Annotated in this window: 52 protein-coding genes, 1 tRNA gene, 1 rRNA gene and 2 pseudogenes; 37 read left to right on the top strand and 19 right to left on the bottom strand. The window is 28.4% G+C overall.

Annotated features, from left to right (window positions below):
* Positions 1 to 72: 72 nt before the first annotated feature.
* The 3 genes from MAGTDC_RS05000 (at position 73) to MAGTDC_RS03390 (ending at position 2,451) form a co-directional block, all read left to right on the top strand.
* Positions 73 to 249: a hypothetical protein gene (locus MAGTDC_RS05000; protein WP_278046978.1), complete on the top strand. Its 177-nt coding sequence runs from the start codon at positions 73 to 75 to the stop codon at positions 247 to 249.
* A gap of 149 nt (positions 250 to 398) precedes the next feature.
* Positions 399 to 1,205 carry a ferredoxin--NADP reductase gene (locus MAGTDC_RS03395; protein WP_146657049.1) on the top strand — a complete coding sequence of 269 codons (807 nt, stop codon included), beginning with the start codon at positions 399 to 401 and terminating at the stop codon, positions 1,203 to 1,205.
* Positions 1,206 to 1,425: 220 nt separating this feature from the next.
* Positions 1,426 to 2,451, top strand: a complete 1,026-nt coding sequence (locus tag MAGTDC_RS03390; protein WP_146657048.1) for a PLP-dependent cysteine synthase family protein — start codon at positions 1,426 to 1,428, stop codon at positions 2,449 to 2,451.
* Positions 2,452 to 2,901: 450 nt separating this feature from the next.
* Here MAGTDC_RS03390 and MAGTDC_RS03385 read toward each other — a convergent pair.
* From MAGTDC_RS03385 to MAGTDC_RS03375, 4 genes are all read right to left on the bottom strand, one after another.
* A tRNA-Val gene (locus tag MAGTDC_RS03385) sits at positions 2,902 to 2,973 on the bottom strand.
* Positions 2,974 to 5,527: 2,554 nt separating this feature from the next.
* Positions 5,528 to 5,719: a hypothetical protein gene (locus tag MAGTDC_RS03380; protein ID WP_146657047.1), complete on the bottom strand. Its 192-nt coding sequence runs from the start codon at positions 5,717 to 5,719 to the stop codon at positions 5,528 to 5,530.
* 114 nt (positions 5,720 to 5,833) lie between these two features.
* Positions 5,834 to 6,073 (bottom strand): hypothetical protein, encoded by a 240-nt coding sequence (locus MAGTDC_RS06040; protein ID WP_414173069.1) that lies wholly within the window; start codon positions 6,071 to 6,073, stop codon positions 5,834 to 5,836.
* Positions 6,039 to 6,263, bottom strand: coding sequence for an NAD(P)/FAD-dependent oxidoreductase (locus MAGTDC_RS03375; RefSeq protein WP_146657046.1), 225 nt, complete (start codon positions 6,261 to 6,263; stop codon positions 6,039 to 6,041). The genes MAGTDC_RS06040 and MAGTDC_RS03375 overlap by 35 nt, the downstream gene beginning before the upstream one ends.
* A gap of 314 nt (positions 6,264 to 6,577) precedes the next feature.
* Between MAGTDC_RS03375 and MAGTDC_RS03370 the strand changes: the two genes are divergently transcribed.
* The 4 genes from MAGTDC_RS03370 to MAGTDC_RS03355 all read left to right on the top strand — a co-directional run bounded on the left by MAGTDC_RS03370 (position 6,578) and on the right by MAGTDC_RS03355 (position 10,598).
* Positions 6,578 to 7,156, top strand: coding sequence for a GTP cyclohydrolase I (locus MAGTDC_RS03370; protein ID WP_146657045.1), 579 nt, complete (start codon positions 6,578 to 6,580; stop codon positions 7,154 to 7,156).
* Positions 7,140 to 7,373 carry a phosphoribosyl-AMP cyclohydrolase gene (locus MAGTDC_RS03365; RefSeq protein WP_146657044.1) on the top strand — a complete coding sequence of 78 codons (234 nt, stop codon included), beginning with the start codon at positions 7,140 to 7,142 and terminating at the stop codon, positions 7,371 to 7,373. Before MAGTDC_RS03370 ends, MAGTDC_RS03365 begins: the two co-directional genes overlap by 17 nt.
* Positions 7,374 to 7,468: 95 nt before the next feature.
* Positions 7,469 to 8,818: a glutamate--tRNA ligase gene (locus MAGTDC_RS03360; RefSeq protein ID WP_146657043.1), complete on the top strand. Its 1,350-nt coding sequence runs from the start codon at positions 7,469 to 7,471 to the stop codon at positions 8,816 to 8,818.
* A gap of 742 nt (positions 8,819 to 9,560) precedes the next feature.
* Positions 9,561 to 10,598, top strand: coding sequence for an aminotransferase class I/II-fold pyridoxal phosphate-dependent enzyme (locus MAGTDC_RS03355; RefSeq protein WP_278046977.1), 1,038 nt, complete (start codon positions 9,561 to 9,563; stop codon positions 10,596 to 10,598).
* Between the two features lie 4,169 nt (positions 10,599 to 14,767).
* Here the strand turns inward: MAGTDC_RS03355 and MAGTDC_RS05690 are convergent.
* Positions 14,768 to 14,902: a hypothetical protein gene (locus MAGTDC_RS05690; protein WP_278046976.1), complete on the bottom strand. Its 135-nt coding sequence runs from the start codon at positions 14,900 to 14,902 to the stop codon at positions 14,768 to 14,770.
* Between the two features lie 2,052 nt (positions 14,903 to 16,954).
* On the opposite strand from MAGTDC_RS05690, the gene MAGTDC_RS05685 reads away from it, so the two are divergent.
* The 13 genes and pseudogenes from MAGTDC_RS05685 (at position 16,955) to MAGTDC_RS04980 (ending at position 26,032) form a co-directional block, all read left to right on the top strand.
* Positions 16,955 to 17,086, top strand: coding sequence for a hypothetical protein (locus MAGTDC_RS05685; RefSeq protein ID WP_278046975.1), 132 nt, complete (start codon positions 16,955 to 16,957; stop codon positions 17,084 to 17,086).
* Between the two features lie 136 nt (positions 17,087 to 17,222).
* A pseudogene (gene rplC / locus MAGTDC_RS06035) lies at positions 17,223 to 17,391 on the top strand (50S ribosomal protein L3); the annotation flags it as partial.
* Positions 17,392 to 17,567: 176 nt separating this feature from the next.
* Positions 17,568 to 18,050: a 50S ribosomal protein L4 gene (rplD, locus tag MAGTDC_RS03345; protein WP_192572898.1), complete on the top strand. Its 483-nt coding sequence runs from the start codon at positions 17,568 to 17,570 to the stop codon at positions 18,048 to 18,050.
* 544 nt (positions 18,051 to 18,594) lie between these two features.
* Positions 18,595 to 18,861 (top strand): annotated as a pseudogene (locus MAGTDC_RS06030) (hypothetical protein); the annotation flags it as partial.
* A gap of 287 nt (positions 18,862 to 19,148) precedes the next feature.
* A complete protein-coding gene (locus MAGTDC_RS04995) occupies positions 19,149 to 19,325 on the top strand; it encodes a hypothetical protein (protein WP_192573199.1) in 177 nt (58 codons plus the stop codon).
* A 330-nt stretch (positions 19,326 to 19,655) separates the two neighbouring features.
* Entirely contained in the window at positions 19,656 to 19,985 is a 330-nt protein-coding gene (locus MAGTDC_RS03330; RefSeq protein ID WP_146657037.1) for a hypothetical protein, read from the top strand.
* A gap of 842 nt (positions 19,986 to 20,827) precedes the next feature.
* Positions 20,828 to 21,088 (top strand): uL14 family ribosomal protein, encoded by a 261-nt coding sequence (locus MAGTDC_RS06025; RefSeq protein ID WP_146657057.1) that lies wholly within the window; start codon positions 20,828 to 20,830, stop codon positions 21,086 to 21,088.
* Between the two features lie 241 nt (positions 21,089 to 21,329).
* Complete coding sequence (locus MAGTDC_RS04990) at positions 21,330 to 21,497, top strand: hypothetical protein (protein WP_192573195.1); 168 nt, start codon at positions 21,330 to 21,332, stop codon at positions 21,495 to 21,497.
* 32 nt (positions 21,498 to 21,529) lie between these two features.
* The gene (locus MAGTDC_RS06020) at positions 21,530 to 21,685 is read left to right on the top strand and encodes a hypothetical protein (RefSeq protein WP_146657056.1); all 156 of its coding nucleotides are present in this window, start codon (positions 21,530 to 21,532) and stop codon (positions 21,683 to 21,685) included.
* A gap of 2,113 nt (positions 21,686 to 23,798) precedes the next feature.
* A complete protein-coding gene (locus tag MAGTDC_RS03310) occupies positions 23,799 to 23,987 on the top strand; it encodes a hypothetical protein (RefSeq protein ID WP_146657036.1) in 189 nt (62 codons plus the stop codon).
* A gap of 120 nt (positions 23,988 to 24,107) precedes the next feature.
* Complete coding sequence (locus tag MAGTDC_RS04985) at positions 24,108 to 24,272, top strand: hypothetical protein (RefSeq protein ID WP_192573193.1); 165 nt, start codon at positions 24,108 to 24,110, stop codon at positions 24,270 to 24,272.
* Positions 24,273 to 25,092: 820 nt separating this feature from the next.
* Entirely contained in the window at positions 25,093 to 25,701 is a 609-nt protein-coding gene (locus MAGTDC_RS03305) for an RNA polymerase alpha/RpoL/Rpb11 family protein (RefSeq protein WP_192573192.1), read from the top strand.
* Between the two features lie 175 nt (positions 25,702 to 25,876).
* Positions 25,877 to 26,032: a bL17 family ribosomal protein gene (locus tag MAGTDC_RS04980; RefSeq protein WP_192573191.1), complete on the top strand. Its 156-nt coding sequence runs from the start codon at positions 25,877 to 25,879 to the stop codon at positions 26,030 to 26,032.
* Positions 26,033 to 26,250: 218 nt separating this feature from the next.
* On the opposite strand, the gene MAGTDC_RS04975 is transcribed toward MAGTDC_RS04980, so the two are convergent.
* Complete coding sequence (locus MAGTDC_RS04975) at positions 26,251 to 26,400, bottom strand: hypothetical protein (RefSeq protein ID WP_192573190.1); 150 nt, start codon at positions 26,398 to 26,400, stop codon at positions 26,251 to 26,253.
* A gap of 875 nt (positions 26,401 to 27,275) precedes the next feature.
* Here MAGTDC_RS04975 and MAGTDC_RS03300 point away from each other — a divergent pair.
* The 12 genes from MAGTDC_RS03300 (at position 27,276) to MAGTDC_RS03250 (ending at position 40,452) form a co-directional block, all read left to right on the top strand.
* The gene (locus MAGTDC_RS03300; protein ID WP_146657034.1) at positions 27,276 to 31,037 is read left to right on the top strand and encodes a DNA-directed RNA polymerase subunit beta; all 3,762 of its coding nucleotides are present in this window, start codon (positions 27,276 to 27,278) and stop codon (positions 31,035 to 31,037) included.
* A gap of 6 nt (positions 31,038 to 31,043) precedes the next feature.
* On the top strand, positions 31,044 to 32,756 hold the full coding sequence (locus tag MAGTDC_RS03295) for a DNA-directed RNA polymerase subunit beta' (protein WP_146657033.1): 1,713 nt from the start codon (positions 31,044 to 31,046) through the stop codon (positions 32,754 to 32,756).
* Positions 32,747 to 34,129, top strand: a complete 1,383-nt coding sequence (locus MAGTDC_RS03290) for a DNA-directed RNA polymerase subunit beta' (protein ID WP_146657032.1) — start codon at positions 32,747 to 32,749, stop codon at positions 34,127 to 34,129. Before MAGTDC_RS03295 ends, MAGTDC_RS03290 begins: the two co-directional genes overlap by 10 nt.
* Before the next feature lie 22 nt (positions 34,130 to 34,151).
* Positions 34,152 to 34,751, top strand: a complete 600-nt coding sequence (locus tag MAGTDC_RS03285) for a hypothetical protein (protein WP_146657031.1) — start codon at positions 34,152 to 34,154, stop codon at positions 34,749 to 34,751.
* 676 nt (positions 34,752 to 35,427) lie between these two features.
* Positions 35,428 to 35,892 (top strand): 30S ribosomal protein S7, encoded by a 465-nt coding sequence (gene rpsG, locus MAGTDC_RS03280; protein WP_146657030.1) that lies wholly within the window; start codon positions 35,428 to 35,430, stop codon positions 35,890 to 35,892.
* Complete coding sequence (locus MAGTDC_RS03275) at positions 35,886 to 36,791, top strand: GTP-binding protein (RefSeq protein ID WP_146657029.1); 906 nt, start codon at positions 35,886 to 35,888, stop codon at positions 36,789 to 36,791. The genes rpsG and MAGTDC_RS03275 overlap by 7 nt, the downstream gene beginning before the upstream one ends.
* A gap of 29 nt (positions 36,792 to 36,820) precedes the next feature.
* The gene (locus MAGTDC_RS05675) at positions 36,821 to 36,952 is read left to right on the top strand and encodes a translation factor GTPase family protein (protein WP_278046973.1); all 132 of its coding nucleotides are present in this window, start codon (positions 36,821 to 36,823) and stop codon (positions 36,950 to 36,952) included.
* Entirely contained in the window at positions 36,921 to 37,157 is a 237-nt protein-coding gene (locus MAGTDC_RS03270; RefSeq protein WP_192573189.1) for a hypothetical protein, read from the top strand. Before MAGTDC_RS05675 ends, MAGTDC_RS03270 begins: the two co-directional genes overlap by 32 nt.
* Positions 37,158 to 37,697: 540 nt before the next feature.
* Complete coding sequence (locus MAGTDC_RS03265) at positions 37,698 to 38,843, top strand: cytochrome b (protein ID WP_192573188.1); 1,146 nt, start codon at positions 37,698 to 37,700, stop codon at positions 38,841 to 38,843.
* Entirely contained in the window at positions 38,833 to 39,441 is a 609-nt protein-coding gene (locus MAGTDC_RS03260) for a cytochrome c1 (RefSeq protein WP_192573187.1), read from the top strand. The genes MAGTDC_RS03265 and MAGTDC_RS03260 overlap by 11 nt, the downstream gene beginning before the upstream one ends.
* 384 nt (positions 39,442 to 39,825) lie before the next feature.
* Positions 39,826 to 40,038 (top strand): ribosomal protein uS4 family protein, encoded by a 213-nt coding sequence (locus tag MAGTDC_RS03255; RefSeq protein ID WP_146657025.1) that lies wholly within the window; start codon positions 39,826 to 39,828, stop codon positions 40,036 to 40,038.
* Positions 40,039 to 40,059: 21 nt separating this feature from the next.
* Positions 40,060 to 40,452 (top strand): S4 domain-containing protein, encoded by a 393-nt coding sequence (locus MAGTDC_RS03250; RefSeq protein WP_146657024.1) that lies wholly within the window; start codon positions 40,060 to 40,062, stop codon positions 40,450 to 40,452.
* Between the two features lie 468 nt (positions 40,453 to 40,920).
* Here MAGTDC_RS03250 and MAGTDC_RS03245 read toward each other — a convergent pair whose 3' ends face one another.
* The 5 genes from MAGTDC_RS03245 to MAGTDC_RS05670 form a co-directional block, all read right to left on the bottom strand.
* On the bottom strand, positions 40,921 to 41,406 hold the full coding sequence (locus tag MAGTDC_RS03245; protein ID WP_192573186.1) for a cytochrome c oxidase assembly protein: 486 nt from the start codon (positions 41,404 to 41,406) through the stop codon (positions 40,921 to 40,923).
* A gap of 47 nt (positions 41,407 to 41,453) precedes the next feature.
* On the bottom strand, positions 41,454 to 43,091 hold the full coding sequence (locus MAGTDC_RS03240) for a cbb3-type cytochrome c oxidase subunit I (protein WP_146657022.1): 1,638 nt from the start codon (positions 43,089 to 43,091) through the stop codon (positions 41,454 to 41,456).
* Positions 43,081 to 43,860 (bottom strand): cytochrome c oxidase subunit II, encoded by a 780-nt coding sequence (gene coxB / locus MAGTDC_RS03235; RefSeq protein WP_146657021.1) that lies wholly within the window; start codon positions 43,858 to 43,860, stop codon positions 43,081 to 43,083. The genes MAGTDC_RS03240 and coxB overlap by 11 nt, the downstream gene beginning before the upstream one ends.
* A 1,374-nt stretch (positions 43,861 to 45,234) precedes the next feature.
* Complete coding sequence (locus MAGTDC_RS04970; protein WP_192573185.1) at positions 45,235 to 45,441, bottom strand: hypothetical protein; 207 nt, start codon at positions 45,439 to 45,441, stop codon at positions 45,235 to 45,237.
* Positions 45,442 to 47,677: 2,236 nt separating this feature from the next.
* Positions 47,678 to 47,803 carry a hypothetical protein gene (locus MAGTDC_RS05670; protein ID WP_278046972.1) on the bottom strand — a complete coding sequence of 42 codons (126 nt, stop codon included), beginning with the start codon at positions 47,801 to 47,803 and terminating at the stop codon, positions 47,678 to 47,680.
* Positions 47,804 to 49,278: 1,475 nt separating this feature from the next.
* On the opposite strand from MAGTDC_RS05670, the gene MAGTDC_RS04965 reads away from it, so the two are divergent.
* From MAGTDC_RS04965 to MAGTDC_RS03215, 5 genes are all read left to right on the top strand, one after another.
* Positions 49,279 to 49,419, top strand: coding sequence for a hypothetical protein (locus MAGTDC_RS04965; RefSeq protein WP_192573184.1), 141 nt, complete (start codon positions 49,279 to 49,281; stop codon positions 49,417 to 49,419).
* A gap of 236 nt (positions 49,420 to 49,655) precedes the next feature.
* Positions 49,656 to 49,859: a class I tRNA ligase family protein gene (locus MAGTDC_RS03230; protein WP_278046971.1), complete on the top strand. Its 204-nt coding sequence runs from the start codon at positions 49,656 to 49,658 to the stop codon at positions 49,857 to 49,859.
* A 181-nt stretch (positions 49,860 to 50,040) separates the two neighbouring features.
* Positions 50,041 to 50,220 carry a hypothetical protein gene (locus MAGTDC_RS03225; protein ID WP_192573183.1) on the top strand — a complete coding sequence of 60 codons (180 nt, stop codon included), beginning with the start codon at positions 50,041 to 50,043 and terminating at the stop codon, positions 50,218 to 50,220.
* 806 nt (positions 50,221 to 51,026) lie between these two features.
* Positions 51,027 to 51,581 (top strand): class I tRNA ligase family protein, encoded by a 555-nt coding sequence (locus tag MAGTDC_RS03220; protein WP_146657019.1) that lies wholly within the window; start codon positions 51,027 to 51,029, stop codon positions 51,579 to 51,581.
* Positions 51,582 to 51,999: 418 nt separating this feature from the next.
* Positions 52,000 to 52,179 (top strand): hypothetical protein, encoded by a 180-nt coding sequence (locus MAGTDC_RS03215; protein ID WP_146657018.1) that lies wholly within the window; start codon positions 52,000 to 52,002, stop codon positions 52,177 to 52,179.
* Positions 52,180 to 52,947: 768 nt separating this feature from the next.
* Here MAGTDC_RS03215 and MAGTDC_RS04960 read toward each other — a convergent pair.
* The 8 genes from MAGTDC_RS04960 to MAGTDC_RS03185 form a co-directional block, all read right to left on the bottom strand.
* Positions 52,948 to 53,148 carry a hypothetical protein gene (locus MAGTDC_RS04960; protein WP_192573182.1) on the bottom strand — a complete coding sequence of 67 codons (201 nt, stop codon included), beginning with the start codon at positions 53,146 to 53,148 and terminating at the stop codon, positions 52,948 to 52,950.
* Positions 53,149 to 53,886: 738 nt separating this feature from the next.
* The gene (locus tag MAGTDC_RS03210; protein WP_192573181.1) at positions 53,887 to 54,324 is read right to left on the bottom strand and encodes a PLP-dependent transferase; all 438 of its coding nucleotides are present in this window, start codon (positions 54,322 to 54,324) and stop codon (positions 53,887 to 53,889) included.
* Between the two features lie 102 nt (positions 54,325 to 54,426).
* Positions 54,427 to 54,582, bottom strand: a complete 156-nt coding sequence (locus tag MAGTDC_RS06015) for a hypothetical protein (protein ID WP_414173071.1) — start codon at positions 54,580 to 54,582, stop codon at positions 54,427 to 54,429.
* Positions 54,583 to 54,604: 22 nt separating this feature from the next.
* Positions 54,605 to 54,730 carry a hypothetical protein gene (locus tag MAGTDC_RS06010; protein WP_414173070.1) on the bottom strand — a complete coding sequence of 42 codons (126 nt, stop codon included), beginning with the start codon at positions 54,728 to 54,730 and terminating at the stop codon, positions 54,605 to 54,607.
* Positions 54,694 to 54,966, bottom strand: a complete 273-nt coding sequence (locus MAGTDC_RS05660) for a hypothetical protein (RefSeq protein ID WP_278046969.1) — start codon at positions 54,964 to 54,966, stop codon at positions 54,694 to 54,696. Before MAGTDC_RS05660 ends, MAGTDC_RS06010 begins: the two co-directional genes overlap by 37 nt.
* A 130-nt stretch (positions 54,967 to 55,096) precedes the next feature.
* Positions 55,097 to 55,561 carry a hypothetical protein gene (locus tag MAGTDC_RS03195; protein ID WP_146657015.1) on the bottom strand — a complete coding sequence of 155 codons (465 nt, stop codon included), beginning with the start codon at positions 55,559 to 55,561 and terminating at the stop codon, positions 55,097 to 55,099.
* Positions 55,562 to 56,009: 448 nt separating this feature from the next.
* The gene (locus tag MAGTDC_RS05655; protein WP_278046968.1) at positions 56,010 to 56,228 is read right to left on the bottom strand and encodes a hypothetical protein; all 219 of its coding nucleotides are present in this window, start codon (positions 56,226 to 56,228) and stop codon (positions 56,010 to 56,012) included.
* A gap of 975 nt (positions 56,229 to 57,203) precedes the next feature.
* Positions 57,204 to 57,671 (bottom strand): 23S ribosomal RNA (locus MAGTDC_RS03185); the annotation flags it as partial.

Raw genomic sequence — 57,671 nt, 5'->3', positions numbered from 1 at the left:
GTCAACGTTAAAAACAAATCTTAAGATCCGAATATCCTGGTTGTTAAAACTCATGCAGTCAACACCACTTGTTTGATATTGATATCATCGGAGTCAATAAATCGGGTGAATTATTATCAAATCCTGATTGGTAGCAATGGACTAAACAAGGTATTAGCTCGTGTTTTATGCAAGGCTGTACCAGCATTTAAGGTTATAGGAATTGTAAGATGATTAGATAAACTTATAAAGAAACTAAAAAAAGGATAGGTTTGAAAAAAACATACCAATGTTTAGCTAGAAACAAAATCAAGTTACCTAAAAAAATATAACAAATATATGCTTTGTGTTGGATACAATTATGACAAATGTTATTTGAACTACTTGTTGTTAAAAACTAATGTTATTATAATATAAAAATGTACAATAAATTCGAACTATCAAACGAATATGTCTTGGTTAGAGTACTATCTATTAAACATTATACTAACACTTTGTTTAGCTTCAAAACTGCAAGACCAGATAAATTAAGATTTAAACCAGGTGAGTTTATAATGATAGGATTGATAATTAGAGGTGAATTAATATTTAGAGCTTATTCAATATGTAGTCCAACGTGGAGTGATACCTTAGAATTTTATTCAGTTAAAGTACCGAACGGAGTCTTTACTACCTTTTTACATAAAATAACAACAAAAACCTCAATTATCATTAAAATAACACTAACAGGTACTTTGATTCTAGAAGCTTTGAAACCAGGTAAACGTTTGTTTTTACTTTGTACAGGTACAGGAATAGCACCATTCATTAGTATAATATTTAATCATGAGACTTATACCAAATACAACGAAGTAATAATAGTTTTGACATGCAGATGTTCACGAGAATTACAATTCTTCAACGACAAAATCAAACAACTGACAAACCAATCCCATATTAGACCATTTGTAAGAAATAAACTAAGATTTTATTTAAGTATAACTCAAGAACCATATCCATATACTGGTAGAATAACATGATTGATAAAATCAGGAACGATTATAGCTGATTTAATGATATACAATTTTAACATGCTGGACAGATTTATGATTTGTGGATCACAACAAATGATATTCGATGTAACAAATCTATTGAAAACATTAGGATACATCGAAGGTGTAACCAACAACCCACAAGATTTTGTATACGAAAAATCATATGTTAGTCAACTTAAAAGTAATAATTAAAACCAAATCTTCTGATTAATTGATTTAAAAAATATAAATACTTTGGTTGTAAATCGAAACATCATTATAAATCATGTGTTATATAATAAAGATAAACTTATAACATATGACTCTTAATAATTCAAGTAAAATCTCTTAGCAAACAACATAACACGATATGTGGAGTTTATTTTATTTTTTAGTTAGATAACAACAATTTATCTGAATATAACGAAGAATAATGAGAACTAAAAAGGTATACTCTTCAATAACAGAAGTTACTGGTAATACTCCAATAGTAAGATTAAAGAAAATAGAAGAAAAGTATAATATTAAAACTCAACTTTATGCCAAGTTAGAATATTTAAATCCTTTTGGTTCTGTTAAAGATAGAATTGCCGAAGCTCTGGTTGAAGATGCTTGGAAACGAAACAAATACAATAAAGATACAGTTATAATTGAAGCAAGTTCCGGTAACACTGGTATCAGTATTGCTGCTGTTGCTGCCCGTAAGGGATTAAAATGTTTGATAGTGGTTCCAGAAAGTATCTCAGAAGAAAAAACAAATATGTTAGATTTATTAGGTGCCAACATTGTGTTTGTATCAGAAGGAATAGAAGAAGCTATTAGAACAGCTAAAGAACTTACAGATAAAATTAAAAATGCAATAACGACATGTCAGTTTGAAAATAAGATTAATGTTAATATCCATAAGAAAACAACGGCCAAAGAGATAACTAAATCAGTAAAGAAAATAGATTATTTCGTTTCTGGTGTTGGAACAGGAGGTACTATCACAGGCGTTGGAGAAGTATTAAAGAAAAACAAGAAATCAAATACTTCAATTGTTGCTGTTGAACCTTGAAAAGCATCTGTTCTATCAGGAAAACAGGTACAGTCTCATGGAATTCAAGGTATAGGCGTTGGTTTTCTTCCAAAGATTTTAAATATTAAACTTATTGATTACATCTTCAGAGCAAAAGACCATGAAGCAATTGAATATGCCAGAATCATGGCAAACACAGAGGGAATAGCAGTAGGTCTATCTTCGGGAGCGGCAATCTGTGCTGGAATGAAATTAGGTGAGGTTATCAACAATCCTTTGAAAAAAATATTAATAATGGTTCCATCATCCGCAGAAAGATATATGTCAACCGAATTATTTGATAACAAATCTCAGTCATTATACGAGTTAGCAGAATTATTCGGTCATCCAGATTCAGATGCAACCAATAACTTAGATAAACAACAAGATCCTGTTTTATAACTGATTTAACAACGTTTATAGTCCTAGTTTTTACACCAAATAATCTTTAGGTAATATAAATAAGATTTATTATCCTTAATACCCCTTATTTCGTTGGTTTATCTCTATAATTGTTTATGACTGAATCATTATCAAACATAAGATATTCAAAACTATGCTAATAAAATCATGATAATGTTGTTGATTCATAGAAATATAATTCCAATACTTCAGATAAAATCTTATTGAATCTATTAAAAGATAACATTCATAGCCAACGTTTGATACTTTTATCAACTAAATGGCTGAATAAATCCCTATCTTACTATTAGTTTATCATAAAATAATCTACTTAACCTATTACTTTCTTGATTTTAATCATTATAACAACAAATAAACTCATTTTATTATAGGTTTCATCCATTTACTTGGATTTTGTTTCCTGTTTTATTGAAACCACCAACACCGATATGGGTTATAAGGGGATCGAACCCTTATCCTCTTCGATGTAAACGAAACACTCTGTCACTGAGTTAATTATCCATAACAATTACCATATAGTTATAATATCTTATTGATAATTAAACATGTTATACTAAAAATGATATAAAAACATAAAAACGGAGATAATTATAAACTCTCATAAAAATTCTAACAAATCTGGATGAGAATTAACGTAAGTGAAAATGTTATTACCCTGTGTTGTAAATTATAATTAAAAATTCATTAACACCGAACAGATGTATGTTGTTTAAGATTAACAAAATATTAACTTTAATACCAACATTGAGAACTGGTTAAATCGTTGTTATTATCAGTAATAAATTATTAATCAAATTATATATCTGATATATAAAGATAAATACATATATTTACATCAAGCATATATTTTAAAATAATAATCTATCTCTCTATGGCAATTAAACTGATTTTATTAATTTCTAATAGAACTAAGCTTATTTTGTTGGCAACAGGATTGTAATCACAAATCCGAATATTATTTCTTTATCCACATAACAATTTAAATCAATTTGTAAATATTACCACAATAATCTTATTGAATAATTAATTCTCCATATATAATCCTGTGGTAACGATACTACAACCGAATTACTCTTAATCTTAGATATTAATTCTCATATCGATTCTACCTTCATTTATTTTAACAAAATTAAAACATTTGGTTCCTTATAATCCTAAAATTCAAACACATTTTCTTTTCAAGGATGTTGATGGTATTTGGTATCAACTTAACAACATCAATGGTACCTAATGTCGGTTCCAAATCAGATGTTTATTTTTTTTCTTATACTAATAATTGAATTTAATACACATTTATTACTACTTTTTAATAATTTTACATTAAAATAATAGTTATTAATATCTGAAACAACCTCCAAGCTTAGAATATTATATCCGATGTAGCTGGATCCACATCATTTAATAACAAGATGTCTTTAATTTCCGATTTACCATTACATTCTGTTAATATTTAGTTGCTAATAACAACGTTCATAATAATCTCAACATGCCATATCATTCTATGTCATTGTAAATCAATAACATCATCCTTTTATTCCAAATCGACATGTATTTTGGTATCTGTAAGCTTATTAACAATTTTTCAAACCAGTATCTCTCTTATCAAGTATTATGTTTCATGGTTGTTGTTCAATACTTATATTTTTGATTATCACTTGGATGTTTTTTAATGTTAAAAGATTTTCTTCTCTATCTATTTTGTTAAAGTTTATATCTATCAAATCTACTTAACTGTACATTGATGTCTTTACCTGTTGAATTAAGAGCCAACAAAACAACACTTTAACCATATATCCTTCAATAACGTTGGGTTATAACATGTCCTAGAGATTAACATAATTATTATTTATATGCCTGTTGTAATATGGTTCAAAACCTTTCGGAACCTAATCCTCTTCTAGAATACTAATGTGTCTTCCGATTTTTTGAATAAAGTTCTTTAATACGAATATCTATTCGTTGATTAGTTTTAAATGAATCGTAGTTCCATATTATCACTTTTATAAAATTCAACATCAGATCTAAAACCAACATCCATTACCATGTATTCGTTGTTTCTCCTAATTCTATTTACTTCTTACAACCGTTCCTTTGATTTAATTTCTACTAATTCCATCTTACAGAATGTTTATTTGTTAACTTAATATGACTTACTATTTTCATCTCATATATAACATATCCTTTTATTTTTAAGAAAAGAAGAAACCACTTGAATCAAAGATAATAAACTGTTCAATTTATACTATGTTTAAACCAACGCCCAAATGATTTATCAGAAAGTAGGAAATTAAAATGATATTGATATTTATTTATGAAAGGGATTGATTTGTTGTGGTAAAACAATTAATTCAAGCAAACACGTTAAACTAGTTATAACTAGAAGTGGAATCGTTAAGTTATTAGTAATTGGAATATAAATGTTCTTTAAAGTTAAGTGTTATTATAATTTTTATTTAAATAATTCAACAAAAACACCAACATCATTTTATTATCACCGAAAACATCCGAAACTTAAAGTAAATTAGATATTATTCACCGATTATAAATCTAAGCGGTATGTTATACTGAAATTAATAAACCAATAGATAATATATGTTCTCTAATCTGATGGTAATTATAACAACAACAAAGATATGAATTGATTTGTTATTTAGTTAATGTGGTACTATAAACATCAAAACAAAGAAGTAACCAAAGTTTTGGTATAAAAGATCAAACGTTGTAATAGGTTGTTGTTTGTTTTTGGAAATTTATAATAAATTCTAAATATGAAGTAAATTTTAAGCTTATAAACAGTATTGTAAATAAGAGATAAGAATTAACAGTTAAAAACAGGAATCCATAAGATATACTAATATTTTTAACACTTTTTTGTTTAATGTATGATCAGAATGGTAATCAAGTACTTATTTCAATCTATGATATGTTAGATCTTGAAGATAATCCTTATGTTTGTAATTAATTTTAAGGTATTAATAAACACACCAGATGTTGGATATTTTTAAGTTTAAAGTTTAATAACCATGAAAAATATAATTTTGTTGATTTTTAACAACTAACAGCAACCAATCACTCCATATTTTTGGAAGATAGTACTTGTTTGATTAGATATTTTAAGATCATTAATCATATCAGCATCAGTTAAATAATCTATTATATTTGTAACCATTTTTGTAGTTGTAGTTATATATTTTTCTGCTACCATTTTACCAGATATTATGGCATTATGTAATCCTTTTAATTTCATCGAATCCATTAAGCCAAGAGTACAACCTATTATAGTACATCAATGTAAACATGTAACCGTTGGATTGTTCATGTCATTAACTGCTATTATTATTTTTTCACACTGTATTTAGTTTTAACAGTTCCTTTTTATTAATTCCAGATATTTTTGGATGTGATTTAATCTTTCAAACTCATTGTACGGATTTATATAACAATTAGAATAATCTAAATAAGTTACATATCCGATTACAACCCTATCTTTGTAACAATAAACAAAACCGCCATTAGAATTATCATCTGATGGTCATCCTATTGTATGATATACCGAACCCACACTATTACTTGTTGATCTCGTATTTTCTTTTCTTCTCATATCTTTTGTTGATTTTAATGTTATGATGTCTAAATATTTTTTCAGTTAAGGTTCCACAAGCACCTTCGGCTATAATAACATAATCACTCTTGATTTTGTTGCCACCAGCCAAAGTTAAACCTACTATTGAATCTTTATAACTAAAAAATCCATCTACTGCACAACATGTACATATTTTAACTCTAATCAATGCTTTACATATTTCTCCAATATCTACTAAAATATTTCCCTTATTTCTATATTCATCTGGTACAGATCTTTTAGATTATAATAATTATTTCTTGTTAAATCTCCAAATGTTTTCGTTTGTTATCATCCATGTTGGATTTTAGAGAATATTTAGATATATACTCATAATATTTGGTTCTTTGAATAATAGCTCCAGATACTAAATGACCACCAATTTCTGAAGATTTTTCTAAATATTATTATATTATTTTTTTTGGTTCAAGTCTTTTTAGTTCGATTGCCGCTGTTAGACCTCCGGTCCAGCTCCTACTACAAATGATGTCTTTCATAAACGTTTATAAAATGATTAATAAGATTATAATTAAAAAAATAATTGAATATGTCGGCGACGATTCAAATAGGAATGGATTAAGATCAACCCCAATCAGAGTTATTAGAAGTTTAAAGGAAATGTACTGTGGATATAAAACACAATTACCAAAAGTTAATAAAAGTTTTAGTTATATTAATTCGAATATAGATTTGGTTTACATAAAAAATGTTTTTATAAGTTCAAATTGTGAACATCACATGTTGCCATTCTTTGGCCAAGTAAATCTTGTTTATTGTCCATCAACAATGGTGTTAGGATTATCTAAATTTATTAATATTTTGAATTTTTATAGTACTAGACTTCAATCTCAAGAGAGATTAGCACAACAAGTTGTTACTTACATCAAAAATATTATTAGACCAAAAGCAATAATGTTAAAATTATCTTGTAAACATGTTTGTATGTTGGCAAGAGGTGTTAAATCAATATGCTCAACAAACGGAATAATTATCAATGAGGGATTATCAGTTATATCACCTATGTTAATGAATAAAATGTTAACCGTTGTTAAAGATGAATAATTTAGAATTGAATCGTTTAGATCTAATACCTGTTATTGTAATTGATTTCTATTCAAAAGAAGTAGTTATATTTGTTTGTACAAATGAATTATGTTTAAGATTAACTCTGATAACAAGATCCTGTCATTATTACAACCGTAATGATCAATTTATTTGGTTGAAAGGATGGAAAAGTGGGGATTTACATCTTGATCCAAGAAATATATACCGATTGTAATTCAGATTTTTCTTGTTGTAAATATATTAATATTTTAAATACAATTTTTTAATACCAAAATTCTTTCTTGATTTATTAAATTATTAAAGATAACAATGCGTTTAAGAATAGCTCCTTCACCTACTGGAATATTACATCTAGGTAACTTGTATTCTGTTCTTGCCAATGTTTTGTTTAGTCATAAATATAATTCGAAGTTAATATTAAGAATAGAAGATACTGATATACAAAGGAACAAAATCAACGCAATCGAAAACATCTATGAAGATTTAAATAAGATTAGGGTAAATATCGATGAATCTTCTAAAAATCCTGGTTTATATGGTCCGTATAAGCAAACTGAAAGAATTCATATTTACAAATTTTATATTAAAAAATTATTAAAGATGGGTGGTTGTTTCTTCTGCAAATGTAGTTTCAAACGGGTTAATATTCTTAAAAAAATAAATTTATTATTAGGTGATCCTCCAACCTATGATGGAAAGTGTTTGAATCGTAATTATTTAACCGGAAAGATAAGATTAAAGGTACCAAAAACTGGAATTTGTGTAGGTGATTACAAAATAAACTGATCTAATGTTGATATGCAAGTGTTATGAGCCAATTCAAAACCAACATACCATTTTGCTAATGTTATTGACGATCAATTAATGAAAATATCTCATGTTTTACGTGGAAGAGATTGGCTAACAAGTTTTCCTAAACATATTTTAATCAATTCATTTTTAGGTTTTAATATGCCAAAATATTATCATATTCCACTAATATGTAACAAAACAGAATCTAAACTATCGAAACGACTAGATAATATGGGAATTGATAGTTTTTTAAGTTTAGGTATAATATCAGAAGCCATTTTAAGATATCTTATATCACTGATCGTTTGTGTTGATGTTTCGAACATATCGGAAGCATCTTCTTACTTTAACATTAATAAACTAAAACAACAAAACATACATATTAATGGAAAAAAACTTATACTAATAAACAAAATGTGTCTTCATGAGGTTGTTCATGATGTTAATAATGTTATTAAAAGTTTAATAAGAGAAGGATGTTTTAATAATGTAATGGAGTTATGTGTTAAAAAAAGTCTAATACTACACGATACGTATAAGCTGTTATGCTTTGTTTTTTGAGATTATAAATCAATTAAAATGATTTTTATGTCCAATATAGAGTACCTGTTGTTGAATTTATTATTAATTGAGTACAAGAAACTCATCATATGATCTAAAATCAGTATACAAAATATACACAAAAAAATAACTAATTACCTTGGTTTAAAAACCAGAACTTTTTGTACAATACTAACTCCAATTATAGGAAATAGACATAGTATTTCTTTGTACGATGTTTACCTTATTATTGGTCAAAAGGTTGTAATAACAAGAATAAGTTTAATTCTTGAAAAAATATATAACAAACTTCATCAGCACATCTAAACATGTTTTCTTGTTTGATTTTTCTTGTGATATTTCGTTGTTTTAATAAAATATAATCGAATAACCAATTATTAACAACATTCATTGATTGTTTTCCAATTACATCCAACAAATACTACTCCGTTTTATTTATGCTATTTATTTTTAAAATTAATATTAACCCCAAAGTTAATAACTGTACTAAACACCAATCATGGTATAAATTACATACCAATGATAAAATGATATCATACTAAACATTATATTATTATCGGAATTATTTATTAAAGTTTTAACAACATATATATTCATCTTCAATTTATAGTCAAAATCTTATCATTTATTGAGATAAATATGTTTAATTTCTATTAACATCAAATATTAAGCCACAAAACAAACGATTTATAGGTCTTATATGGTTCTACTAATAATTTTTTGATCACAACGTTGGTTTAGATTTTCCATTTGATATTTTCTAACAAGAATTTATCTAACAACAATACCCGCCAACAATTCTTACCATTTTAGCCATTTATAGCTTAATTCTTCTATATTTGTTATAATAAAGATAAATTTTAAACAAATAGTTTGTAAGAGTGATGTTTAACAAACAAAAAAACATCAATTCAATCAAGCTATTCAGATCTGATTATAATTAGGACCAAATATAAATACTATATAAATATCTATTGAAATGACATTAAATCTGATAACAAAGTCTCAATCAAATTCAATTAGTTCAAAAATTCTAACAATTCATAAATTGTCTTCGAACGAGAAGCCATTGGGAACTAGTAAACTTATAAGAAAAAAGTTACAAATTAATCATATTAAACTTAAAAAATATTCAAATAATATTTATAAAAAACTAATACAAAACATTGCCAATATGTATAATTTAAATAAGAAACAAATAGTACTAGGTAACGGATCGGATGAATTTCTAAGTTTATTATGTTTTACTTGTTTAAAAGAAGGAGATGAAGTAATAATATCTGAGCATGGATTTTTACTTTATAAAACACAAGTCTTAGTTGCTCGTGCTGTTCCTGTAATAATAAAAGATTCAAACAACAAAGTAAACATTAATAATATCATAAGATCAATAAATACTAAAACAAAAATGATCTTCATTACAATGCCAACAAACCCTGCAGGGTTGTTTTTAACATCTCGTGAGATAAACCAATTGTCAACTCTATTAAAGTCAACAAATATATTATTAATTTTAGACATGAATAATTCAGAATATGTTAAAGATGATAGATATTCTATTAAAATAACTACTAATATTGTTATTATTAAAACATTATCAAAAACATATGGATTAGCCTCTTTGAAATTAGGATGAATGTACAGTAGAAACAACCTAATAAAGTCGATTGAGAAAATTAAAAGTCCATTGAATATTAACAAAATAACTCAAATTACAGGCTCTGTTGTGTTATCAGATTCAGAACAACGGAGATTATCTCGAAGTTTTAATGTTTTTTGGTTAATTAAAATTATAATTTGTCTTAGAAAGGCCAATTTTATTATTGATAGGTCATATGCCAACTTCGTTGTAATTAAACTTAATAAAAAACTACCAATATTATTAATTGAAAATTATATTGCTAAATGTAACGTTAACGTTAGGCGGATGTCAGAATATAAATTATTCAACAGCATAAGAGTAAATGTTGGTTCACCACATGAAAACATAAAACTAATCAATCAATTTAAAAAGCTAAAGAAACAAAAATTTGTATTGGTAACTCATAAAACCGAAAAATATACAACACAATATTGAAAAAATTAGAAGATAACAATTAAAACGTTTGAATGTTTTATTTCTTCGAATACTAATAATTCGTTGCATATAAAGTTATATTGTATTGAACAAAAAAAACATACTAATAAATATATTAATTTAAGATAAAATGTATTACCATGTTGGCCAACGATTATAAGTCAACACAACATAAATAGTTGTACAATGTTTTAACAAATTAAGATAATCCCTTATTTATATTCTATTAGAATTGAAACTTATCATAAACAAATCAAGAAGTGTTAAATATAAATTCCATTTAGTTGAATAAAGAATTAATTAACAATATATTATATTATGATGGTATTACTTCATAAGTGAGGTGATTATATCTTCTAAAGTTATTTGATTTTTGTAATAACATGTTTGTTTATAGTTAATATTCAATAGAATGAATTAGTTGGCGGCTTGTTAATAAAGATAATTGATTTAGAATAATAACAATCATGGCATGTTAAGACTAATAAATAGAATGATGATAATAAACTCACAACGTTGTAACAGGTATTTATGTTGGTATTAAAGATATTTGTATTTAGTAGAAAACCTTAGTTAAGATGATGATGTTAAATTAGGTTCATAATGTTGTTCGTTGTAGGTTTCAAATTAGTATATTAATTTAGATAACCAATAGTAATTTATTTACTAATGTTCATGACGATTAAAACAAAATCTATATAGTTAATAAAACGTATATTTGATCTTATTTAATAAATTATATTCGGAATGTACTTAAATTTTAATATAAAATTATCTTGATCTATACCAACATTTAAAGATACCAATGGTAGTAAATTTTACCAATAGCTTGAGTTAAAGAATTAAGCTTTAGATAATTCGCTAAAATATTCGGCATGTTATCTGTTAATCCAACAAATTGTCTAGTAATAATTTTTGATAGAATAATTTAGCTGTTAGCAACAAAATCGGACTTAAACATGATTCTCCTTTTTTTTGGTAACTTTGTTAAGTTCTAATGAAGATTAGATAGATTTTTAGTCTAATATATTACTAACACACAAGCAATTTATTACATCCTTTTTTCTAGTTAATGGATTGAACCGTTTTTTTAATTTATTTAAAGATATAACACAGTATAGACATGTAACTTAAATAATTCACGTACATTAATAACAAAATCTTCAATTATAAACTATGCCATAACAAGCTGTTATTAACAAAACTATATCTACCTATACGTTACTTCTAACATTTTCTTGTTATCTATATTCCAATCTATTATTGGCAATTAGCTGATATAACAATTAGAAACAAGTATGTTTAATTTTACTAACACTACATTTATTAAAAACAAATAATAATCTGCTAATTATATAATATAACAATAAGTAGCTACATGGATGTTATTGGAATTGTTTGTTTAAATCGGAAATTTGTCAACAATATTAACCATAGGTTCTGGATATTTTTGGTATATTTTGATCTTATATTTTTTATCGGTCATCGCAACACTAACAACATTGTAACCAATAATTACATATAGAATGATGGTTCAATGTAATTAATTTCTTAAACTAAACACCTATTGATAGTGACATCAGCATATATTTCAACATTAGTAGATATAAATTATCTATCCATAAACATATAAATATCGATCAAAGAGTTATTAATCATAACATTTTATTATAAAACTAGAAATATATTTACCAAATTATCAAAGGTTTTTATATCTTAAAATCTCCATAGTTTATTGATGAAACATAGAACAACTTTATTTTAAGTTATTCAAGATATTTCACTTGTCTTCAATCGGTTTATATTTCCAATTTTATATCGATTCAAAGATAAACAACCAATAATAGTCCAACTTATGATTATAAAATTATATTATAAATTACTATTAATTACTTAACGTATACAGGTTTTTTATAAGTCACTAGGATGTTTATAGTTTTAATAAAATTTTCTACATTATTGATACAATTTACCTAAATTCTGTCCATATAAAGTTGTTGTTAATTTAATATTATTTTAAACCTATCATAAATTTATAACCTTATTACTTATAATAAACCAACAAATATCAGCTACATCTTGTTTGTTTTAACTTAATAGTTGTTATAATCAAAAGATTTTCTCCATATGTTTCTTGTTGTTAATTAATTATACACCGATTAGTATAATAACACAAATTATTCGTTAAAATAACTCTAATCTTTCTTGATTGTTAATTACCATCCTAATTACATAAGTTGTTATCTCATTCATAAAACAAAGCTGCAATTCTAGATGTGGCCGTTGTCAATTCACATTTATTCCAAACAAGATTATTTAAATTAATTTATTCTAAATCTATATCTTATTTCATGTCAGATTTTATTCATAATTGTTATTGGCATTTATATATCTTGGATATTAGATCTATCGAGATGGTACCTTGGGTCATGTTAATTATATTCTTGTCAATGTTGGTCTCTTTTTAATAAAACAGATCAAATTAAATGTTTTTATTCTATCTCAAACCAACATCCGATGGTGTTACCTTCAATTATTAATGTATCTATTACAATTATACTTATGATTGTTATTTTTGATACATTTTTCTATCAGACAATGATAACCAACAACTTTAATTCACTTTAAATTCTTTAGGAATAAATAAACACAGAATACTATAAACTGGAACATCTAACAACAAAATTCTGACAGTTTTCTTTGTTTTTCTTAGAAATTATATCATACCATCATAAAATAACGAATTATTTCCTATCTTTTTTTTGTTTAAACCATCCCAATTAGAATAACAATTTATTTACTTAATTCATACAACATTGGTTTAATTTTTGATAGATAATATCTTATTAAATAAGTACTCCTATCTTAAACAGGATAGCAACAGTTTTATTAAAACATTAACATATATTAAATTAAATACTAATTTCAACGATACTTATATTTTGATATTAATATCCAATCTTATGTATATTATCTCTAAACATAATCTATTTATATCAACATTTCAACAAAATAAATACCATTTACAAACAAACATATATAATCCAATCAAATTCAACGTTTATAATAGGCCATTTTGTTGGTTTTTATATCGTTAGATTATAATTTTATTTGTTCCATACTATCATTTATACCTAACATAAATTTTTTATTACCAAATTGAAGTATAATTACATACGAGAGTATTAGTCGGATTCAAATCAACATGTACCACCATAGAATAGATACTATTTAGATTTAGTTGGAGAAAGATTATGTAAAAGAAATATATTAATTAAAATAACGGTAAACCCATAATAACATACAAACCGATTAAGTTAATCTAATGTAAAATTTACAACAACCAACATCTAAAATCAAACTAAACAACAAAATATAGACAACAAATGTATAATCCGTTAACGACAAACGATCAGTACGTTGCGATTAACATACCAAAATGATCCAATTAAACACTAATAACATGTCCAATGATTAACGGTATCAACATTAACATCTCCACCTATAACAAACCAAACGACCAAACATTAGTAGTGGATTAAACCAATGAGTTCTTTAAACGATTAGTATAAATTCTGTAAGATATTCTAACACTTAAACAAACATGGAGGTTATAATTCAAGAAAACGAATACACATGAAGATATTACTTAACAACAAGTTCATTACTTTAGAATCACCATGTTAAAACACATCCAAGATTACATACAATTTGTAAACACATTGAAAACCAACATTCTATTAATAACCGTTGTTATATAAACAGAAAATCCATGAACAACAACCTCAGTCTACAAAAAAACCATAACACAAGGAATCAATATATCGATTTGTACTTAATTTATACCCAACAGGGTGTTTGGACGTTGCGGTTGATCGATGACAGAAAATTTATTCTCATTTGGTATTAAATAATCTCTTTAAAACATCATTGAAATAACTAATTATAATTGTACCTTGTTTAAAGTTCTGAAATCAAACAACGTCCGATTATACACACTCCATAATTCAGTTATTAAGATCTGTACACATTTAACTCCGTTATACATTTTGTAGAGTCATGTATTAATCTGGTTCTATCCACGTTGTTCCGATCATAAATTAAGAAAACAAAAGAAACCCAACACTAACTTGTTAACATATTAGAAAAAATTAAGATCAATGGATTGGAGATTACAATTAATGTTGGTTCAATGGTCTTAAATATTTTAAAAGAGATGTAAAGCTTAGACAGTAATAGCCGATGTTAAATGCCAAACATATTAAGATACTAATAACCTGATCACAACGTTGTAGTATCTGTTTCGAAGACATCTAGTGGTTCTTGAAGATTATCAATGGTTCGGTAGATCATCAATGGTTCGATAAATGGTTCAAATAATCTGTTCCAACAAAAAAACAACAAAACTGTAATCCCTAATCTAACTTAAAAGTATACATGTTTAATCAATTTTAAAAAAAACATTAAGTAATTATTAAAGGTAATAACAACCATGTACAAGAAATTAAATCCAACCAGATGACAGATTAGCAGTGATTAATCCGTTCTGTGACAACGAAACACATCAGTGTTGTGTACAAATCCATGTTTACAATTCATGATGTATTAATAATAATTTAAAACAACCAAGCAACAAGATATAGATGTGTTAGTAATCATAATTTTGTTTGGTGTTAACATAATGTAACCATTATCAGATAATAAAAGTTATAAGATAAACTGATCTAAACATAATAGAAACCGAACATCTACATCAACATTTAACTGAATTAACATCGAAACAACACAGACATAACACATCTTGGTTAACGATATATTGATTATTAAATATACTGATATAACTTGGTTAAACCTAACATTCAGTTGAAATGAACCAAACATAACCATCGGAACAATATGGTCCTATTGATTCATGGCAAAACAACGTTAACTTTGGTGATTACTAAACTCTTTGGAAATTACAAACCATACGAGGAAACAGGATCTTATCTCCATGAAGAAAAACCTCGATAAGAATAACTATATCAACCACAGAATGTTGGATATGAATCCTAAAACAAGACATTATGTTCATGTTGGTTGTTTAGGTTATCCTTATTACATAAAATGTAACAACAGGAACGGTTCAAATGAATGGAACCATTTTCGTTTGTTCAGCATACAGATGAACCAATACCTCAAACAGGAGAACGGATATTGTTAACAAACCAATATAGGTAAACCTATAAGTGTTGTTTTCTTTAATAAGATCGATTTAATAGATGACTTAGATTCAATAGAACTTATCGAATTAGAACTTAGAGAATTATTTTCTTCTTGTAATTAATTATGGAAAAACACCAATTGTTAGAGGATCAGTGTTGATGACTTTGTTAAAAACAAAAGACGAATGATGTGATTAAATAAAAAAACTATTAATTAAAACAATTGATAAACATATACCAACACCAAAACATGAAAGAGATAAACCATTTCTAATACCAATTGAAGATGTGTTTTAAATTCCATGAAGAGAAACTGTTACAACAGGACGAATAGAACGGGAATTAATTAAAATAGGAGATGATGTAGAAACAATTGACATCAAACAACCGATATAAAACAACATGTGTTGACAACGAGATGTTTTTAAAAAAAGACTTGATTCAAGGAGAGAAACATGGTTACAACGTTGGAATTTTGTTTCTAGATATCGATAAAATATTATTAAATAGAGATAAGGTTTTATATAACCTAAATCTTTATGTTCATACTCTGTATGCTTAAACTGAAATTTATACATTAAAGAAAGAAGAATGGTAGACATAACCCAATATTAAACAAGTATAAACCTCAAGTTTTACTTACAGAACTACAGATGTAACTGTGAACAATTCATCTTGATTAAAGGTATTGAAATAATAATGTCCAGAGATAGTACAACAATATCAATTGAATTAATTATATCCTGTAGTTATTGGAAGAAGGATTGAGTTTTGTTGTTAGATAAAGAGATAAACCGTTAATGCTGAAGTAATTACAAGACTCATAAGATAGATTTAGTGTTTAATATAAGATCTAAATCATTCAACTTACCAACATCATCATCGTATATTGAGAATTAAAACTAATATAAAAGTAACAGGAATCTGTAAGTCTTTCAACAAAAAAACAAGGAATTTACAATCAACACTACTCTAATACATAGATAAAAAAAGGAGTAGAGATCGATTATGAGATAAAAAAACATAACTCCAAAATGCTGACAATAACAGCTGACTTCAATGAACATATTTTCTAAACTGATTAAGATCTCAATACCATCAAGGTATTTATATTGGAATCAAACAACCAAAGGTACATCGAAGAATTATATTAACTCTTAAATGAAATTAGTATCTGTAAAGTCTAAAATGATATCAATTAATGGTAATGCGGCAACAATGTTGGATATCTTGGCATGTGTCGTTGTATCAAGTAGTCTAAATTTTATTAAATTAGGATATAATGAGAGATAGTTGTTAAAAAACCTTCAAAGATATTGATGTTAAAAAAAAATAATTTATGTTCCGTGTTTTATTATAACTCCAAACGAATTTGGTTCAGTATTTGGATATTAAAGACTTAAACACAAATTCAACTATAAACATCAGAGGAAAAACAAAAGGTAGAGAATTTACAGGTGTGATCAAACGTTATGGTTTTTTGGGACTAAGTGCATCACATGGTGTATCTTTAACCCATAGATCGTTGGGAGTAATTGGTTCAAGACAAGACCCTGGCAGGGTCTGAAAAGGAAAGAAAATGGCTGGTAGAATGGGAAACGTTTATATTAGTTTAAAATTAGTCAAGATAGTGGTTATTAATAAATTTACATGTTGAATTATAGTTTATGGATCTGTTACCGAGAAAAAAAACAACATCTTATATCTGCAACAAACAAAAATATAACTGTTTTATTCTAGGATCGATATTGTTTCCAACGTTGTAAGATGAGAGTTGGATAAACGACGTTGATATGTTTCATATATTAAAATAAGATCAGATTCAGAATATAGTAACAAAAAATTATACAAGCAAAAGGGCATGGGCGTTGCAAGACATTCAACTAAATCAGTATCACAATTTAAAGGAGGATATAAATACAGTGCTATCAAAAAAATAAAAAGATCTAAAACCAACAAACGATATAGGGATATTGCTATTAGGAGTGTATTGGTTGAGAAAGTTAAAGATGGTAAATTGTTATTGATAAATAGATTAACTAATGTTAGGAATTTGGTTGTATCGGGATTATTGATACACACTTCTGATGAAGATAAACAAATTATTTATGCCACAAAGATCGGATTTTGTTGTATACATTGATCGAAGTTAGATATTTCTTCGTTAATCAAAACAAAACAGCTATTATTCACAGATTTAGCAATGAACAAACTCTGTAACACTTTAGAATCGAGATGACAACTGATTACAAACTAATTAACCCAACATCACCAGCAGAACAAAACTTAATACAACTATTAAATGTTCCGAAATAAATAAAGACAGACCTATCAAACCATTAAACAAGAAAGATATATGTGAATCATCAGATAAGAACAACACTGGAAGATTACTGTAAGAACATAGAAGTGAGAGATGTAAGAGAATATTTCGAATAATCGATTACAAAAATTTACCAATAGGAGGTTGTTAGTTATTAAAAATAGAACATAACTCCTAACAGGAGTACCAACATTGTTGTTGTTAAAAACAGAACTGAAATCTTTAAAGTATATTGTTGCTGTAGATGATTTAAAAAAAACCAAAACGATCAGATCAAACAAAAAAACATAATTGTGGTATAAGCAACGGATGGAGGTTGGAAATCAGCATTGAGCTTAGATGATCTGCTTCTTGGTACTCAAGATTAGTTGTATGGAATTTTATTCTGAATAAGGTAGAAATTTATCAAGACCAACAGGTTGTTGTTGTTAAGATTTAACAAAATCCAAGATAAAGTATTAATTAAAAACTTAATTCAGATATAAGAAGATTATTAAATAGAAAATATACTGTAACTATTAGAATAATATCAACCAAGAACCATTTAATAAAAACGATTAGTAAGATTAAAAGATCATGTTGGCTTGAAAAGAAATCAAACGTAAGTAGAATAACAATGAATTCTATTGATCATCCTATGGATGGAAGTGAAGAAAAACTAGTGAAGAAAGACATCCCGTTTCACCTTGAGATATGGTTATCGAAAAGAGAAACCAACAACCAAGCATCAAAACACCTTATCTAAAGGTTGATGTAGTAATTAATGTCAAGATCAACTGTGGAAACCAACGTTTGTTTCGAACAGGATCTTAAAGATGATGGTATTGTTAAGTTAATATCAAAACCTGAAACAGAAATAAGTATATAAATTCCAGAATCAATTGATGGAACGTTTGAAGTACATTAATGGAATGATGATTAATAAAATTAAAATTACAACCTCCACGGTTGGACATAAATTAGATGAATTCTCTATTAAAAAACAACATGTATACATAGTGGTTAGTATTACCTACCTGTTTAACAACATCAATGACAATCCAAAGAAACTCCAATGAACTAAAACATATATTGAGAGGTGATATATGTGTTGTTATTAATAAGTTGGGATGGTTAATAAGAAAGAAGAATAGCTGTGTTGTTAATCAATTTCTTAAAACATATACACAATGATGTGGGGTTTGGAGGTTTTGAACTTTAGATTCATAATACTTAATAGATTTAATATCGGTAGAAGACATATAAAAAACCAAACTTAGATATGGTTCAAAGAGTAGAATATTAAAGATCAAGAGTGTAGGAACCAATGTTAGTGTTAATGTTAATATAATTAGTAAAAAAACTAATCCTTATAGGTATATCGGTTGTTATTAACATCTAATTGAAAAGATTCGGTATTCTTCATGTCTAAATGATTATTCCGGATATTTAAGTTATTAAACTGAAAACATGTTTGGTAAATTGTTATAAGAACCATGGATTTGATAAGGGTTAGTATGAAACAGGAAAAATATTTCTATAGAATAATTCTAGGAACCGATGATACCACATCTTTTCTACAAACAACAAAACATTCATGTAAAAGATTTAAACGTTTATGATTTAAAGAAGTTATTTTGATCGAATATTAAAGTCATTGTTAAACAAACAGATAATCCTACTTACCATCCGTTAGTTATAGCCAACAGGTTGATAAATGAAACAAATAACATAATAATAATGGTAAATGTAAAACAAATATCTAAATCGTTAGTTGGAACCAACATAGCTGAATTGAAAGTAAGATATTCTGGAAGAATAAACAGAACAGATGTTGTTCAAACAGTTATAACATATAAAAAAGATGTTATTGCAAATGTTCTCTACTAATATATCCTATGTCAACGTAAATGTTCGAATAAGCTATGGTGTTTGTAGTATTAAAGTCTGAGTATATATTAATAATTTAAAATAAACATGTTACAACAAATATGGATAAATTCAGAGGAAAGAATTGAAACTTTAGACCGGTTATCTCATTGAACGTTGAATCCATTGAACAGAAACAAAATAATTAAAGATAACATGAGTATAAATTGAATCTGTTAGATCTGATAGTATTAACTGCATGGAAAACGGTTATATGGGTGTTGATAAGAAATGTTTCATGATATTTTATTAACAATAGTGATACATTTAAACCGCTGCCAACAAACAGGTAGATAAGAGAGGTATAGAAATCTCTGGATTTTGTTCTTCAGACTAAAACCTAACAGGATATTATTTGTTAATCCATCCTCCTTCAAAGGAGGTCTATAAATGTTGTTCTTAGGTCCATTAATTGTAAACTTAACGATTGATGGAGATCATGGATGTAGAATTATGGGATCAACATGTTAGTGGAAACTATTACTAAGGACTTATTAACAGAAACAAAAATGGTATTGGTTATTAAAAGAACAAAACGATCAAAGAAATATAAAAAATAATAACAAGTACAAAAAAAACACTTAGTATCAGATAAGGATAATAGATTTAGAATTGGTTCAAAGATTTTAATTAAAAGCCGTTCACTAATCTCTAAACGTAAATCTTGGTTTATTGTAAGTATGGCATAATGGTTTTACCTAGATCTGTTGTAAAGGTTATAGATAATTCTGGAATAAAATTTATTAGATGTATTAAAATATACAAGTTCAACAAACAACCGTTGAGCTAAATATGGAGAATAAATAAAAGCTTCAGCAATTGTTGTATACCCAAGATCTAAAATTAAACAAGGTAGTGTTGTTAATGCTTTGATAATCAGATGTATTAAACCATTTAATAGAACATTTAGATATATAAAGTTTAATGAAAATTCTGTAATAATCTTAAGTGATAAGTTAGAACCTATAGGTACCAGAATATTTGGACCTGTGTTGAGAGAATTGGAGGTTACTAACCAAAATATACTTTCATTGATCAATTGATGTTGTTTAACTAATATTTAAAAGAACAAAACATGGATAGTTGTTAGTATAAATAATAAAAAAAATAAGAAATAAATTCATGTAAACACAACAGGCATATACCAAAAAGGTATAGTCAAGATTATCGGCTGTTTTAGTATTCATTTGTTTAAAGGTACTGGCCGTTGTTACCAAACAACAACTTAAATCTATTTAATCGAACCAAATGTTGGTTTTTAATAGATATATCTAAGCTGAATCTAATACATATTTTTATATTAAAATGTACATATGTTACCTAAGATTAACAAAACCATCTTATCTGGATGTGTTAACAACAAAATCCAATGAAACCTCCAACAAGATTGGAACATCCGTTCTTCATTTGATTACTGGATTTAAATCAGTTTTAATTAAAGTTAAGTCAACAATATCTGGATTTAATGATTAAGAAACACCAGGTAATCGGATTCAAGTGTTGCATTACGTTCGAAGAAACTATATACTTTCTTGGATAAATTAACATATAGTACCACTCATAAAATGAAGAACTTCAAAGGATTTAATCTATCATCTTCTGATAAGAATTACAACATTTCGGTTGGAAAACAAGATCGATCGATGTTTTCGGAGACATAGTCATGTGAGAACATTGGCCAAACAGGATCCAATATCACTATTTGTATCAGTGCGTTAGCACAAGTTCATGTTGTAATGTTGTTAAAGAAAATCAAATCGAACTTCATTAACATCTAAGATCAATACATTAAAAGAAACCAAAACAAACAAAATGTGATATATATTATCAACAATGTTAAACTAACACAACAACATTGTAACCTTTTGTTTCTTGCAACAAAAAAATGAATCTATTACTACCAGTAATCATTGATTTACTTACCAAGAATAATAAGTTCAGTTAATATAAGAAGTAAATATATCGTTGTTGATAGATCTCAAGGATATTATTCATATTTTTTCTTCTGATTATTTCAAGAAGTAATAAAACGACTAGATAATCCAAGGTTGTTGTTAAGAACAACGAAATAATCTCGATAAATCTAATAGTATACATGGAAATATATATTAGAATCCATTATCTATAATGAGAAATGGTTCGATTTCCAACCTCTATACCTTAAATTCAAAATCAAATTCATCACTGACATCTAAATAACATAGGTACAGTTATAGTATTGGTGTTGGAATTACAACATTCAATCACCTAATAAACTAATAGATGTTAACCATATAATAGGAATTACAACATGAATAATCAAAACAATTCAGATATCAGAAATCTTAAATCTAAAGATATATTGGGAGTAGTAAACATCGGAGATAAAACATTCAGGTTGGTATCCTGTTATTAACAACAAAGTGATGGTATTAAACGAATTTAAATCCAACTAATACTAGAAAGAATAGTGGTTGTTACTTTATCAAAAAAAACTACTACTATATGCCATTATAAAAGAATAAAACTCCATTTACATGGTTCCAAACGTTCAAATGTTTGGATCATTCAGAAGTATTGATATTAAACAACTGTGTATTTATTAAACATAAGTTGTGTTGCGGTCTGTTACCACGATTTAGTAATACACTTATCAAAGTTAACAATTAATTTTAAAGGTATTAACATAGATCATATTAAATAGATAGTTATAAAGGAATAAATCATAAAAACATCGAAGTATTCAAATGGTCTGTGAACGTTTGAACTCCGATCCTGTTATATAATTTTATTTCAATTAAACAGAACCAACGTTCAGTCCAACATCCAATCGTTAATAAATATAATGAGTTCAAGGTATAAGTTCGGATATAGGTCTATAACTTATTAGGTTGTTAAGAAACTAACCATATTAAAAGGTCATAAATGTTGTTAATGGTAATAGTGATAATCTACACGGATAAGAAATATTGGATCGAACGTTGTTAAAAAGTAATAGGATAGAATTAAACGTTCAAGATCCGATAATACCATCAATGTTAAGAAAACTTAATAATAGAAATTATAATCTGATGAATAAAATCAACTAGAAACCTAATCATGGAGACATCATGGTATTGTTTAGCCGTTGATGTTTTATCTAAAGTATACAAATAACTCTAAAGAAAGGATGGTACATGTTGTAAACATACTCGACACATTAGATTTTATGTTATAGATGAATGTATATTGGAAAAAAGTTTTGATTGATGAATATGTTTCCTAACCCTGTTGATTAAACCAAAAAAAAAACCATATCAATGTTATTGTGTTTGGTAATCGTTTGGATGTTTAAGATCTCAGTATATAGGAAAACATAAGTAAAGTTAACAACAAAGAAATATACAAGGATGTTTGAAGACAACAGAAACATAGATCTTGAGTATCGGTTGTTATTAGGAGATATTTATTAGTAGTGTTGGCTTCGGATAACAATAAAACAAACAGATAGAAACAGGATGTTGTTACAAAATTCTGATCATTTTGTTTGAATAATATGTTAGAGGTTCCTCTCGGAAGGAACAAGAAACTTATCTCTAATGCCAATGTGATATAATTAAAACAAATATTGATGTGTTGATGTAAAATGACCACAACATTGTAAGAACAAAGCAGAATAATGTTACAACGTTGGACTCTGTTGTGTTTAGAGATTATAAATGTTAGTGTTCCATCATTGGATAAAAGAAACCAACATAATGTTATCAAAGTAACATTTAATACATTATAGAGAATTAAATTCAAACTTCTAATTAAATGAAGAATGGTGTTGTTAAACTCATTGAATTCAGGTTTCATGAAGAGGATCACGAAGAAGTAAGATGAGGTCATGGTTATTCTAAAGGAAAGACATATGGTAGAAGAACCAACGGTCAGAGATGTAGATCAGATGGTAAGAGGTATAGTTATAAACGAAACAACATCCAGTTAACTGAAAGATATTAGAATATGGATTTAAATGAGGTAACAACAATGGTGGTCATATTATCAAAGCTATAAGTTTAAGCCTGTTGAACAACAGGTTATCAAGTAATTGTAAGTGTTCTATTAAAAATTTATAGAGATATGTTTGGTATAAGTGATCTCTGTTATGTTAAATCATTAGATGGTGAGATAACTGTCACTGGATTGATGTTGGAATGTGATCTGGCATCTGATAATACTATACTTAAAATAACAAATCTTGGAGGTAAGATTAATATCTCAAATGTTGTATTCCGTCTGAGGTAATCAGATAAAAAAATATAACCGATACTATAAAAAAGAAATATCTTCGTTGTTACTACACACCTAATGTGACTCTTGATGGACCATACTTTGTTATTCCATGTTAAATCTTACTATCTGTTAGTCCAATGAATCTTGGCATGAACGTTGTTTAAGTTAAACAGGACCATAGGTCATTACATGTCATAGAAAACATCCATCATATTAATTAACCATCTTGAAGTATAAAATTCTATCTAATGTAGATAACTTGGATATATTAACTACTTAAAAAAAGAGATATAGACATAAGGTTTATTTGTTGGTTATAAAAGGTAACAAACAGCAACAAACGGTCATGTCTAAAATACATGAGATTATAATAAGTTTGATACGTTTAATAAAGAATTAAATAGAAGTATTACATACAAAGTTAACAACATCAAGGGTAGTGTACAGTTGTTCTTATAGAAGAGGTGATGTGGTATTGTGGTGTTTATAAATGAATATGAAGATTTAAAGGAAAGTGGAAATTGTTTACCATTTTATTATTTAAGTAACTAATAGATACGATACTGATAGAAAAACAACAAAATGATAATAGTAATAAACACTGTAACATTTCAAATAGAAACAGAAGCACTGAATCGAATCAAGATGTTGTGTTATAAGTACTACAACCCTGATCTTAAATCATAACTTCTATAGATATTTTATTAATAAAACCATTATAACGAATTGTAAACCTTAGAGGGTTTGGACGTTGTTAATGTTACAACAAATTAAATTAATATCTTGTAGATATAATAAGTTTAAGGTAGGTATAATACTAAATGATAAGAACTTGGTTCAAACCATAGGAAACACATTAAGGAGAGTATTAATGTCTGATGTTGTAGGATATGTGGTAATTGGAATTAATATTGATGGTGTATATAATGAGGTTGATAAGATAAATGGAATAAAGGAAGATGTTATTGAGGTTGTTAACAATGTCAAGCGACTAGAATTCATGTGTCAAGATGGAAGAAATGTATTTAGAACAGTAATAAATACTTCTAAGAAGGGTAAGGTTCTTGCAAGTGACATTTATCTTCCTGATGGAGTATTAATATTTAATCGTAATCACTATATATGTAATTTAGGAATTGGAATCAGATTTAGATGTGAACTTGTTGTTGCTTGCAGTAAAGGATACTTGTCAGCTTCAGAAGTCCAAGGTAGATATAATTTATGTCTACATGGGTGTTTGGCCTTAGATGTTGATTTTAATCCAATTAAACAAGTATCATTTAAGATAATCAAATATGAATTCAATGTATATTCACAAGAAGAAGCTGAATTAATTATTGAAACCAACGGATCAGTAGATGTTGTCGAAGTAGTCTTCGGATGTTGTTTAAATTTGAATAAAAACTTTGATAGTATTAGAGACTTGTTAAAAATAAGTTAAAGTTAATGGTAAGATTATCAAAACATGAAGTTATAAACTTAATAAGATGTTTTATCATGACAGGTAGGTTGGTTTCTACTCAGAAAGATTAAAAGCTGTTAAAACTAACATTGAAAGGATATTAAATAGAATCAAAAACATCAAGACAGATAAACCACAAGAAACCATCAGGTTATTGAGATCTAAGTTGAAATGCGGTCAAAGATTCGCTGTGTTAATAGGATATTTATTCTCTAAAATAAACAATGGCGGTTACACCAAACTGATAAGGTTGTGAAGAAGAGATGGTGATGGTGCGGTTACATCAATTTTAATACCATCAAACCATTAGTTAAATGCATTACCATCAGCTATGCCAATCTTACCATGTTCATTTGTTCTGTGGATGTTGTTTAATATCAAATGAAAATTATAAACGATTAATGACATTGTTTTATATGACTAACAACACCCAAATCAACAATCACCATGCCATTACAACCCAATCAGACCTACATAATAACATTTCAAACATAACATCAACAATTATATCCTCCAAACACTAACCCATTAACTTATATGTTTTATTCCAATGTTTCCAATTACCATGTAACCTCAATCGTTATATCCGATCCCCATAGTGTATATGTTTCTCCATATAAAAAAGAACCAACATCCAGTCCCTACTTCGTTTTTAAACATACTCCAATCATCTTCCATCTCTTTATTATTAAATCTACATCATAACAGGTAACATCAATTATTACTTTATCCAACGATAACACAACAAAATCAAGTTAAACCATCTGTTAGATCAAACCTTTAAACATATAATTCCTTCAATTAAACAAAAACAACATACACCATCTGGTTGTTTTAATCCACATCAAAATGATGATCAATTATACTCACAACTACGTTGTTTCCTATTTCTAACATATTTAATTCCACTATCAGAGTTAACATATAATTAACTAATAACAATCTGGTTTAAACATCCACACTTTTGTTTCAATCACCAACGTCCACCCCAATCATTCATGTGTCTTCAACGAAGATGTCCATATTATCCATAGACTTAAAGAGACTTAAACCTACACCAACTAAACGGTCATAAGCCTCATGATCTACTATTAAGCTTATAAGTCTAATTCATATTTCTCTATCATGTTATCTTACTACTAACAAGTTCTATTTACTATCGGTACTTTGTTGTTGCCAACGAGATCGGGGTTATTGATCAACTATAATTGATTTAAACATAAGTTAAACTGATAAAATTAATATAAACATCCGAAATAAACATGTGGATGTTGGTATCAGATACAAATTGATCGAAGTCATCATGTGTATCACTCTTAACAACATAATAACAACAGTATTGTAGAAACCAAAACTTAAAGAAATACATCAAACGTTGTTAACAGTAATAAAAAATCTATTAAACATATAACGGTAGAATGAATCAAATGAACCTCAATAGAAGTGATAACCAAATACAACAAAAGAGAAATAAATTGGAAAAACAAAACTGATCCTATCAAGGATCAAAGATCTGAACTACTAAATGTTATAATAGATAACACTAACAACATTTGAACACCAGATTTAATTTAAACACCAACTTGGTTAACAAAATACCATTAACTCACAATGATTTACAAAACAGACTCTATAAAAACATATTATGAGGTTGTTATAACAACGAGGGTATAAAGATATCAAAGTTAGAACTTATCTTACGAACGTTGTTTCCATTAAATCTCAAACATTATAGTTTAGAACTGATAAAACCAAGTAATTCTGTTAAAGATGAGAAGTTTACTTCGTTTGGACTTGAATTAAATGTTATCCGGTATTGTCTTGATAAAGATATTTTGTTTGTTATCGATCAATATGGTTTAGATGTACTATTAATGGATTTACCAAGACCATCAAAAGATGGAATTCTGACTATAAACGGAACAAGGAAAACATTAATAACACAACTGATAAAACAATCGGCAGTGTTATTTGATCGAGAAAACAAAACCATAAGCATAAAAGATAGAGATGTTGGTTATCTAAAGATCAATGGACCGAAAATAATACATAACAACCGTGAGTCCGATCTATTTACAAGTCTGTTAGCACTAAAGACCAAACATTCACATATATTTAAAGGTATTTCTGAAATACATGATGTAGGTTTCTATAAAGGTACATGACATCGGTTAACTTGAGATACTACAAAACAAAATGAATTTAAATATAGTTCGAGAAGATCACTTAGATGTAAAAAAACTATAACAGGATGTATAGAAACGGGTAATGTGGTTATCATTGGAGCTTATACTAAGACATCAAAGACTCCTATTGTTAACATAGGTAAAAACATAATGTTAGATAAGAATACCGCACTGAATTATTCAAGTTACATTACAATAACTAAATCTTTAAATGTTCTGAATGTTATTAATGAATTCGATGAAGCAATATTGGAAGGTGAAACTGAAATAACTTGTGAAGACATCAATAATGTTGAATTAACACTAACAGGTAGGATCTTTTTAAATGATTTAACAAGAAACCATCTGAATTTTGGTTTAGAACAGTTAACAAAAAAGGATTTAATACTAATTATGAATGAAATGTTGTTCAATCGGAATAGTTTCAAACATGTTGATTGTGATATTCGTGTGATAAGAGGTAGTGGTGATGTAATAATAGATGTTATTAAGAAAATATTAGAACCTATATTAAATATTAATGATCCAAACGTTCAAACCGATGATGACATGATGATTGGTAAACTTTTTGATTCTGCTAAAAAAATACAAAGTGATGTTGATAATTTTTTTGTTTCTTCCAGTCTATGTCAATATCTCGATCAAGTAAACAGTTTATCTGAATTATCTCATAAAGGTAAGTTAACATGTTTGGGTGAAGGTGGATTGACATCACAAAATGTAGAGATTACCATAAGAGATACAAAACGGTGACATTTGGCTAAGATATGTCCAATTGAATCTCCAGAAGGTCAGAACATTGGTTTGGTAACAGCATTATCAGCATATGCCAACGTTGATGTTAACGGATACATATCGACAGGATATTATAAAACCTATAATGGATTAATCAATAGAAATATTATATATTTAAATCACTTTGAAAGTAAAAGACTGAACGTTGGTTTAACGTGTAATAGAAGTCAGGAGAAATGAACCATGTGTTTGAATTGAAACAAAATTAAAATAACAGATAGAAGTGTAATAGATCTAAGTTTAGTATCAGATGTTCAAATGTTTTCACATGCTGTTCGTTTGATACCATTTCTTGGACACAACGATCCAACAAGGGCATTAATGGCAGCAAACATGTTAAAACAAGCCATACCTCCATTGAATCCAAGACCACCCTTAGTTGGTACTGGAGAAGAATATGCCGTAATGAGAGATACTGGTCACAACGTTGTGGCACGTAACGATGGAAGGGTTGTTAATGTTGATTCTAAGAGAATTGTTGTTTACGAACCAAGAGATCAGAAACAAAGAGTTTATACCTTACCACAATCAAGAAAATCAAATCAAGACATGTGTCAAAGAATACGAACGGTTGTTTATCCTGGCCAAAGATTGAAACAGGGAGATGTTATTGCCGAATGTCAATCAAGTTGTGACGGAGAAATGAGTTTAGGTGCCAACCTGTTAGTGGCATTCATGTGTTGAGAAGGATACAACTTCGAAGATTCGGTTATAATCTCTAATAATGTTATAAATAAAGGTATATTTAAATCACTTCATATAATAAATCTTAAAACAACGGTCAAACGAACACCATCTGGTAACGAATGATTGAGTCCAAATATTACTGATATACCAATAAAATATCGGAGATGTCTGGATTCCAATGGAATAGTTAAAGTGGGAAGCAACGTCCATGAGGATGATGTGTTAGTGGGTAAGTTGGCTCCAAGATCTGATGCTAAACAGAAGAAAGAAGAAATCAAAGAGATATGTGGAGATGAGTTAAGTTCAGATGAAGATATCAACGATGATAATGGGGTGATTACCAACATGGAAGATGGAGATTATACATTCAACGTAGGAAAAGATGGAGACGATGAATTCTCTACAGAATTAGTACATAATACTTCACTTAGAGTACCAAAGGGAATAGATCATGCAACGGTTTTAGAAGTTGAAAGATCATCAGATGGAGATAAAAATTACCAAGATAAAGATCTAGAAGAATATATACGGTGTTACAACGTTGTTACTAAGAAATATGTCAGAAGATGTTGTCTGTTGTTACAGATCAGTAATATAAAGAAATCATTTACAACAAGTCCACTTTCATCTGACAATAAGATTATCCAAGACGGTCTAAATCTATTACACAAGAAATACTTAAGTTATTTGAACAAATTGGAAGTTAACATGTTGTCTAAGTTTAACAACAGATTGACAAATGAAAACCAAAGTGATGGAAGTAAGATATTAGAAACTATTAAAGTAAAACTACTTGTACATAGATCAATTAAAGTTGGTGATAAGATATGTGGAAGACATGGTAACAAGGGAGTGATATCGGAGATAGTTCCGAAAGAGGATATGCCATTCATGGCTGATGGAACACCGATCGATATTATACTTAATCCATTAGGAGTACCATCTAGGATGAACATTGGTCAATTATTAGAAACAACCTTTGGTTTAATTAGCTACAAGTTTGGTTTGGAGTTTAAACATGTATTAAACATGTATTATAAAACAAATGATGATCGGATATTGGAAAGAGTTATACCTAAACTTACCGAATTATATCCAAATATAAATAAGTTAACAAAAAATATGATCCTGATTTTGTTGTCTGAATTATCACAAGGAGTAAAGATATCCTGTCCGTTGTTCGGGTTCCCGTTTGAGTCATGTTTGAAAGATTTTAACAACAGGTTGTCAATTAATTCCAACAGAAAGATTCAATTATACGATGGAAAAACAGGATTACCTTTCATTAGTACAACAAATGTAGGTATTATATATATATTTAAATTAAACCATTTAGTCGATAACAAAATCCATGCCAGATCAACAGGACCATATTCGGTTGTAACTCAGCAACCTCTTAAGGGAAGGAATAATTTAGGTGGACAAAGGTTGGGTGAAATGGAGGTATGGGCGTTGCAGAGCTATGGTGTTGCTTATTTCTTAAATGAATTATTATCGGCTAAATGTGATGACATGATGGCAAGACATGAAATCCAAGAGAACTTTCTGGAAGAAAGACCAACACATAATCTCCACCAAACTGAAGGTATGGCTGTTTTGGTAAAAGAATTATTCTCAATGTGTATTGAAATCGAAGCAACGAAATAAATAAACATGTTGTCAGTATTTAATAAAAACATATCTAATCTTAGATTTAAAATAACATCACCAGAAACAATATTGTCATGGTCATATGGGGAAATATGTAATACAGATACCTATGACGATAATGGAAAACCAATCGTTGGTGGTTTGTTTTGTCCAAAGATATTCGGTCTTAGAAGGAGAAATGAATGTTTATGTCCAACACCCAATTTAAACAACAAAATGATCTGCCAAACTTGTGGTATATACCTTGATACTAACAGATTACAAACAAGATCGAGGTTCGAACATATTAATTTATCAACACCAGTAATGCATACTCTGTTTTATAAACCAACACCCACCATTTTAGCCGAATTACTTAACATGGACGTTGAAATGGTTCAAGATATAATCGAATGTAAACTTCATGTTATAATATGGTCTGATCTAAATGATTATAGAAACGGACAAGTCATATCAACCGAGACATACAGAAACATGTGAATAAGAAACGATCGATGTTCAGTAGCATCAGGAGGACAGGCCATCATGGAACTGTTATCAAGAGTTCAGTTAAATAAAATAAAGACATCATTGATAAAAGAAACACAACGTACAAAATCCGAAGAACTATTGGATAAGATAAAGAATAGACTGGAGATAGTTGAATGTTTTATTTCGAATAATATTAGATTAGAATGATTGGTGATAAGGATCTTACCTGTTCTACCTGCTGAATTAAGACCAATGATAGTTTTAGATGATGATACATTAGCAAATTCTGATTTAAATGTACTCTATAAAAACATTATCACCGTAAACAACAACCACTTAGTTAAAACAAACGAGATAAAGTCAAACAGTGCCGATGAATTTGATAGTTACATCGAAGGTCTGATATCGTTACAGAAGGTAGTTGATGATTTAATTGATAACTCTTCGGATGTTGATAATCCCAACAAGTACAACACAAAAGCATTGAAGTCATTGACTGAAATATTAAAAGGAAAACAAGGTAGGTTTAGACATAACATATTAGGTAAGAGGGTAGATTATTCAGGTAGGAGTGTGATAGTACCAGGACCGAACTTATCTATAAATGAGTGTTCGATACCAAGATCAATGGCTGTTGAATTATTCAAACCATTCATTTATTCTAAACTAATGTTGAAATCAAATCTTAACAACAAGAAAACCATCAAACATGTACTAGAGACTGATATTTATTTAACTTATAAGATCTTAGAAGAAGTAGTAAGTTACTGTCCGGTGTTATTAAACCGAGCACCAACGTTGTATAAGTTAAGCATGAGGTCGTTTTGAGTTAAACTTACCAATGAAAAAGTTATAAGATTACACCCATTAGTATGTTCTGGTTTCAATGCTGACTTCGATGGTGATCAAATGGCAGTCCATGTTCCACTCAGTTTTAATGCCAGAATCGAAGCTACAACGTTGTTAATGGCCGATAATAACGTAATGCATCCGGCCCATGGTGATCCATGCATCCTGCCATCCCAAGACATGATCCTTGGTCTGTACTACATGTCGTTAACATCACCAGAACACAAGGATATATGCTTATCTTCATACAATGAAGTACATAAAATTCTATTCTTAAACAAAATAAACTTACATACCAAAATAAAATTCAGAACTGTTGTAAACGGGAAGATAACTGAAATACTATCAACACCAGGTCGTTTGCTAATATCTGAATTAGTTCCATCATGAATGTAATTTTTTTATACGAGTGGAACTATCCCGAATTCAGTAAGCAACTAACCTTCGACATAATTAAATTGGTCAATGATAAATGTGGATCAAAACAAATGACAACGTTTTGTGAAAGACTGATGAGATTGGAATTCAAATATGCAACAAAATCTGGTCTGTCATTATCGAACTCCGATCTTGTTAGTCTAAGTTATAAGAAACTACTTCTTAGAGGTATACGATCAAGAATAACAAAATCCTGATCAAAGATTGGCAACAAACAGGAGATTTCAATGTCATTATCAACATGACCGAAGGTCTTGGATGTTGTTAATAGTAATATTAATTTAGAAATAACAGGATATAGTTTAAAACAAACACCGATTCAAATGATAATTAACTCTGGTGCCAGAGGCACGTTGTCTCAGATTCAACAATTAATTGGTTCTAGAGGATATATCGTTGGGTTTGATGGGAAACCATGTAGATTACCAATTCTGAATGCTTATAATGAAGGATTAAGCTTAATTCAATTCTTTTGTTGTACATTTTCATCGAGAAGAGGATTGATCGATACAACGTTGAAAACGGCAAGCTCCGGTTATCTCACAAGAAAACTTGTTGAATCAACGAGAGAGTGAGTAATAAGTGAAGATGATTGCAGCACCGAAACAGGTCTAAATGTTAAACCAATCATGGATCTTGATTTTATTAAGAACAGATTGATCGGAAGATTTATAGCTAAACCGATATTAACAAACAAGAAAATAATTGTACAGAGAAATGAACTAATTACTGAAGATAACATTTATAAGATATTAACAAATTGTAATGATGGTTTATGAATCAGATCTCCGTTGACATGTCAAGTAAGATTTGGTATCTGTAAACTCTGTTATGGAATAGAATTGGGTAGTAGAAACATGGTACAACATGGTGATTCTGTTGGTGTTTTAGCAGCCCAATCAATTGGTGAACCTGGAACACAACTTACATTAAGAACATTTCATGGATTAACAAATATCGAAGATAAAACCAATAGAAAAATGATAAAGAACTGTTTAATATCACCAGTTTCAGGAATTATTAAGATCAAGGATGTTTCATGTGTTGTTTCAGAATCAAACGATATAACTGTTGTTAATTCTAATAGTTCGTTATTAATTATTAAAGATGGTATTGAAATCTGAAGTTATAAACTGCCAAGAGGTACTCACTTGTTGGTTTCAAACAATAAACACGTTGAATCCGAAGAGATATTATGTTTCAATTGTATCAGATCAACAAGTTTATTAAGTTTAGCCAGTGGTCGTTTGTTCTTTAAGAACTTAATATATTACTTAAACATTAAGAAAGAAACCTATGATATAACTGAAAGAGATAAAGACCAATGTTAAACCGAATGTTGTCAAAGATAAGATGTCATTGATTGGTTTAGATGTTGGAAGAATGAAACGGTTGTATTATGTCACTGTTAATGGTAAGAACACGTTTAAAATAAATCCTAATGAAAGGATAAGTTTATTTGATGAGATCTTAGAGGTTACAATCGAAGATGAAATTGACATAACATTGACTGAAGGTTTCGAAAGATTATCGAAGTTATTTGATAACAACACTGATGGGGATAATAGTTCAGTTATTAGTCCGATAGATGGGATATTAAAACATGGAACCGATGGCAATGGAAACAGGTTATTCGTCATTGATCCGATAAACATTAACAAACAGCCTGTTGTTTATTCTGATTTAGATGTTAAACTGTTTATTAAAGAGAACAACATGGTAAAACAAGGACAAATCATCTTACATGGAGACCATGATCTATCGAATTATGCTGAAATATATGGGTTCAATGATCTCTTTAACTATTTTGTTGGTATTGTCCAAGAAATATACGGAAACCAAGGAGTTAATGTTAATAGTAAACACATTGAGATGATTTTAAGACAAATGACTAACACAGTAAGCATATCAGATGCTGGTAATTCACCATTAGAAGGTCGGATGTTGTTATAATTGACAGGATGTTTCCAGAATTAATTATTATATCAAAACATTAAAAAGAAAAACAGTATTAGGTGATAGACAAGTCGTTGGTATAACAGAAACATGTGTAAATCAAAGATCTATACTATCCGCTATCTCCTTTCAAGGAGCAATAAAATCAATAATTAAAGCTATAATATCTAATAACAATTACGAAATAACTAGAGTAAAAGATAAAATTATGTTGGGAAAAGTACCATTGATTGGTACAGGTTTCATAAACGAACAAAAATTGATTGAAGATGGGATGTTAAACAAAAGTGATCCCGTTGATGGAAAGATCTAGGTATAAAATTGTTAGTGAACAGGATATATCTCTTATCAGATGAAATATAACTTCTAACTAATAAGTATATCTCTTCGGTTTAAATAAAACGTTTGAACGTTTGAACAAATTATGTTATTAACAACAGAAATTAAACAGAAATGTGTAGTGACAACGATGGGATTTTGTTTATCTACATATTAAGATTGAAGTATATAATCGGTAATAGATATTCCATGATAATTGTTAGATATGGGTATATTAAGAAGATTTAACAGAGATTAAACCATTAAGTTAAAGTATTATAAACATAAATATACCAAGAACACTCATGAATTCTAATATTCAGATAAAAGTAATACCAATGAATGGGAAATAACAATGTCAAGGAACCGTAAGGTTAATAACACTGTGTTTTCTTATTCTGATAAATGTTTGATGTTATCAAAACTAATAAATTACATAATGAGAGATGGTAAGAAACGTATGGCCATGTTGATTTTGAAGAAATCATTGGATTATATAAATGACAGATTACACATTAATCCATTGAAGGTGTTATACGAAGCAGTTGATAATGTTACACCATATATAGAAGTTAGAAACATGAGAATTGGTGGTGTTTCATATCAGATACCAATTGATATACCTGTTGATAGGAGGTTAGGATTAGGTTTAAGATGGATGGTTGATGCTGCAAAACAACGTAGAGAGGTTACAGCATGGTTGAGGTTGGCTTGAGAAATAATAGATAGTGTTCTAAGAAAGAGTTCTTCATTTAAACGAAGAGAAACCATGCACAGCTTAGCTAAAAACAACCAAGCGTTTGCTCACATGGGATGATAAACTCAAACCTCAGAAAAATAAGAAACATTGGTATAATGGCTCATATAGATGTTGGTAAAACAACCTTCACCGAAAGGTTACTATTTATAACAGGTAAACAACACAACATTGGAGAAGTTCATGACGGAAATACCACCATGGATTGGATAATTCAGGAACAAGAACATGGAATAACAATAACATCGGCTGCTACTTCTACAAGTTGGAAGACTGATTTGTTTACTGATGTTCAATTTAATGTTATAGATATTCCCGGTCATATTGATTTTACTGCTGAAGTAGAAAAGAGCTTACACATCTTGGATGGAGCTGTTATAATATTAGATGTTAATGCTGGTGTTGAATTTCAAACAGAAATGATTCGAAGACAAGCAAATAAACATGCCATACCAAGAATAATATTTTGTAACAAGATGGACAAAACAGGATCGGATTATTTCATTAGTTCCAATAGTCTGATTGATAAATTATCTATAAAAACCATTATTACTACAAATACCAATTGGTACACAATCAGAATTCCATGGATAATAGATGTAGTTAACATGAAAGCAGTATACTGAAACCAGAATGGTAAAGATCTAACATATAGTATTATGAACATCCCAAACGAATACAAGAATGTTGACAACGAACAACGGAGGTTACTCGTTGATTCAATTCTCGAGTTCGATCACAACAAAATAACAACATGTCTACGTTGTAATAAACTTGATAGCCATAGTATAATCTCATTAATAAGATTAGCAACAATTTCAGGTAAAGCATTACCAATTATGTGTGGTAATACATTAAAAAACAAAGTAATCCAACCTGTATTAGATGTAATTGTTAATTACTTACCATCTCCTGATGATAGACAACCGGTGAGAGATTCATTATTAACAAACTGATTCTAAGCTTTCCAAGCAACTCTGAACCAACATCAATGTCAATATTTAAAATAATGTTAGATATATACTTCGGTTTCCTGTGTTTTGTAAGAATATATTCTGGAAGTGTTAAACAAGGAGAAGTGATCTACAACGTTGGAAATAACTCTGAACAGAAAGATAACTAAACTGTTGAAAATACATGTCAACTTTAGAACAGGATTAAGCCATGTAAACTCTGGAGATATTATTTCCATTTGTGGTATTAAAAACTCAATAACCGGTGATACACTATGTGATACAACCTCACCAATATCATTGGTTGCTATTAAATTTCCAACACCTGTCATCTGTGTTGCACTTGAACCAGATATTGAACATGTTTACAAGTAACAAACCTACGTTTAAACACATGAAAGGAAACTATTACTACGTTGTGAATAAATATTTGATCAGTAATAACCAATTGTTGTTAAATAACTATATCTATCGATGTTCTTAATTAAATAAAACATAAATTATATCCCATCTCGATTGATATTAATAGTAAATCAAAATAAAACATCAACATCTATACAAAACAAGATATCATGTGATGTAAAAATCTCGAAGATTTATTAAATTAAACAGACTAAACAAACCCACAGATGTTTTAGTTGGAAATGATAATTTAGAATATTAAAACATTTGTTCAGTGATAAAACCAAAGATATTAGACATGTTCTGCGATAACTGATTGGTTCATTGTTATTTTTTTTTACCAATTCGAATTATTGTTCGAACAAAATAAAGAGTTAAAATTAAATATACCACTGGATATTTCTATAATAACTCAAACCAATTAATTTAATTGTACTATTCCTGTTATAATCTGAAATATTCCATTGTAAACTTAAATCAAACCTTAATAATAACCAAAATAAAAACAACACAGTGATAGATCTAACTAAAACTATGATAAACTACCTAATTAAATTCCAAGTACCAAAACATGCAAACTGACTGTATACTACAGGATTTTCATTGATGTTTATATTTATTCTCCAAATATCATCAGGAATTTCGATGGCTATTCACTACAAACCATCAACCAGATTGGCATTTCTATCTATTCATAGAACTGAAAGATTATTTAAATACGGATGATTAGTTAAAAACTTACATGTCTGCGGATCATCTGCGTTGTTCCTGTTGTTATATTTACATATATTTAAAGGAATTTATTATAAAGCATACTCCGGATCCAAAAAAATATTATGATTAACAGGTAGTATAATACATTTAATTATAATTCTGATTGGATTCTTTGGTAGTGTTTTAAGCTGAAGCCAAATGTCATACTGGTCTGCTGTGGTAATCACGAACTTTATAGGCTCAATTCCAATTGTTGGTAAGCCTCTAAGATTAATATTACTTGGAAGATATTCAGTTGGTGCTTCAACACTTAGGAGATTCTTTGTTTTCCATTGTATATTTCCATTTATATGTTTATTTTTCATCATAATACATCTGTTATTAGTACATATTAAAGGTCAAACGAGTCCAATAGCAAACAGATTACCAATATCAAAATCATTTGAAGATCTTTATCCAAATTTTGTTGCTAAAGACATAATTGCCTGTATTGTTGTATTATTTGTAATGTATGTTCTGTGTTTGATCTATCCAAATATAATATTGAATAAATTAAGCTATATCCCAGCCGACTATTATTCAACTCCTACTGATATTAAACCAGAATGGTATTTCTTACCATATTATTCAATACTTAAAACCTTCGAATCAAAGATGTTGGGTATAACTTCGATAACAGTACTCCTATCTTCCTTAGTACTTATTCCATATATTTATAACAAAGAACTACCAAATATAACAACAAGAAGTTACCGATTACATACTATAACCGCATTCATCAGTCTTATCTTTTTAGGATTAACAGGTAAATGTAGATATACAAAACTGATCTCTAAATTATCCAAAGCATGTGTGTTGTGATATCTAGGATTTATTTCTCTACCTTTAATTATAAGAATTATTTCATTTATCAACAAAAAAACATATAGAGATATTGGATATTAGCTTCAAGATAGGTCAGATTAAACGTGGTTTCAATGTTTTTAGACAAGTATGCATCAATTGCCATTCTCTTAAGCTTTTCAAGCTTATGGATCTACTTAAATTGGGATATACCCACAAACAAGCAGCTTTGTTAGTAAAAAAATATAGAATAATCGATTATTTTAAGTTACCATACAAATCAATTATACAGGCCAAACGTTTTAACAATGGATCGTTGCCTCCGGACTTATCTTTAGTAACAAAATATAGATCATTTCAATGAATATATGATCTTTTAACTGGTTATGGTAATACTGTTATAAGAAATAAAAGTAATCTATATCAAAACAAAGGTCTAGAAAGCGGTTGAACTGCTATGAGACCACCATTGGCTTACGGATGTATCAAAGACAACTTCTGTGCTCAACATACCATCCACCAATACACTCGGGATGTAATTGGTTTCCTAAATTGAGTATCAGAACCATGACTAAACATAAGACAGAGAATAACAATACCAATTTTAAGTAGTTTATTTATTACAGGATTAATACTTACTAATTCATTAATTAAAAACAACAACAAAACTCTCTGAGATTACATCGTTAACAACCATTAGTTCAGATCATGAAACCATTAATAACAAGTTATAGTACATTTATGTTACCTAATTATCCCATTGATTCAATACAAATAGTAATTCATAACTAACAATATAAAACTCTTATCTAATAACCTACATAATCAGAGATTTATTACAATAAACTAAAAATGAACAACATCCATGCCTGGAACAAACGAATACCGATACCAATAAGACCATATCTTCCATGTTTTATTAGCTACTATACATCTTAAAATGTTTTCTATGGCATATCTCTGGGTTGTTTAATCAGGAGACCATCGATTAGCATAACAGATAACAGTTTAATTACAAAATCCCATGGATACATTTATCAGTTATTAGTATCTCCATTGTTAATCACATTACTAAGGATCTAACATGAACAGAAGAAAGGTACCTAAATTTAAATTTGATAGAAGAATTGGTAAAAACATCTGAGACTCTAAAAGATCAAGCTTAAACAAACGAAACTATGGGTCGGAACAACATGGTAACAAACCAAAGAAACGTCTAACAGATTATGGTATTAGATTGTTAGCAAAACAAAAGATGAAGATTTATTGTTCCAATTTAACAGAATCAAAACTTTAACAAAAGTATACATAAAAAACTTTGAAATTTAATGGCAATGTTGCTCCCAATATCGTTCGTTTATTAGAAATAAGATTAGATGTACTAGTACATAGGATCAAATTAACTCTATCATTCAGAGCTACCAGACAACTTATAAATCATGGTTATATATTAGTAAATAATAAAGAAGTAAACATATGTTCATATGAGTACAACGTTGGAGATGTCTTCAGAATACATCCGAAATATATTAATTCAATGTTGATAAAACAAAATCCACTTAATTCTGAATTAGATGTTCCAAAACATATCGGATGTTGTTATCGATATCTGACATTTAAGTTAATAAAAATTCCGAAATATACCAATAAAACCTATCCAGTTACCATGAATCCTGAATCCATAGTAGAATTTTATTCAGGTAGATATTAAGTTAATACTTTGCAAGAAAAATATAATACATATCTCATAAAAAACCTAATATTTGTCAATACCTCAAGCCTATCATATTTACAACGTTGTTCCTGATAAATAATATAAACAACCCAACTATCGTGTTAATGAACATCAATGTTAATACTAACACCTCAAACTGATCATAAAAAACCAAACACTGATTAAATGCCCATTTGAGTTCCATTATCTGAATCACCAATAAAATAGATACAATAGCAATATGTAATTTATAATTTTTCTTCATAATAAAGTGCATAAGTTTAATAAAAAGAGTTTTAAACACGGTATACTCAGTGTTATAAAAATTACTAATCCTTTTTCCTTTAGTTAACATGAACCTTATATTATATCTCCTATTTTTTAAATTATTAATATAAGACCATAGAACCAACATACTAGTCATCAACATCATTACCAACGTAATAAGCAGTGTTAGAATTGATTCTATCATTTTCCCATATTATTCAAAATATACGTTAAGGTTATTTTCTTTATGTTCTTAGTATCATCATCGAAGTTTATGTTTGGGTCGATGTAAAACACCAATGGCAAAACAATATCAGCAAATGGAGGTATTATCATCTTGTTGTAACAAAAACATTGTAATTTATTAAAATATTTACTTGCTACAAATGGTGTGATGTTGTAAACTGCTTCACCAACAAAATAGTCGTTATTTTTGTTTCTTAGTTTATAATTGGTCTTTGTTACTTCTCCAGGTATTAAAGTTATATGACTTATACTACATCTAAAAACACATGGCAACATTTTATCTACTTGAGTAATAAATTCTATTTGAATAGGTTGGTGATGTAATTTCTTGTTAAGATTAACTCCTTTCTTTGGAATTCCAGCTAAACCAAACTTGGAACATGTTATTTTATACAATTTTGTTACTGAATAACAGAAAACACCCATGGAAACAACCATCATGATACTGAATCCATAAATCAGACCTGAACTTATCGATAACATCTTTATCATGGACTTTTAATACATGTTTTACCTCTAATTTTGGAATCGATAATAATATAAAAGAACAACAAAATGCCAACAACACCAAAATATGCACCATATGTCGATACTTTGTTTCAACCACTATAAGCTTCGATGTAATCTATACTCCTTCTTGGCATTCCAGCTAATCCTAGAAAATGTTGAGGTAGAAATGTTATGTTTGAAGCTATAAATGTTATAACAGCATGCAATATGCATAATTTTTCACTATATGTTCGGTTAAATATTTTATGGAACCAATAATATCATCCTGCCATGGCAGCAAATGTCGATGCAACAGACAACACGTAATGAAAATGGGCCACAACATAATAAGTATCATGTAATGCTTTACTTAAAGCAGCATTAGCTAATTGTATTCCAGTTAAACCACCTGCAACAAACAATATCACAAATCCTAATGCCCATATCATAGGAGATTTCAAACGAATATTACCACCTCACATAGTACCAAGTCAAGAAAACACCTTGATTCCGGTTGGAACAGCAACCGCCATTGTTGAGATTACAAAATATTTTATTGATTTAAACGTAAGTCCTACAGTATACATGTGATGTGCCCAAACAGTCATACCTATTAATGCTATAGACATCATTGATAATATCATACCAGATCTTCCAAAGATTGGTTTACCTGAAAACTTAGATATAATTTCACTTACTATTCCAAATGCTGGTAGTATTAATGCATAGACTTCCGGATGTCCAAAGAACCAAAACAAATGTTGAAACATCGTGGGATCACTTCCTGCTTGAGCCTCATAGAAAACAGTATTATATCTTCTATCTAAAAACAACATTGTAACAGCACTTATCAACACTGGCATTGTTATTATTAATAATAAGGATGAAATTAACAACGCCCAAGCTATAAGTGACATTTTAACAAGTCTTACTCTCCTATCTTTCTTTGTTATAATTGTTGAAATAAAGTTTGATGAAGTAATTACAGATGAAATACATGCCAATATAATTGCAAATATAACCAAATCTACTGATCTACCAGCATGGTAATTGGCATTAGATAATGGAGGATATAAAGTCCATCCTGTTGCAGAACCATAATCATTTAATGTACCTTTTGTTAACATCGATGCCACTGCAATTAAACCTGACAATACCAAAATAAAGAAAGAACATAAACTTGCTACCTTCGAAGCCAAATCGTTGGACATAACTAATTCTGGTATTAATAAACTTCCCATACCATTGATAAGCATCGGCATTAACATATAAAATATCATTATTAAACCATGTGCTGTCATCGAAGAATTATATAAATGTTTGGCTCTATCATCTATATCCCCATCTTTATATATTAATCTGGCAATTTTGTTGTAAACCTGTATTCCAGGATGTTTTAATTCGGTTCTCATCAAGATCGATATTATCACAGCAATTGTACCAAATGTCACTGAAAAGAATATATAATATCTACCCATCCTAACATGATCCCAAAGCATCAACGAATTTATAACATTTGTAGTATATTTTCTTAGCCAATCATTAACAAATACCACAATATCATAAATATTTAATATCATTCGAAATATGTTATCTTCGATGTAATCTGTTAACTTATTAAATTTACGATCCATGTCTCATTATCCTAAATGCTTTATCTAGATCGGATTTTGCCACTTTCAACCAGTTATTAAATCTTTCTTGAGATACAGCTCGAACAGCAATTGGCATAAATGCATGATCTCTACCACAAAATTCTGAACATTGACCATAATATATACCAGGAGTACTTACTTTGATCCAAGCATCATTCAATTTTCCTGGAATCGCATCTATCTTTAACCCAAACGATGGAACAGCAAACCCATGAATCACATCACCAGATGTTATCAATATTCTAACAACCCTTCTGGTAGGTACAACAAGTTCATAATCTGTTGCCAATAACTCAGGGTAAAGACCTAAATTGGTTTTCTTGAATCCAATTCTATGTTGTTGTCTCAATACATTCGAATTGTAATTAAATCTATCACCAATTAAGTTATATTCATAGTTTCAATATCATTGATGTGCTGTTACTTTTACAGTAATAAATGGCAACCTCTTCTGAGACATCTGATACTTTAATACCTTAAACGAAGGTTCACATATACTGGATAAAATCATAATTGGGATAATTATTCATATGATTTCTAAAGGTAAATTCTTATTTGTTTGTGATATAACAGTATTTCCGTTGTTTTTATAACACAGAATTATAATTGCTATTACAACAAACACCAATATTGGAAATAATAATACATTTGTAAAACTCATAAGCTGATTTATCTGTTTCATTACTGGTGTTGCTGACCGTTGTAAACCTGTCTGTCAATTTAATGGCTTTCCAACAAATATAGACATCTTTCTACCTCAAAACCACCAACATAGTTGGGATTAATATAGATAATAGCCTGTTTATAACCAGATTTTGTTTTTTTGTTAGATAATGAATCATCTTTAGATAGATTAATTCACATAAGATGTGTTTAGTCTTTAATTTATTCCATTTCATATTTAGACATAAATAATAATTTCGGTCTAAGCTTCAATCCTAGTTACAACAAGATGTTCGACCAACAAGTTTATTTTTTTTGTTAGCATCGAATGAATTCTTATTGATTTATCTTAATTCTGTTATCTAATTGAGAACATCAACAACCACAGATAACATCTATGTTTTTTTTTCTTTATCTCAACCTCGTTGTGTTACGATTAGTTAAATTCCAATCCAAACATGTCAGTGTTACTTTGGTTTTTCTTCAATAAACTGAACAATCAGTAACATTATATCACTACTCATCAATTACTTATTAATATTTCTCGATTTATTTCTTTGTTTCCATTAGTAGAACATGTCAATATGTCATAACTAACGAATTTATTCTATTCAATTGTTTAACAGTTTCTATTCATAATCAACATCAATCATACATTTAATAACATTAATCTCATTAAATATTATCAGCAAATGATACAGATAACATAAACATATGCATTGAATTAGAAAAATAATCTGTTATCTCCTACATCTATACCTTATCGTTTATTCCCAACTCTTTATTCCAACATCCAGTTCCAACATTTTGTTTCTTAATTCATGAGCCAATTCAATCAGATCAAACAAGTTTATAAATATTATAACCCTTAATAGATGAGATCTATTGATCTTAAACCAAGAGGTCGTTTGTTCTTAGTGTTTTTAAAAACAAATATTATTTAATAACTATATGCTATTAGTCTTTAATTGTTTATGGTTTTTTATAACAGTCTATCTTCTTATAAACTATTTATACATCTGTACTAACAAAAATCTATCAAATTTTATTTTAATTCTTAGTTATCTGCATGTTGGTTTAAAACGGTCAGAGAAAACATGTATGATCAAAGGGTGACTGGACATTAACAACGATGTAACATGTTTAGCAATTAACACAACTGGACAGAATTGAATTAACACTTCAAGAAACCACCTTCTTAAACTCCACCATTATACTACAGCTGTATTGTTTAATATTATTCTTATCAATTTATATCTGTTTTCCATTTCTCTATAACTAATCTTGGCATATTAACTTCAACCAACAAACGGTTTTTTCCATTTTATACCATTTTGTTAAATCATCGACAACATTAACCTGATTTATAATTTACTTTGTTGTTAGGGTTATATTTTAAATTCTGTCGAAAGTTTACTTGATTCAAAACCATTATACTACTAACAACTTCAGTTTTATGTTAAGCATTTAAAATAATTTCTCGGTATCAGGATTTATTAATGGTCTCATCCGAATCAAATATACTCACATATAGCAAATTATTAAGCTTAATTTTCATCAATTCACACTTATCAATAAATATTTCATAGATTAATCCTCTAATTCTTGACTTAAACACCAACAGCTCAATACTATCGATTGTTGATTTAATATGTCATTTTAACATAAATATCTTTTGTAATACATTTATTTAAACAAATTCCAAGACCAACGTAGTCACTAAATACTGATAGTTCTACTTCATCAATAATCGTGTTCAACCTCTCAAACATATGCTCGATAACACAACGTGATTACACAATTTTATCTTCAATCAATCAAAAAATTATAATTTAAACTACTTACTTTGTTGTTATGATGTTCCATATTTAAAAGATTAAGTTGTTATAATTCTCAATTTTAAATAACTGTTAAAAAGATAAAATAAACATATACCAAACGTTGTACCAAAGATAACAAACAATTGACATGTTTATAACCTCCAATCATTTATTGGTATAATAATTATGAATTAAAGTTATCTAAAACTACCTGATTATAAGCCAATCTTCAAAATATTCTCTGATTTGTTACAATACCATCGAACATTACCTATCCCATTCATTGACTACTATGTTTTTCCCAACATCATGATCATATCTTTTGGATGTTGGTATTTAGTCTGAATCCAGCAATCCGATGTTTGATTCATCAACCGAAACTTCAAATTTATTCAACTACCATTCTTAAATTAATAAACATCTCTTAAAAACATCTATTTGTGTTGGTTATTAATAAATCTTTTCTTTTAATGAAAACACCCAATCAACCAAATCTCCAACACCATCAACGTAATTGTGCCAAACACGAACAGCCATTACAACGTTGTAACGTTTGGTTTTTTAATGTGGATGTTGTTTAGACCATAAGGAACCAAATTATTACTACGATTATCATAAATAGCTTATAGTTATTAATACTTGAAATTAAATGAAACAAACCAAGACTCAATTATATTTAACTTAAAACAAGAACTGATCGATTATTAACTAATTGATGTTAAAAATATAAAAGTATTAAAATAATACCCTATAGTATTATTAACTTTGAAACATTAAACAAAAATCCAACCGCTATAATATATATTCTATCAAGATCAACGATCACTTAACAGTGAATTACTATATGTTATAACATTTCGATTATAATCATGTAAGTTTATTTTTTAATAAAGATAAGCATGAATTATAAACGTTGATAACTTATAATTATCCGATACTTCACAACATTATTCTCACAACAATAACATTCATGATAAATTTGGTATTTATACCAAACTACACATATTGGTTCAATATTTTATCTATTTGTTTGATAATTTTGATCGAATAAATTAATAAATATATTGATGAAGTAATTTATACACATTATTACTAGTTATAAATCACCTGTTATGTCAAATATGTCCAACCTATAACAGATTTATTCCAATTAAAACAATACAATATCTTACTTAAAAATAAATATATAGGAATTAATTCATCACTTTGTTGTTATGATTGGAGTAACAAATCGATGTAAACCGCATAAACACATATAATAAATTGCTCGATTTATGTCTATTATATGTTTTGATAATTCAATATTATAACACATAGTACTAAAATTGATTAACATTTCTAAAACCAAACATGAAACATCTGTAATTATTTATAACATCTACTTAATGGGTATATAACCACTACATTTATATTCTTCAATTAACACCATTTTTTTGTATCACAACAAAAGAACCAAACACATAATAGCAGGCAGTTGTTAACATTTTTTTGGCATTGAATTACTTATTGAAATAATCTGTTATATTTTAATAAATACCTCATCAACAACGTTGTTCCAGTTAAAATTAAACTAATCAATCATCGAATATATATCTGTTTTATCTCGAATTTTAATATTTATAACATTATAACCTAAATATTTTCAATGTACCGAACAATTATCTCCCCATTTCATCATTTCTATGTTACAAGTTAATGACTACTAATAAGTGTAACTACCTTTTATCTATCATAAATCGTTATATCTTTAAACAAAATTGATGATAAATAATCCAAAACATGTAAATATCTCCATAAACACATATATATATATATTTTAATCTATACACCGAAATAACATCTCTTCGTTGTATCAAATCCTGACATATACTCATTATTACGGAAAATAAATATCACTACTGATATAAATTGTATTAGTTAACTACTAATTCTGATCCCAACACGTTGTCATTGATCCGATTATTATAGGAACTTATGTAAACATTACAACAAAATCATTCACTTGTTGTTTATCTTTAAAACTCATATGAATTAATAACTTATTCATGTTGTATTTTAAAAATAATAAGAATGTAATAACAACTACCTTGATATGTTGATGTATAAATTATAACCAAACGTTTGGTTACCTGATCAAACGCCAAAATGTCTACCTGTTGAATTATCAATTTTAGATATTTCTATAACAACTAAGTAAATATTTAACATATAAAAATGTTGTCAAACGTTGATGCATAACAGTAGAAAATACCATTAATAAGTTTTCAAACAACTATTAAACTAATATGATAATACCATCAGTCTCGGCAAGCCTGTAATATTTATACTTAATATTAATAAGTTTTTATGTTTGTTTATCTACTAAATTGAAATAAATTTACATATCTAAATCATAAATTAACTCAAATGAGATTATACACTTGTAATCAAGGATAATGAATATAACTAAGCTTATTGTTCATCGATGTAGATGAAACCTAAGTGTTGTTATGTTTGGAATTCATATCCTACTTTGTTGTTATTTTGTTTAGATGTTATATTAATAATTAACTTTTATTAAACTTAAATAAAAGATATGTTACCGATTGGTTCATTTCCATACAAAACATATAGTTGTTCTTATAGTTTTAAGTCATAATAACATGTAGTTATGTTAAATAAATTAGGAAATAGTAAACTTATATTAATGTCTGATAAATAACATCAATGTCCAAAGTCAGTAGAGGATTAACAACTCACTATAAACATAAAGAAATTCTAAAATTAACTTAGAGGTTGTTATGGTCATCGTAATCCTGCATTAAAACAACAAAACAGACTGTGGATAGATCTCTAGCTTATAAGTATAAATCAAATAGATTAAAACGATGTATTGAAAAAACAAATTCAATCAAATGTCTAAACAAAGGTTCAAACAAACGATCTATTGGATATAAACTAACAATATTTGGTTAACATAAGCTTGGTCTGGAATACACGTTGCCAATGTTAAATGAACTAGCAAGTAAAAATTTATTCTATGATGTGTTATCTAATTTATTTGTTTTCTTACCAAAGATTAGTTAATTAAAACTATTCGATCGTTGGAGATTAAAAGAGTGTTGGTTCATTGTTGCTTGAACGTTGTTACCAAACTTTGAATATCGGATCCAAGATATTAATCTCAATCATTATTAGTTCAAATAATATTCAATAACATATTAATCACAAGTATCTGTGTTGGATTAGATCCTTTTTTTGGTTTAATTTCAACTTATAAACTAATAGATTAGACAGAACAATACTTATAAAAAAAACAAACCAAATCTTAATATAAATACACTAATTTAATCCATATTGCTTAATACAAACCAACGTTGGTGAGATTTAATACCTACATGTTTAGTCGTTTGTTATCTCGATACACATACAACCTCCATGTAATACCATCTTTATTTTTTTGTTGTTGTATTTTATATAAATCATACCCATTTAAAGCCAATAATCCATGAATTGGATAAACAATAATATAATTATAAACATTTTTTTTCTTACATAGATAATAATACTATTAATTTCTAATAAAAAATGATAAATTTATACAACACCATTGATGGGTTACCATATTGAATCATTGATTTCTTTTGTTTAACACGTTTCTTCATGTTTGAAGCTTAACATTTAATTAATCTATACTACCAGGGATGGAATTGACATCGTTTGTTTGTTGTTACCCTATTGATTCACCTTTAATTAATACCCTATGACCGTTGTTCATCAAACAAAATGTTACATTGATATTAAATATGGCTATTCCAATCATGGTAGGATTAAATCAATTTTAATTAAGATACTTGGAACTACACTTTGAATAAAAACCAACATCCATGCATTTAATAGTTTAAACTTAATTGGGGTTTATATCTTCCAATAACACAACTAAACTGTTTGAATTCAAAAAAAAACACAGACACATCAATTTAATATTGAATCTATTAATGTTAGAAATACTTTGATTAAAACGGACTATTAGTACAGATGTTTAATATTAACATGTTACAGAAACAAGAAAATGGTATAAATGTTAGGTATACATGTTATCAACGAAGTAATAGAAGTTGTAACTTTGTTGGAATGTTGAATAGAAAAAAGGTTTAGGGTATTAGATGGACCACCATTTGCAAACAGTGAACTTCATCTAGGTCATATGGTAAATAAAATACTGAAAGATATTTGTATCAAGACCAATGAAGAACTTGGAAGGTCTATCGAGTATCAAACATAATTGGGATTGCCATGAATTACCTATCGAACTACAAGTAGTAGCTAAAACAAAGAACAGAAGTACTTATCATTTTTATGTAAGATATATTCATTGAACTGAGCTATAACACAAGGGTTGCAACTAAAAATGTTTGGAATCCGTTGTTATAAATCAAGGACAGTTGTACTTTGTAAGCTCAAAGATGATAACTGATAGAATTTATAACCTTGTTAAAACAGGGATGATAACGTTTGGAAAGAAATATTCAGCTTGGTCAATAACAGATAACAGCAACATACCAGATGTCGATGTTAACAATTCGGTGATGGATAGTCTTGGAAGCGGGATATATGGTGTAATATCTATAAAGACAACAAGTTAAGATAACATCAACGCCAAGTTAGTTAATTTTTTTGTTCCAAGATTCAAGATGTTAGGTTCGAGAATACAGATTAGTAATTGTATGTTATGGTCGTTGCTATGGGAACATATGTTAATGTAGCCACAAATGGATTAAATTTTAAAAGATTTAAACATAGATCAATCTTGTTGTTAGAAAAAAAGTAAATATGATCAATCAATGGTTATATGGACCAATCCCTGCTGAAATAATGACTACTTTCAATGTTTTCAATGTTTTTAACCAAAGAAATATGCCAACAGTTGTTGATTTTGGAACTAAACCACCGATCGTTGACATAACAAACAGATTAATACAGGTTTAAAAGGTTAACTGAATATAAAAGAAGTTTTTTGAACTACAACAACAAATATTTTAAAAAATGACAACCGATGTTATAACTAATGGTTTGGTTGAACAAAAAACAACATGTGATAAATAAACTTATAACCTGTTCACTTATCCATAAGTGTGTTGAAGTGAATAAATGGTGTCTGAGATCAACACGATCGAGTTCTTTGGTAATTAATTGTGTTAATTCTTAATAGAATATAAAATTAGATTACAACAAGAAAGTGACAATCGACAAAGATTATTAATTATATAAAGTTTAAACTTCAATGACATAAGGAATTAATACGTTAAATTAATTTGAACAAGGGCAGATTGGATTGTGTTACATCAACATGTTTTGGGAACACCTATTTGTTTAGTTAGAGATAGATTTAATAAGGTAATCCATGATAAAAAAATTATTTTGAAGGTTGTAAGATCTATTTGAGAAAGAAATGGGTTCGTATTGATCAGAAGTTAAGATTTTATATGGCAGATATGATAGGTTCAATTGATCGAAGGTAAATGATGTCTTGGATGTATGGTTTGATGCGGGTATTGTTTATAAATTAAGGAATGGTAGATTACCTCGGGATGTTGTTATCGGAGGTATGAATCAACATAGAGGATGATTTCAAACATTATTAATAACCAGTACTATATTTGAGGATAAAATTCCAACAAGAACATTGATAACACATCCGTTTGTCTTGAATGTTGATTTTAATAAGATGTCAAAGTCTATTGTTGAAACTTCTGTTAACAATACAATAAACAACGACCACAACGTTTCAAGAGGATGGATTTTTGGCTTTGGTTTATCTGAAAACAGAATAGTAGAGGGTAATTGATCATTGAAAATGATAGAAGTGTTATATGGAATAAATAATGTAATAAAATGAACACTTAATGTTATGGAACCTGAAACTGAATTGATTCCAGGGCTGTTATGTCAGATTGACAGGTTTGTTTTACATAAATTAGTTATTTGAAACAACAACAATCGGTAGTCTTTATGATAATTGTTTATATTATGACATATTAGATCTCATTGGAAATATATGTAAAGATATATCCTCAGATTATTTTGACTCATCGAAACGTTTACTATCCTGTTATTTTAGATATTATACTAAACGGATGAATTGTTTACATGTTATAAATTGTTGGACAACACAGGTATGTAAATGGCTTAATCCAATTTTACCAACATGGTATAAGAATATTTTTTAATCAACTTAAGATCTGTAATTATGTTATTTGGTAATCACCTTCAAATTAATTCAATTCTACGGTAGCATTACAATTGAAGTTATAAATCTAATAAAAGATGTAGTTAATGGTATATTATTTGATAAGAATTTAACAAGGAAAAAAATAAATTGGTCATAAGTAATTGTAATAGTAAGTGATGTCAGTAAGTTAAAGTTGTTCAAAAATATAAGTTCCAACGATATATCTGGGTATATTAAATTAAATATTATTTATTCAAAGAAGATAATGGAGGGTAAGGATGTTGGGATTTGTAATTCTGTTTGAATCAAGATTGGTATTAAATATCAGAATTTATGTAATAGGTGTAGAAGACTGTCTAATAGACAGATGTAAGTAATCTAAATTGATGTTTGGTATGAGTTTTAGAGAATTAATAGATAAAAAATATTTAAATTAATTAATGTGTAATGTATAATGGGTGTGATCGGATTTTGGTTTTATAAAAGATAACAAATATTTCAATTAAATGTAATTGATCATAGAAATGTTTCTTCAATTCTAAGAACAGCTCTAGTTTTAATAAGTTTTTAATAACTGGACGTTGTTTGTTTTTTAAATTGAATTTAATTAATAGTTCAATAAATTTAGTAGTTGATACAATCGAATTTAAATTGATTTCAATCAGATATATATTGGATAATCTATTAGCAACAAAATAATATAAATATCTCAAGTGAAGTGATCTTATGTTTTCTAATTTTATTAAGATGGTTAACTATTAAGCCAACGAAGTGATGATTTCTTGAATTCTGATACATATTACACCGTTGTAAATCATAACAGATCTCGAACTGAAATGTAGATTTATGTTGAATATAAATTTATGTGAATTTATGAACATCGAGATTAAACTTTAACGTTAATACCGATCTATTGCTTTTATAATTTCTTTCATGTTTGAATATATTTAGTTTTTTAAAAACTTTGTTAGGTTTAGATGTCAATCTAATAAATTTAATAATTGATTAATGTTCGAGTTAATAATTTTGTTTGTTATTAAGTTGTTAAGTTTTAATGCGGATCTTCTTAATGATTCTGTTCATGTGTTTTTTGTAAACATGAATGTTGTTTGTTGAATCTTCGAACAATTGATGTCTCTTTCTAGGTTATTGTTTCAACTTGTTTAAGTTCTAACCTTTTGTTCATAACTTCTAAGCATAGAAGAGTTCTTATTTTAAAGGAATAATCTATTCCATACTTCAAATGTATACATTGAGATCTTAAATCTAAACATGGTAGTGTTGAGATGTTTCTATATGTGTAGATGTTTTCGGTTGTTGGATTTGTAGATTCGTTTATCAATATATATAATATTTCTTAATGTTTTGTCTATGTTTTTTAATATTAGTAATGGCAATTAATTTAATTGGATTAATATACTTCACCCATTAACAAGTACCATCTTTGGATAACAGGTGGTCAATTTAAAGGTCAATTTAGTAAAACTCGGGATCGGATGTTGGATTTAATTAAGTTCTAATCAGAATAGTTAACAGTTTGAATTTTTTTTAACCAACATCCTCATGGTTTTTGTTTGGTATTAATTTAATGTTGACATAAGTACCCGATGTTTTGTTATGTTTAGATCATTTTATCTTATAATTCTTGTTGTTAACGGTAAGTTTTACTTATGTTATTACATCTAACATCGATTATTATTAACAAACTTGTAGTTGTGTTGTTTTTTTGTTGTTTTAAGTTATTATTAATAAGTATTTTATAATTGTAACATAAAGTTTATATATATTCTGACGTGTTTATATTTTCTTGGGAATGGATTAATTACTACTATTCTGTTGTCCAGTTCTGTTTAATCTACTTGTTTTTAACAACGTTGTGACTCCTAATAGCGGTTTAATAAAGATTTTGGTTTGGATTTAACAGTTTATCTCTAAAGTTTGATCGGATTTATAGTGTTTTTGTTGTTGTTAACATGTTGAAATGAATTATCTAAATCATTTATCATAGTCGTTAATGTCTTCGAAGCCGATCTGCAACCTTATGATCGGGGTGTTGGTTATTCCCTTGAAATGTCGATGTTTAGTATCAGCTATTGCTGCTAAGCTTTTGATATCCTCCTCATGACCATTCTAATCCAAATATTTTAAGACCATCTAATAATCTCTTATAGTTTTCAATTTTGTTGCTTTTAAGAGTAAACGATATTATGTCATTACTTAATTTGTAATCTCTTTTCCAAAGTTTATGATCCGGAGATCATGGTAAAATCGGACTGAACACATGATTTACATAACCCGATGTGGTTAAATATTTACAAACCTTAACAACAGAATTATGGTGGTAATGTAATCGAACGAAGACTGGTTTCAGATTTTTAAGAACCAAGGTGCAGTTATAACTACTACTTGTTGTTCCGATAAACCTTTCGAAGTTGTTAAATGTCAATGAAATTTTTTTGTTGTAGATACCGATCAACCGCAACGTCCAAACACCCTGTTGGGTATAAATTAAGTACAAATCGATATATCGGCTCCTTGTGTTATTGGTTTATATATTAAGGGTGTTGTTCATGAATTATCCATTGATATAATACATCTGTTTGAACGTTGTTTTATGTATTTACAGATTGAATGACATATCTAATATCTCGAATGTATTCGAACATGGTGATTCCAAATGAATTGACTTGGTATTGGTTCTAAGTAATGTCTTTAAGTTATATCCATCTCTTGGATCGAAGAAGTCAACATGGACATTGAATCTTGTTAAGAACATCTTACAGAATTGTTTTAAAGGATTAATAAACAACATCCACCACCAATGCGTGGTCGTTTGGCTTGAGTATACATAGAAATGTTGATGTTAATGCCATTAATCCCGAACATGTTACCATTGTTTTATCGGATCTTTTCAACATGCTAATAGCAACACATAGATCATTTGTTGTTGGTGTGCCATGTTGTCCATAGGTATATTTTTTTTGTTATTCTTTATCATCTCAGATGTATTTCTGAATAAAATCGTTGATCCATTAACGAGGATGTTGTTCACGAATCCGTTGTCCATATCATCGAATGTTTTTATTAAAGTGGTACTATCAGCTAGATTGTTGTGGGTGTTTGTTTTAATTTTGTTCAAGTAATCTATTCTGTTAGTCATTTATAGGCTGTTATCAGATGGGTAGATGGATTCGGATTGTCACCTTGTTGTTTTCTTGACCGGATATATTTATCTTCATAATTTAAATCTGGAGGTTGGTAACCAAAATTATCAGATGGATTAAACATGTTTATGTTTGGTCATCGTTTCGATCTCCGTTGTCTTCTTCATCTCCATTTTTGGAGTTCTCTTTATCATCTTCATAGTAATTCTCATAATATTCCCGTTCATCTTCTCGTTCACATAGATCATTGAAGAGTTTAGCTAAAACGATGATGTAAAACGTTAACCACCTATAATCTGTCAATGAATATAACAGAATTGATATTGGATTTAAAATAATCGTTATTTTGTTTCAAGTTCATCTTATCATTTTCTTTGTTTTTCGTTTTAATCTTCTTATTAGACGATAAAATGGTTTTAATTTGTAATTTACATACCATCAACAAACAAAAATACCATAAATCAAACGTATGAGTATATTGGTTAAACTTATTGATGTTATTTTTGTAAATCACTTGCTTATAACGTTTCTAATATGTGATAGATCTTCACATCAGAGGGTGTATTCTTTTATCAGTGTGGTTCTAATCAAAAGATGTTTATTTGTATAAGATTAGTTGTTAATTTAATAAATTATAACAAAAGCGGATAACAAAATCCAATGAATAGAAAGATAGTGGTTGGTATGTTTAAGTAATATTTGATGGCATGTTGTTTTTAAGTAATTAAAAGCCAACGGTTATATGGTTTTTTATAGTATTTAATAATGTGGTTATTATTTCGATGTCGGAGTGTTCTGGTTTTTAAACAACAATGTATAAGGTAATTGATATTTTAAATAAAGAGTTAATCGTCTTGTTACAACGTTTGGTCCGAATATCTTTGGAGTATAAATTGTTGATTAAGTTCAGATTTGTATTAAACGGGTTTTTGATGTTGGGTTTTTGTTATTCCATAGTAATTTATAGGGATAAATTGACCAACGAGATCATGATGTTAACATATATGTGGAGTACTTAGTTAATCAAGTTTTGTTAATATTAATAGTTATAAAGTATACTAATCAATAATATCGATGTTGGAGGTATAATCTTGGAATTGAAGATTCAGTTCGAACATGTATGTTTTTTTTGTTTCTGTGTTAACATCCGATGTTTCGGTTTAAGCTCTAAAATATAAATTGTATCTGTGTTATGGCGGTTTGACCAAACATCCAATGAAAACATGTCAGTTTTTAGTATTATGATAGATGTTACCATGTAATCCACAACATGTTGACAACTTTTGTTCGGTTGTTGGTGTTTCAATTCTTAATTAGTTATATAGTAATCTTCATGGAAGATCTGTTCATTTTATTGGTTGATAACTAGAAACAACATGGTTAAAAAGAAGGAGATGGAAGTATTAAGTTTGGTATTGGTGCGGATGTTGTTCGATTAGACATAGTGTCGGAATTTGTAAAGTTATCGAAACGACCAATGTTTAACCAATTGAATAATTACCAACTATAGGTATACTCGGACATATATTAATAGGAATTAAGAACTAATGGTGTTGTTGGCCATGGTAACGTTGTAGTTGCTAAACGTTTTAACATTTAAATTGTTGTAATGATCTGATCTATGACTGGTGGAAACAATTGGTTGGCTTCGGGTAGAGGTAATTGGTAGTTTTGTTGTTGTTTGGGTGTTTGTGTTGTCAGTTTAAATAGAAGAAAGGGTTATAAAAGAACATACGGATATAAAATGTTATAATTATGGTATGTTTTATGAAGATAATGAGGTTGTAAGTAATAAGATATTTAGTTGAGATTGGTGTTGTGGTTGAGATGTTTTGTTATGTAACTGGTTGAAGGATTTATTGGAATTAGAACTGATACTTGTGAGAAATAATTGTGTTCATGGATGTTGTACCGATGATGTGTTTGGTAGGATGGTTTTTTTTTGATTTATTTAAGAATTAACAATAAAATAGTATTGAAATGATACAACGAAGACATGGATTTGATCCTGTGATTATAAATCATGAATCTAATGAGATCTATCTATACTGTTCCATATGTGGAAGATGAAATACCCACCAGTAAAACCTTCAGTCCTATATATTTGATTGAAAGGACAACAAGGTGTCTAAGATTTTAACTATTCATGTTCAACATGGTAATGCGTTGTTGTTCTTAAACTAAATTACTGAAAGGCATAAGTATTTACTTCTTCAGTTTTGTTGTTAGTAGTTTGTTTATAGTTTTCGAGATATTAGTACCAGTTAGCTGAAATATGTTACCATACTTACACATCTGGCCTATCAACGTGATAGTCTATCACTTCTCTTAATAGAATGTTTCTTCGGTTTAGCTTCCGGCTTAGATGCTTTCAGCAGTTATCTATTCCATACTTAGCCATCCTGCCATGCCGTTTGGCAACGACAACAGGTAGACCAGAGGTATGTCCATCTCGGTCCTCTCGTACTAGAGACAGGATCCGTCAACATTCTTTTTCCCACGGCAGATAGGGACCGAACTGTCTCGCGACGTTCTGAACCCAACTCACGTACCGCTTTAAATGGCGAACAGCCATACCCTTGGGACCTTGTTCAGCCCCAGGATGCGATGAGTCGACATCGAGGTGCCAAGCAACCCCGTCGATAAGAACTCTCAGGGGTTATTAGCCTGTTATCCCCGGCGTACCTTTTATCCGTTGAGC

The organism is Candidatus Hodgkinia cicadicola (assembly GCF_002774925.1).
The sequence above is the reverse complement of the archived record's forward strand: the minus strand, read 5'-3'. Positions and strand labels throughout refer to the sequence as shown.